The organism is Streptomyces aureus (assembly GCF_000725495.1).
Classification (GTDB): Bacteria; Actinomycetota; Actinomycetes; order Streptomycetales; family Streptomycetaceae; genus Streptomyces; species Streptomyces aureus_B.
In genome coordinates, this window is the sequence record NZ_JNZD01000032.1 from 57,672 (window position 1) to 114,816 (window position 57,145).

Annotated in this window: 52 protein-coding genes and 2 pseudogenes (2 of these 54 only partly in view); 31 read left to right on the forward strand and 23 right to left on the reverse strand. The window is 71.4% G+C overall.

Going from position 1 to position 57,145, the window contains the following annotated elements:
- Positions 1-43 carry the final stretch of a dephospho-CoA kinase gene (gene coaE / locus IO36_RS31390; RefSeq protein WP_037624744.1) on the forward strand. Its footprint begins 566 nt before the window's first position, so the window shows 43 of its 609 coding nt (coding positions 567-609); its start codon lies beyond the left edge, outside the window; it ends in the stop codon at positions 41-43.
- A gap of 50 nt (positions 44-93) precedes the next feature.
- Positions 94-474 (forward strand): tetratricopeptide repeat protein, encoded by a 381-nt coding sequence (locus IO36_RS31395; RefSeq protein ID WP_037624745.1) that lies wholly within the window; start codon positions 94-96, stop codon positions 472-474.
- A 118-nt stretch (positions 475-592) separates the two neighbouring features.
- On the opposite strand, the gene IO36_RS31400 is transcribed toward IO36_RS31395, so the two are convergent.
- Positions 593-904: a DUF6343 family protein gene (locus tag IO36_RS31400; RefSeq protein ID WP_209441295.1), complete on the reverse strand. Its 312-nt coding sequence runs from the start codon at positions 902-904 to the stop codon at positions 593-595.
- Positions 905-939: 35 nt separating this feature from the next.
- Here IO36_RS31400 and IO36_RS31405 point away from each other — a divergent pair, with 35 nt between their 5' ends.
- From IO36_RS31405 to IO36_RS31415, 3 genes are all read left to right on the forward strand, one after another.
- Positions 940-1,983, forward strand: coding sequence for an acyltransferase domain-containing protein (locus IO36_RS31405; RefSeq protein WP_425535561.1), 1,044 nt, complete (start codon positions 940-942; stop codon positions 1,981-1,983).
- 120 nt (positions 1,984-2,103) lie between these two features.
- On the forward strand, positions 2,104-2,781 hold the full coding sequence (locus tag IO36_RS31410; RefSeq protein WP_037624750.1) for a class I SAM-dependent methyltransferase: 678 nt from the start codon (positions 2,104-2,106) through the stop codon (positions 2,779-2,781).
- Positions 2,782-3,137: 356 nt separating this feature from the next.
- Positions 3,138-3,587, forward strand: a complete 450-nt coding sequence (locus IO36_RS31415) for a DoxX family protein (RefSeq protein WP_037624752.1) — start codon at positions 3,138-3,140, stop codon at positions 3,585-3,587.
- Positions 3,588-3,655: 68 nt separating this feature from the next.
- On the opposite strand, the gene IO36_RS45075 is transcribed toward IO36_RS31415, so the two are convergent.
- Complete coding sequence (locus IO36_RS45075) at positions 3,656-4,399, reverse strand: RNA-binding S4 domain-containing protein (RefSeq protein WP_245173557.1); 744 nt, start codon at positions 4,397-4,399, stop codon at positions 3,656-3,658.
- 155 nt (positions 4,400-4,554) lie between these two features.
- Here IO36_RS45075 and IO36_RS31425 point away from each other — a divergent pair, with 155 nt between their 5' ends.
- On the forward strand, positions 4,555-5,340 hold the full coding sequence (locus IO36_RS31425; RefSeq protein ID WP_051901095.1) for a uracil-DNA glycosylase: 786 nt from the start codon (positions 4,555-4,557) through the stop codon (positions 5,338-5,340).
- Positions 5,341-5,367: 27 nt separating this feature from the next.
- Here IO36_RS31425 and IO36_RS31430 read toward each other — a convergent pair whose 3' ends face one another.
- On the reverse strand, positions 5,368-5,772 hold the full coding sequence (locus tag IO36_RS31430; protein WP_037624754.1) for a RidA family protein: 405 nt from the start codon (positions 5,770-5,772) through the stop codon (positions 5,368-5,370).
- Between the two features lie 164 nt (positions 5,773-5,936).
- Here IO36_RS31430 and IO36_RS31435 point away from each other — a divergent pair, with 164 nt between their 5' ends.
- The 3 genes from IO36_RS31435 (at position 5,937) to IO36_RS47505 (ending at position 9,543) form a co-directional block, all read left to right on the forward strand.
- Positions 5,937-6,674 carry a DUF7873 family protein gene (locus tag IO36_RS31435; RefSeq protein WP_037624756.1) on the forward strand — a complete coding sequence of 246 codons (738 nt, stop codon included), beginning with the start codon at positions 5,937-5,939 and terminating at the stop codon, positions 6,672-6,674.
- A 600-nt stretch (positions 6,675-7,274) separates the two neighbouring features.
- Positions 7,275-9,173, forward strand: coding sequence for an FUSC family protein (locus IO36_RS31440; protein ID WP_037624758.1), 1,899 nt, complete (start codon positions 7,275-7,277; stop codon positions 9,171-9,173).
- A gap of 196 nt (positions 9,174-9,369) precedes the next feature.
- Entirely contained in the window at positions 9,370-9,543 is a 174-nt protein-coding gene (locus tag IO36_RS47505; RefSeq protein WP_167347429.1) for a hypothetical protein, read from the forward strand.
- 40 nt (positions 9,544-9,583) lie between these two features.
- Here the strand turns inward: IO36_RS47505 and IO36_RS31445 are convergent, their stop codons facing one another.
- Positions 9,584-10,030: a hypothetical protein gene (locus tag IO36_RS31445; protein WP_037624760.1), complete on the reverse strand. Its 447-nt coding sequence runs from the start codon at positions 10,028-10,030 to the stop codon at positions 9,584-9,586.
- Positions 10,031-10,584: 554 nt separating this feature from the next.
- Positions 10,585-11,064: pseudogene (locus IO36_RS43905) on the reverse strand (ATP-binding protein); the annotation flags it as partial.
- 188 nt (positions 11,065-11,252) lie between these two features.
- Here IO36_RS43905 and IO36_RS31455 point away from each other — a divergent pair.
- Complete coding sequence (locus tag IO36_RS31455) at positions 11,253-12,113, forward strand: helix-turn-helix domain-containing protein (protein WP_037624762.1); 861 nt, start codon at positions 11,253-11,255, stop codon at positions 12,111-12,113.
- On the forward strand, positions 12,114-12,392 hold the full coding sequence (locus IO36_RS31460; RefSeq protein WP_037624764.1) for a DUF397 domain-containing protein: 279 nt from the start codon (positions 12,114-12,116) through the stop codon (positions 12,390-12,392).
- 128 nt (positions 12,393-12,520) lie between these two features.
- Here the strand turns inward: IO36_RS31460 and IO36_RS31465 are convergent, their stop codons facing one another.
- The 3 genes and pseudogenes from IO36_RS31465 to IO36_RS31475 all read right to left on the reverse strand — a co-directional run bounded on the left by IO36_RS31465 (position 12,521) and on the right by IO36_RS31475 (position 15,583).
- Entirely contained in the window at positions 12,521-14,014 is a 1,494-nt protein-coding gene (locus tag IO36_RS31465; protein WP_037624766.1) for a glutamate synthase subunit beta, read from the reverse strand.
- 223 nt (positions 14,015-14,237) lie between these two features.
- Entirely contained in the window at positions 14,238-14,717 is a 480-nt protein-coding gene (locus IO36_RS31470; RefSeq protein WP_037624851.1) for an anthrone oxygenase family protein, read from the reverse strand.
- 171 nt (positions 14,718-14,888) lie between these two features.
- Positions 14,889-15,583, reverse strand: a pseudogene (locus IO36_RS31475) (DUF2293 domain-containing protein).
- Positions 15,584-15,640: 57 nt separating this feature from the next.
- Between IO36_RS31475 and IO36_RS31480 the strand changes: the two are divergent.
- Both IO36_RS31480 and IO36_RS31485 read left to right on the forward strand, forming a co-directional pair.
- Positions 15,641-16,282, forward strand: coding sequence for a nucleoside/nucleotide kinase family protein (locus tag IO36_RS31480; protein WP_209441296.1), 642 nt, complete (start codon positions 15,641-15,643; stop codon positions 16,280-16,282).
- A gap of 135 nt (positions 16,283-16,417) precedes the next feature.
- Positions 16,418-16,855 carry a CBS domain-containing protein gene (locus tag IO36_RS31485; RefSeq protein WP_037624768.1) on the forward strand — a complete coding sequence of 146 codons (438 nt, stop codon included), beginning with the start codon at positions 16,418-16,420 and terminating at the stop codon, positions 16,853-16,855.
- Between the two features lie 65 nt (positions 16,856-16,920).
- Here IO36_RS31485 and corA read toward each other — a convergent pair whose 3' ends face one another.
- Positions 16,921-18,048: a magnesium/cobalt transporter CorA gene (gene corA / locus IO36_RS31490; RefSeq protein ID WP_037624771.1), complete on the reverse strand. Its 1,128-nt coding sequence runs from the start codon at positions 18,046-18,048 to the stop codon at positions 16,921-16,923.
- Between the two features lie 251 nt (positions 18,049-18,299).
- Between corA and IO36_RS31495 the strand changes: the two genes are divergently transcribed.
- A complete protein-coding gene (locus tag IO36_RS31495) occupies positions 18,300-19,094 on the forward strand; it encodes a methyltransferase domain-containing protein (protein WP_037624773.1) in 795 nt (264 codons plus the stop codon).
- An 82-nt stretch (positions 19,095-19,176) separates the two neighbouring features.
- On the opposite strand, the gene IO36_RS31500 is transcribed toward IO36_RS31495, so the two are convergent.
- Both IO36_RS31500 and IO36_RS31505 read right to left on the reverse strand, forming a co-directional pair.
- Complete coding sequence (locus IO36_RS31500; RefSeq protein ID WP_078943569.1) at positions 19,177-20,157, reverse strand: carbohydrate kinase family protein; 981 nt, start codon at positions 20,155-20,157, stop codon at positions 19,177-19,179.
- A 20-nt stretch (positions 20,158-20,177) separates the two neighbouring features.
- Positions 20,178-21,083, reverse strand: coding sequence for a pseudouridine-5'-phosphate glycosidase (locus IO36_RS31505; RefSeq protein ID WP_037624775.1), 906 nt, complete (start codon positions 21,081-21,083; stop codon positions 20,178-20,180).
- A gap of 152 nt (positions 21,084-21,235) precedes the next feature.
- On the opposite strand from IO36_RS31505, the gene IO36_RS31510 reads away from it, so the two are divergent.
- Complete coding sequence (locus tag IO36_RS31510) at positions 21,236-21,598, forward strand: cupin domain-containing protein (RefSeq protein ID WP_037624777.1); 363 nt, start codon at positions 21,236-21,238, stop codon at positions 21,596-21,598.
- A 134-nt stretch (positions 21,599-21,732) separates the two neighbouring features.
- Here the strand turns inward: IO36_RS31510 and IO36_RS31515 are convergent, their stop codons facing one another.
- Positions 21,733-22,287, reverse strand: coding sequence for a methylated-DNA--[protein]-cysteine S-methyltransferase (locus tag IO36_RS31515; RefSeq protein WP_037624778.1), 555 nt, complete (start codon positions 22,285-22,287; stop codon positions 21,733-21,735).
- Between the two features lie 115 nt (positions 22,288-22,402).
- Complete coding sequence (locus IO36_RS31520) at positions 22,403-23,269, reverse strand: glycerophosphodiester phosphodiesterase (protein ID WP_037624780.1); 867 nt, start codon at positions 23,267-23,269, stop codon at positions 22,403-22,405.
- Between the two features lie 279 nt (positions 23,270-23,548).
- Between IO36_RS31520 and IO36_RS31525 the strand changes: the two genes are divergently transcribed.
- The 6 genes from IO36_RS31525 to IO36_RS31550 all read left to right on the forward strand — a co-directional run bounded on the left by IO36_RS31525 (position 23,549) and on the right by IO36_RS31550 (position 31,980).
- Positions 23,549-24,421 carry an MHYT domain-containing protein gene (locus IO36_RS31525; protein ID WP_037624782.1) on the forward strand — a complete coding sequence of 291 codons (873 nt, stop codon included), beginning with the start codon at positions 23,549-23,551 and terminating at the stop codon, positions 24,419-24,421.
- Positions 24,422-24,460: 39 nt separating this feature from the next.
- Complete coding sequence (gene uvrB / locus IO36_RS31530; protein ID WP_037624783.1) at positions 24,461-26,599, forward strand: excinuclease ABC subunit UvrB; 2,139 nt, start codon at positions 24,461-24,463, stop codon at positions 26,597-26,599.
- Between the two features lie 160 nt (positions 26,600-26,759).
- On the forward strand, positions 26,760-27,338 hold the full coding sequence (locus tag IO36_RS31535; RefSeq protein ID WP_037624785.1) for a TerD family protein: 579 nt from the start codon (positions 26,760-26,762) through the stop codon (positions 27,336-27,338).
- A 43-nt stretch (positions 27,339-27,381) separates the two neighbouring features.
- Entirely contained in the window at positions 27,382-29,400 is a 2,019-nt protein-coding gene (locus IO36_RS31540; protein WP_037624787.1) for a TerD family protein, read from the forward strand.
- A gap of 333 nt (positions 29,401-29,733) precedes the next feature.
- Positions 29,734-30,723 carry a TerC/Alx family metal homeostasis membrane protein gene (locus IO36_RS31545; protein WP_037624789.1) on the forward strand — a complete coding sequence of 330 codons (990 nt, stop codon included), beginning with the start codon at positions 29,734-29,736 and terminating at the stop codon, positions 30,721-30,723.
- A 156-nt stretch (positions 30,724-30,879) separates the two neighbouring features.
- Positions 30,880-31,980, forward strand: a complete 1,101-nt coding sequence (locus tag IO36_RS31550; protein WP_037624791.1) for a calcium:cation antiporter — start codon at positions 30,880-30,882, stop codon at positions 31,978-31,980.
- On the opposite strand, the gene IO36_RS31555 is transcribed toward IO36_RS31550, so the two are convergent.
- Together IO36_RS31555 and IO36_RS31560 are read right to left on the reverse strand one after the other, a co-directional pair.
- Positions 31,953-33,257: an MFS transporter gene (locus IO36_RS31555; protein ID WP_037624794.1), complete on the reverse strand. Its 1,305-nt coding sequence runs from the start codon at positions 33,255-33,257 to the stop codon at positions 31,953-31,955. The genes IO36_RS31550 and IO36_RS31555 overlap by 28 nt on opposite strands.
- A gap of 93 nt (positions 33,258-33,350) precedes the next feature.
- Entirely contained in the window at positions 33,351-34,397 is a 1,047-nt protein-coding gene (locus IO36_RS31560; RefSeq protein WP_037624797.1) for a S66 family peptidase, read from the reverse strand.
- A gap of 101 nt (positions 34,398-34,498) precedes the next feature.
- On the opposite strand from IO36_RS31560, the gene aroQ reads away from it, so the two are divergent.
- Positions 34,499-34,972 (forward strand): type II 3-dehydroquinate dehydratase, encoded by a 474-nt coding sequence (gene aroQ / locus IO36_RS31565; RefSeq protein ID WP_037624798.1) that lies wholly within the window; start codon positions 34,499-34,501, stop codon positions 34,970-34,972.
- Between the two features lie 176 nt (positions 34,973-35,148).
- On the opposite strand, the gene IO36_RS31570 is transcribed toward aroQ, so the two are convergent.
- The 5 genes from IO36_RS31570 to IO36_RS31590 all read right to left on the reverse strand — a co-directional run bounded on the left by IO36_RS31570 (position 35,149) and on the right by IO36_RS31590 (position 39,356).
- Positions 35,149-35,949, reverse strand: a complete 801-nt coding sequence (locus IO36_RS31570; RefSeq protein ID WP_425535562.1) for an amino acid ABC transporter ATP-binding protein — start codon at positions 35,947-35,949, stop codon at positions 35,149-35,151.
- Positions 35,946-36,836: an amino acid ABC transporter permease gene (locus tag IO36_RS31575; RefSeq protein ID WP_051901096.1), complete on the reverse strand. Its 891-nt coding sequence runs from the start codon at positions 36,834-36,836 to the stop codon at positions 35,946-35,948. The genes IO36_RS31570 and IO36_RS31575 overlap by 4 nt, the downstream gene beginning before the upstream one ends.
- On the reverse strand, positions 36,797-37,681 hold the full coding sequence (locus IO36_RS31580) for an ABC transporter substrate-binding protein (RefSeq protein ID WP_037624802.1): 885 nt from the start codon (positions 37,679-37,681) through the stop codon (positions 36,797-36,799). The genes IO36_RS31575 and IO36_RS31580 overlap by 40 nt, the downstream gene beginning before the upstream one ends.
- 319 nt (positions 37,682-38,000) lie before the next feature.
- Positions 38,001-38,657: an MBL fold metallo-hydrolase gene (locus tag IO36_RS31585; protein ID WP_037624804.1), complete on the reverse strand. Its 657-nt coding sequence runs from the start codon at positions 38,655-38,657 to the stop codon at positions 38,001-38,003.
- Between the two features lie 9 nt (positions 38,658-38,666).
- A complete protein-coding gene (locus IO36_RS31590; RefSeq protein ID WP_037624807.1) occupies positions 38,667-39,356 on the reverse strand; it encodes a maleylpyruvate isomerase family mycothiol-dependent enzyme in 690 nt (229 codons plus the stop codon).
- Positions 39,357-39,579: 223 nt separating this feature from the next.
- On the opposite strand from IO36_RS31590, the gene uvrA reads away from it, so the two are divergent.
- A complete protein-coding gene (gene uvrA / locus IO36_RS31595) occupies positions 39,580-42,645 on the forward strand; it encodes an excinuclease ABC subunit UvrA (RefSeq protein ID WP_037624809.1) in 3,066 nt (1,021 codons plus the stop codon).
- A 202-nt stretch (positions 42,646-42,847) separates the two neighbouring features.
- Here uvrA and IO36_RS31600 read toward each other — a convergent pair whose 3' ends face one another.
- Together IO36_RS31600 and IO36_RS31605 are read right to left on the reverse strand one after the other, a co-directional pair.
- Positions 42,848-43,759 carry a carbohydrate kinase family protein gene (locus IO36_RS31600; RefSeq protein ID WP_037624811.1) on the reverse strand — a complete coding sequence of 304 codons (912 nt, stop codon included), beginning with the start codon at positions 43,757-43,759 and terminating at the stop codon, positions 42,848-42,850.
- Positions 43,756-44,829, reverse strand: a complete 1,074-nt coding sequence (locus tag IO36_RS31605; protein ID WP_051901097.1) for a LacI family DNA-binding transcriptional regulator — start codon at positions 44,827-44,829, stop codon at positions 43,756-43,758. Before IO36_RS31605 ends, IO36_RS31600 begins: the two co-directional genes overlap by 4 nt.
- A 233-nt stretch (positions 44,830-45,062) precedes the next feature.
- Here IO36_RS31605 and IO36_RS31610 point away from each other — a divergent pair, with 233 nt between their 5' ends.
- A complete protein-coding gene (locus IO36_RS31610) occupies positions 45,063-45,491 on the forward strand; it encodes a Rieske (2Fe-2S) protein (RefSeq protein ID WP_037624814.1) in 429 nt (142 codons plus the stop codon).
- A gap of 119 nt (positions 45,492-45,610) precedes the next feature.
- On the opposite strand, the gene IO36_RS31615 is transcribed toward IO36_RS31610, so the two are convergent.
- Positions 45,611-46,558 carry a hypothetical protein gene (locus IO36_RS31615; RefSeq protein ID WP_037624816.1) on the reverse strand — a complete coding sequence of 316 codons (948 nt, stop codon included), beginning with the start codon at positions 46,556-46,558 and terminating at the stop codon, positions 45,611-45,613.
- A gap of 576 nt (positions 46,559-47,134) precedes the next feature.
- Here IO36_RS31615 and uvrC point away from each other — a divergent pair.
- From uvrC to IO36_RS31650, 7 genes are all read left to right on the forward strand, one after another.
- Positions 47,135-49,432 carry an excinuclease ABC subunit UvrC gene (uvrC, locus tag IO36_RS31620; protein ID WP_078943564.1) on the forward strand — a complete coding sequence of 766 codons (2,298 nt, stop codon included), beginning with the start codon at positions 47,135-47,137 and terminating at the stop codon, positions 49,430-49,432.
- Positions 49,429-50,457 (forward strand): RNase adapter RapZ, encoded by a 1,029-nt coding sequence (rapZ, locus tag IO36_RS31625; RefSeq protein WP_037624817.1) that lies wholly within the window; start codon positions 49,429-49,431, stop codon positions 50,455-50,457. Before uvrC ends, rapZ begins: the two co-directional genes overlap by 4 nt.
- A complete protein-coding gene (locus IO36_RS31630) occupies positions 50,454-51,521 on the forward strand; it encodes a gluconeogenesis factor YvcK family protein (RefSeq protein ID WP_037624820.1) in 1,068 nt (355 codons plus the stop codon). The genes rapZ and IO36_RS31630 overlap by 4 nt, the downstream gene beginning before the upstream one ends.
- The gene (whiA, locus tag IO36_RS31635; RefSeq protein WP_037624822.1) at positions 51,512-52,501 is read left to right on the forward strand and encodes a DNA-binding protein WhiA; all 990 of its coding nucleotides are present in this window, start codon (positions 51,512-51,514) and stop codon (positions 52,499-52,501) included. Before IO36_RS31630 ends, whiA begins: the two co-directional genes overlap by 10 nt.
- Before the next feature lie 190 nt (positions 52,502-52,691).
- Positions 52,692-55,649 (forward strand): M14 family metallopeptidase, encoded by a 2,958-nt coding sequence (locus IO36_RS31640; RefSeq protein WP_037624824.1) that lies wholly within the window; start codon positions 52,692-52,694, stop codon positions 55,647-55,649.
- Between the two features lie 192 nt (positions 55,650-55,841).
- Positions 55,842-56,852: a type I glyceraldehyde-3-phosphate dehydrogenase gene (gene gap, locus IO36_RS31645; protein ID WP_037624825.1), complete on the forward strand. Its 1,011-nt coding sequence runs from the start codon at positions 55,842-55,844 to the stop codon at positions 56,850-56,852.
- A gap of 128 nt (positions 56,853-56,980) precedes the next feature.
- On the forward strand, positions 56,981-57,145 hold the start of the coding sequence (locus IO36_RS31650; RefSeq protein ID WP_037624827.1) for a phosphoglycerate kinase. It continues 1,047 nt past the right edge of the window; only the first 165 of its 1,212 coding nucleotides appear in the window; its start codon is at positions 56,981-56,983; its stop codon lies beyond the right edge, outside the window.

Below are 57,145 nucleotides of genomic sequence, written 5' to 3' on the forward strand. Positions count from 1 at the left end.
ATGGGCCGATCTCGTGCGCAGAGCCCGTACGCCCCAGGAATAGCGCCCCTCCGAAGGGGCGTTGAACCCTTGCACCGAGGGAAGGACTCTGCCGTGCCCGAGACCAGCGGATCGATCGGACGTACTCCCGAGACGCACGTCATCGACTTCCGCGCCGCCGAGCAGCTGCTCGCCGCGCGCGACCCGCGGGGTGCGGTGAAGCTGCTCGACCCGGTGATCGCCGCCCACCCGGAGAACACCGCGGCCCGGCTGCTGCGGGCCCGCGCCTTCTTCGCCGCAGCGCAACTGCGGCCCGCCGAGCTGGAGTTCACGATCGTCCTGGAGCGCGAGCCGGACAACGCGTTCGCGCACTTCGCGCTCGCCCGCACCTATGAACGCCAGCGGCGCCCCGAACAGGCGAAGCGGCACTTCAGACTGGCGGCCGCGCTCGACCCGAAGCCGCAGTACCTGCAGGCTGCGCAGTTCGACACGTAGAGCTTCCGCGCCGGTCCCGGGGGCGGCTCAACGGCACCGGGACGTCCGCCCCGGTCGCGGGACAGCCCAGGCCGACCGAGCGTGCGCCGGGCCGTCTTCCCGCACGGATCCGGTCGCCTCAGGGATGCGAGGGCCTCGACGGCCGGCGGCGCTCGGGCGGCCGGTACGTCCGCCGTTCGTCCACGGGCTCGTACGGCGGGACGTCACGGCCCGGCTGGTAGTGCGGGCCCTGCCGGATGTGCCGAAGGATCATGGTCATGTCGACCGTGACGACCACCCACAGCACGGCGCACGCGGCCGCCCACCCCGGTCGTCCCACCAGGATGAACGCGACCGTACCGAAGATCGCCCAGACCAGGCCCCAGACGCTCAGCCAGAGGCGCATCCGCAGGGCACTGCGCGCTGTCACCGGTTCACTGCCCGTACGCATCAGGATCACCACTCCTACGAAGAAACGTACTCTTCGTGGTGCACGTTCACCAAGGGAGCGCGGTCCGCGGACGGCCGCCGGGGGAGGCGACGGTGCTGCTGGAGGCGTTGCGGGCGGACGCGAGGACCGCCGAGTGGCTGAGAGACCTGGAGAACGGCGGTCCCGCCCCGCGGGAGGCGGTCCTCCCGGACACCGACGAGCTGCCCGATGTCCTGCTCGATCTGGCGGTGCCCCATGAACACATCAACGAACTCGTCGCGCTGCGCGCCCGGCTCGCCGCCGACCCCGGGGCCATGGCCCTGCTGGCCCGCTGCGTCACCCGCTTCGTCCGGGACATGGGTGACATGGGGAAGGGCTGGGAGCCGCCCGTGTTCCCCGAGACGGCCGGACTCCTCGGGCGCTGCTTCCACCTGTACGTGTTCATAGCCGCGCTTCCCCACATCCGCGCCCACCACCGGGAGCGTGGGGTGCCGGAGGAGGTGTCGCGGCGCACGCTCGCCGACCTCGGCCGCCATGTGGCCGTGCACCACAGAAGGGCGGGCGGCCCCGGACTGCTGTTCCCCTGGTGGATCGCCCTGCACTTCCACGGAGAGCTGTTCCAGCTCGGCCGGCTCCAGTTCCAGCGGGCACCCCTGGGACGGCGCACGGCGGCTGCGATCGGGGCTGCGGGCCTCGATGCGCGCCCCGGCACGCCGTGTCTGAGCCTGCACATCACCGACTTCCGCGGCCCGCTGTCCCCGGAGGCCTGCGACCGGTCGCTCGGGCTGGCGCGGGAGTTCTTCGCCCGTCACTATCCCGAAGAGCGCCACGAGATAGCCGTCTGCGACTCCTGGCTGCTCGATCCGCAGCTCAGGCACCGTCTCCCGGCCGACTCCAACATCGTCCGCTTCCAGGACCGCTTCCACCCGGTGCACGAGGAGCGGACCCCGGACGACACCTTGCCCATCGGCTTCGTCTTCGGCGACCCGGACCTCCCGCTCGACGAACTGCCGCGCCGCAACAGCGTCGAGCGCGCGGTCGTCGACCAGCTGCGCGACGGCGGGCACTGGTACGGAGGCCGGGGCTGGTTCGCGCTGTAGTCGATCCCCGCCCGAGCCCGGTGATCGGACGCGTGTCCCTCGAACACTTCACTCGAACGAGTGAGGGGGTGGGGGAACGAGCCCTCGGAAGCCGTCCGTTGGACGGGTATGAGGATCGAAATGCGTCAGGGACACGAGGGAACAGGACCCGGTGCCATCACACCGGACGGCTGCGCGGTCGAGCTGTACACCCGCCTGCCCGTCGGGACGGAGCCGGACATCATCACCGCCGCCGTTCCGGCCGCGGCGCGCATCCTGGAACTGGGCAGCGGTGTCGGCCGGATGACCCACCCGCTCCTGGAGCTCGGCTTCGCGGTCACCGCGGTGGACGAATCCGCCGCCATGCTGGAGCACGTCAGAGGGGCGCACCGGATACACGGCAGCATCGAGGACCTGGACCTCGGCGAGACGTTCGACGTCGTGCTGCTGGCCTCGTTCCTGGTGCACGCGGGAGACGTCCGGGTGCGGCGGGCGCTCCTGGACACGTGTGTCCGGCATGTCGCGGACGACGGCTGCGTGCTGATCCAGCGCGAGGGCGAGAACTACCACACCGACGTGCCCCGTGAGCGAAGAGACCCGTCCGGATTCGTCGTGCGCATCGTGTCCGCCGAACCCGTCGGGGACGGGGTCAACTCGGTTCGCGCGGAGTACACGTTCCCGGACGCCACCTGGACCCAGACGTTCCTGGCCCGCCCGCTGACGAAGGACGCCTTCGAGGAGGCGCTGGCGGAGGCGGGGCTCAAGGTGGACCGGTATCTGACGGACGACGGGATGTGGGTGAGGGCCGTGAAGGGGTGAGCGGCGCCGCCGGGCCGGACGGTGTCTTCCGGTGCCGAGGGCGAGGCCTTGGTGTGGACGTGTGCGGGCACCTCGACCGGGTGAGGGCTGCTTGGCCGTGTGCAGGCTCTGCGGCTGCGTGGGGGCTCCTCGGCCGGGCTCCGTGAGCGCGCGTGTGCGGGCTCCGCGGCTGCGTGGGGGTTCCTCGACCGGGCTCCGCGGTGGGTGCGGGTTCCTGGACCGGGCTCCGTGGTGGCGTGCGGGCTCTTCGGCCGGGCTCCCCGGCCGCGACAAATACCTTTGGTGACCGATGAGTTCCTGACGGCCCTCAGGTCTACCTCGGTGAAAGCAGCCACCGCTTCCCCCAGGAGACCACCGTGTCCGAGACCACCCTCCCCCTCGCCGCCACCCGTGCCGCCGTCACCCCCCGCTCCCGCGCCGCCCGCGTCTCCCTGACCGCGCTGCAGATCGTCCTCGGCCTGTTCTACGCGTTCGCGAGCGCCCTTCCCAAGCTGATCGCCCACCCCTCGGCGACGGAGGCGTTCGACAAGCTGGGCTGGGGCCACACCGGCATGTACATCATCGGGGCCCTCGAACTCGCCGGAGGACTGGCCCTGTTGGTCCCGCTGCTGGACGCGGTGGCCGCGATCGCGCTTGGCGCGCTGATGGTCGGCGCGTTCATCGTGAACATCACCGTCGTGCACGGCCCGTACGTGGCGACCCCGCTCATCCTGATGCTGCCGCTCGGCCTGATCGCCTGGGCCCGGCGCGGCCACACGGCCGAACTGCTCCGCCTGGTGCGCCGACGGCTGCACCGGACGGCCTGACGGGCTGAGCCCGGACACGGGGCTCCTCCGCGACCGGGGGAGCCCTCGTTTCCGCGTGCCGGGAGAGTTCAGTGGCGGGGGGACCGCGCGGAGCCGGTCGTGCCCGTCGGGCCGGCGGTGGGGCCCGTCGTCCGGACGGGGCCGGACGAGCCCGTCTGCATGCCCCGCAGGCGCTCCATGTCGCGGCGGTCCCGCTTGGTCGGACGTCCCGCGCCCCGGTCGCGGACACCCGCCGGAGCCACGGCCTCGCGCGGCGGTGGCGGCGGGCTGTTGTCGATGTAGCACTCGGCTGCGACGGGAGCGCCGACCCGCTTGCGGATCACGCGCTTCACGACGACGATCCGTTCACGGCCCTCGTGCCACACGCGCACCTCGTCGCCCGCCCGGACCGAGTACGCGGGCTTGACGCGCTCCCCGTTGACCCGGACATGGCCGCCCTTGCAGGCCGTGGCACCGATCGAGCGGGTTTTGACGAGACGGACGGACCAGATCCAGGCGTCGACCCGTACGCTCTCGCCCCCGGCGGGTCCGGCGGCGACCGCGGCCTTGACGGCGGCGGTCTCGGAAGCCGCGGGGGAGTGCCGGCTGGTGGTCCCGGAGGCGGCTCCGGAAGACCGGGTGCCGGTCCGGGAAGCCTCGGTGCCGGCGGGGGAGGCCTTGGAGGCGTTCTCGGAGGCGCTTGCGGAGCCGGGCACGGCTCCGTTCTCGGGCGTGGTTCCCGAAGCGGCCGGGGCGGTCCGCGCGCCGTCCGCGCCGCGCCCGCCCGCGGCGGTCGCGCCCTTCATCTCCCCGTCAGCACCCTGAGAAGCCATGAACCGACTCTAACGCCCGCGGCCCGGCGCACCGCATGCCTTTTCCTGGCAGGGCGAACGGGCCGCGCTCGCGGAGATCGATGACGGGCTGCGGCACGGACCACGGACCACGCCGGAGGCGTCGCCCACCGGCCGGGCGGCCGTACGGTGGTCGGATGGACAGCAGCGTTCCGGCGGACGACGCGGCCCGCTCCGACGATCTCGACGCCCTCGACGTACGGATCGCCGGTTGCCGGGCCTGCCCGCGGCTCGTCGCCTGGCGCGAGGAGGTGGCCGCCACCAAGCGGGCCGCCTTCGCCGACCAGACCTACTGGGGGCGTCCGGTGCCCGGCTTCGGGCCGCCCGACGCCTCCCTGCTCCTCGTCGGGCTCGCGCCGGCCGCACACGGCGGAAACCGGACCGGACGGATGTTCACCGGGGACCGGTCGGGCGACGTCCTGTACGCGGCGCTCCACGCCGTCGGGCTCGCCTCCCGAGGAACCGCGGTGAGCCTGGACGACGGCCTGGAGCTGTACGGGGTGCGGATCACCTCTCCGGTGCACTGCGCGCCGCCCGCCAACAAGCCGACGCCCGAGGAACGGGACACCTGCCGGCCCTGGCTGGTCAGGGAGCTGGAGTTGCTGCGGCCCACCCTGCGCACGGTCGTCGTCCTCGGGGCGTTCGGCTGGCAGGCGGCCCTGCCCGCCTTCGCGGCGGCGGGGTGGACGGTGCCCCGGCCGCGCCCGCCGTTCGCGCACGGCGCGCGTGTGACCCTCGACCGTGCGCCGACGGCCCCGGCCCCCGGCCCGGCCACCGCCGCCGGGCGCGGCTCCATCGAGCTCTTCGGCTGCTTCCACGTCAGTCAGCGCAACACCTTCACCGGGCGACTCACTCCCGAGATGCTGCGCGAGGTCCTGACCACGGCGGCACGGTCCGCGGGGCTGAGGACGCGGACCCCGTAGGAGCTCCGTGGCAGGAGCGGCGGGCGGTCATCGCTCGGGGACGACCGCGGTCGCCGTGATCTCCACGAGCTGTCCGGTGTATCCGAGACAGGCCACGCCGAGCAGGGTCGAGGAGTGCGGGCCGATGCTCAGCCCCGAGGCCTCGACGACGGCCCAGACCGCGGACAGCACCGCGGTCTCGGCGCTGACCACGTACACGTCGGTCGACACGACATGGGCCATGTCGCTGCCCACGGCGCGCAGTTGCTCGTCGAGGTTGGCCAGGACCTGCTCGGCCTGGCGCACGGGGTCGCCCGGGCCGACCAGCTTTCCGTCGGCGTCGAGCGGCACGGACCCGGCCAGGAAGGCCAGCTTCGTGCCTGCCTCGACGACGGAGGCGTGCGCGTAGACGGGCGGTGCGAAGAGGCTCGGGACGGTGACGCGCTGGACCATGGAGGCTCCCTCTGGATGGATCGGTCGACGGGGACGGCCGGACAACCTGCCGATGATGCGGGTCCGGGGCGGGCCCGCGCATCCCCATTTGTCGTCCGTGGAAGCCGCCCCTCTGTTCAGATAATCCTTCGAGTGATCGCCGCGGCACTGCTACCGTCACCGGCGTGGCGAAACTCAATCAGATCATCGCAGTGGAGAAGGGCATCAAGTCCAAGTCCCATCAGGACCTGACGGCCGCTCATCACGGGCTGCAGAAGCCTGCCCTGCTCGCGGGCATCTCGCGGACGTACCAGCCCAAGGACGAGGAGGGCGAGCAACTGCCGCCCGAGTCGACCCGGGTCCAGGTGCAGACCGAGAGCGTGCTGCGGGACACCGCGGCGACCCTGACGCGGCTGTTCGACGTGACCGCCACGAAGGACTGGGCCAACTGCACGGCGAGGGCCGACGTGGTGGTGGACGGGCGGGTGCTCGTCGCCGAGGTGCCGGTGTCCTATCTGCTCTTCCTCGAGAAGCAGCTCACCGATCTCAACACCTTCGTGCGCAAGCTGCCCGTCCTCGACGCCTCCGAGTCCTGGGTGCGGGACCCGTCCACCGACGCCTGGAAAACCGAGCCGGTGCGGACCCTCCGTACGAAGAAGGTCCCGCGGAACCACGTCAAGGCCGAGGCCACCGAGAAGCACCCGGCCCAGGTCGAGGTGTACTACGAGGACATCCCCGTCGGTTACTGGACGACCGTCAAGTTCTCCGGCGCCCTGCCCGCCCGGCGTGTGAACGAACTCCTCGACCGCGTGGAGAAGTTGCAGCAGGCGGTCAAGTTCGCCCGCGAGGAGGCCAACGGCGTGGACGTCGTCGACCAGCGCGTCGGCGACGCCGTTTTCGGCTACCTGTTCACCCAGGGGTAGCCTCTGAAACTCCCCGGCCACAACGCACGACGGCCGGGGTGCGCGAGGAGCGCAAGCTGAAGCTGAGGCTTGTCGTGAAATGCACGGTTCCAGTGGAGGTTCGAGTCCTCCCCGCGGCACCACAGAACACTCCGGCCGACAACGTCGGCCCCGGAGCCGTTCACGCGCCGCGGTAGCCCAATCGGAAGAGGCAGACCGTGATCAATCTCAGACTATTGCTCCAGACTCAGTATTCGCCGCCGATCGCCGGATCGACCGGGCCCAGGCCCCAGTACGCCGAGATGCTGGTTCAAGTCCAGCCCGCGCAGCTCGATGCGTGGTGGTCCAAAGGCAGGACGCGGCGACATAACGACTGACCTGGGTCCTCAAGCGTGCCGGTGTGCGACATGGTGGCATCTCAGGGTCCGGGGGCCGGCTACGCCCTCGGACCCGCTCCTCCTCTCCTTCCGGACCTTCTGAAATCCCATCCGGTCCTCCTGAAATGTCACAGGGCGGAAATCCCCGCGTTCGTCCTCCGAGGGCCGCGCGCACTACCCTGATCACGACCGAGCCCGGCCGACGTCGCCCGAAGGCATCCCGCCCTCGCCCGACTGGAGCCCTGTGCGTCCCACCCGCCCCGCCGCCCCGCCCTGGCTCGCCCACGCCCTGCGCGCCCAGCGGGGACCGGTCCCCTGGAACGCGGTCCTACGGGGTGCCCTGGCCGCCGGGCCCCTGCTGCTCGCGGCCGTTCTGAGCGGCCGTACCCCCCTCGGAGTGATCGCCGCCCTCGGCGCCATGCTGACCGGGATCAACGACCGGCCGGGCAGCCGCCGGGTCGCCGTCGTACGGCTCGGCGTACCGGCCCTCGCCGGTGCCGCCGGTCTGCTCCTCGGCTCGTACGCCGGAGCGCACACCGGCGCCCTGACACTCACCCTCCTGCTCACCGGGCTCGGACTGCTCGCCGGCGCCGTCAGTGCCGTCGGACCCGTGGCCTCCGGAGCCGGAACCCAGCTGCTGGTCGCCTCGGCGATCGGGGCCGGGATGCCGCTGCCGGAACCGGGATGGGTGCGCGCGCTGCTGTTCCTCGGCGGGGCGGGCTGGCTGCTCACGCTGCGGCTGGCCCTGCCCACGACCGCGGTGAACACCGGCGACTACCGCTTCGACGGGGAGCGGGACGCCGTCGCCGGCGTGTACGACGCGATCGCCGAACTGCTGCTCGCCGTGGGCGGACCCGACGCGACCCGGCGGCGCGTCGCCCTGACCGCGGCCCTCGACCACGCGCAGGACGCGCTCGACGGCCCTCGGCTGCGGCGGTACGCCAGCTCCGCCGCCGAACGGCGGGTGCACGCCCAGTACGCCGCGGCCCTGCCGCTCGCCGAAGCGGCCACCGCGCTCGCCTGGGCGGACGAGACCGTGCCCGCGCGGGCCGCGGAGGGACCCCGCCGCCTCGCCGCCGCCGTCCGCACCGGCGCCCCCACCGGACCGCTGCCCGCACCCGCCGTCCCGGGCGCCCGGTCCGGCCCGGCCGGGACCGCACCCGTCGTGCCGGGGCTGCGCGCCCTGCACGACGCCCTTCTGCACGCCGCCGAGAGCTTCGACCGGGGCTCCGGGAACGCCCTGCACAACCGGCGCCGCAGCGCCGGATCCGTCGTCCGCACCGCGCTCGGTGCCGCAGGGCGCGAGTACGGCGTCCGGGTCGCCCTCTGCTTCGGGGCGAGCGTCGCCGTGGCACAGGCCCTGCACCACGCGCGTTGGTACGGCAATCACCCGCACTGGTACTGGCTTCCCGCGACCGCCGTCTTCCTGGTCAAGCCCGACCTCGGGCCGCTCGTCTCCCGCGTGCTGTGCCGGGCGGCCGGAACCGTCCTCGGCGCGGTCGTCTTCGCGGGGTTCGCCCTCCTGCTGCCGCGCCCGGAGGGGTTCGTCGCCCTGGTCGCCGTCAGCGGCGCCCTCATCCCCGTGGCCACCCGGCACTTCGCCACCCAGACCGCGGTCGTCACGGTCCTCGTCCTCGCCCTGGTCATGGTCGGCGGGGAGCCGCAGGCCTCCTGGAACCGGATCGTCGAGACCCTGCTGGCCTGCGCGATCGTCCTGCTCGTCGGACATCTGCCGACCCTCGGACAGCGGGGCGGGACCGTACGGGCGAGGCTCAGCCGGGCCGAGCGGGCCGCCGACGTGTATCTCACCCATGTGCTGGGCGACGGCACGGCCGGTGACCGCGCGGACCGGTGGGTCCTGCGCCGGGAGGCCTACCGCGCGCTGGCCGAGGCCCGCGCGGCGATCGACCTCGCCGCGGCCGAGCTCCCCGCCGTGGCGCGGCACTCCGCCGGCGCGGACGCGGTCGCGGCCACGCTGGAACGGCTCGTCGACACGGCCACGGCCTGCGCCGTCCAGCTCGACGACACCGGGCGGCTCACGCCCCGGCACACCGAGCGGATCGACGAACTCCTCGGCGAGCTGGCCGAGCGGCGCGAACGGGCCGGCCTGCGGACGGCGCCCGCGCGTCCCGTCACGGTGTGACGCCCGGGGCGCGCGGTGGGGGTCCTGGCCCGGTCGGCTGCCCGCCTCGCGCTGTGACACCGCGCGCGTGTGGCCGGGTTCCGGCGTGCGGGTTCGCCGCCCGGTGTCGACTTCGTCTCAGTACCGTCACCGCCAGAGCCGTTCACCCCATCGGAGGCGTTTAACTCTCCACAGCACCGCGACATGGAGGTACAGGGTGAACGGGCGAAGGGTTCTGGAGCGCTTTCCCGCCGGCGGGCCGCGCGGGTCGTGGCCCGCGGAGGAGTTCGCGCAGGCGCGCCGACAGGAGGGTCAGGCGGCGGAGGTCGTCATGGATCTCGCGTCCGACGCGTTCCTGGTCGTGGTGGGCGGTGCCGACGGCGTCGAGTGAGGGCGTCCGTGCCCACGGCGTCGAGTGAGGGCGTTCCGGGTCACGCGCTGACGGGACGGGACCAGGCGGGTGTCGTCCCCGTGACCTGGCACAGGGCCAGATAGAGGGGGATCGGCGGCGTATACGGAAACGTGCCGTCCGGTTTGTGGATGAGCCCGGGAATCCGAGGTGAGTCCGGCACGACGGCCCCCGTGACGTAGTGGGCCGGCACCGGCCACTCCAGGGAGACGTCGGAGTCGGAAGGAACGATCCACCACCAGTGCGCCCCGTCGGCGTACACGCAGCCGACACGCGGGAGCCGCGACAGCAGCTTCGGTCCGAAGCGGGCGGGCACCGACACCGCGTCGCAGCCCAGCGGCACGTTCATGTCCTCGGGGACGGGCAGACGCCTCGGCGGCCCGGGCCTACGCCGTCCGCGGTGCACGCGGACCAGCGTGTCCAGGCTCAGGACCTGCGCCGCAGGCCCAGCCGGAGACGTACGGCTCACAGGCTCTCCCGATCCCGATCCCAGTCCCGATGGTGTGCCTGACGCTGTCCCTGGTCCGGCCCCGGATCGCGGTCGTGACGCGGGGCCATGCCCCGGTACGGGGTTCCGCTCTGCCGCAGATCGCGGTCCTGGCTCTTGCCAGGGGCGGAGGGGGACTGGGGGTTCCCCACGGTTCCCGCCCCCCAGAATCCCTCCGCCCCCGTGCCCCGACCGTCGTTCGGGGGCTTCTTCGCGCTCCAGCCGAGGTCCGCCCGCGGGCCGTCGTTCCCGTCGGGCGAGTCCGCTGCGCGCCGGACCGCACCGATCCGGCCGGGCGGAGCCGTGCGCGGCCCTTCCCCGAACCCGGCCTCGAGCGCGGCCCGTTCGTGCCCGCCGTCCCGGCCGTCCTGGTCGCCCAGGCCGTTCCGTTCGTCCGGGCTGTTGCCGTCGTCCGGGTTGTCCCGGTGGCCGTCGGGGTAATTCCGGTCGTCGTCCGGGTTGATCCGGTCGTCGTGGACGACCGATTCCGGACGGCTCTCCGGGAGGCCGTCGACGGAGTTTTCGGCCCGGCCTGCGGAGCGTGCGATCTCCGCCCACACCAGCAGGCCGGGCCCGGTGTCCTGGGCCCCCCATGCCCTGGACACTGCCGCGACGAGAAGCAATCCCCTCCCGTGCTCCTCGTCGGGCCGCCGCGGGGAGGGGTGCGGCTCGCCGGGAGCGCACCCCTCGTCACACACGGCTATGCGCACCAGGTCGCCGGCGTCCTGCAGTTCGCAGACGACGCGTTGACCGGCGGCATGCACGATCGCGTTGGTGACCAGTTCCGAGACGACGAGTTCCGCCGTGTCGCAGGTGTCCTCGCACACCGCCCAATGGGACAGGCGGGCCCGGCTCAGGCGTCTCGCCTGGGCCACGGAGCCCGGATGTGCGGCCAGCTCGAAGCGGAACCGGCGCTCGGCGGCCGCGCCGGGGTGCTGTCCCATGGCGGCACGGAGACCGAACCGGTCTTCGGCGGCGTCTGTTCCTAACGGCGCGGACGGAATCACGCTTGCCACTATCGCGTCGCCGCGAACACTTGGCAAGACTCACTCTGAAAAATGCAGAGTGCCGTGTGACGCCGTGGGGGCGCGTGGCACACTGCTGGCAACAGCAAGCCGCGCGGCGCCAGTTGGGATCGTCGAGGCAGACGAGGAAGACCCCGGAAGGCGCCGGCCGGGCTGCCCGGACTCAGTGGAGGTGGGACGTGAGCGAACCGCGGTCCGCGCCGACGGTCGGTCAGGTCGTCCTCGGACGGCGCCTGCTGGACCTGCGGGAACGCGCGGGTCTCAAGCGCGAGGAGGCCGCGCGCATCCTGCGCGTCGCCCCCGCGACGGTCCGCCGCATGGAGATGGCCGAGGTCTCCCTCAAGATCCCTTACCTCCAACTGCTGTTGAAGTCCTACGGCGTCGGCGACCAGGAGGCCGAGGCCTTCGTCCAGCTCGCGGAGGACGCCAACAAGCCGGGCTGGTGGCAGCGGTTCCACGACATCCTGCCCGACTGGTTCTCCATGCACGTCAGCCTGGAGGGCGCCGCCTCCCTGCTGCGGTCCTACGAACCGCACTTCATCCCGGGCCTGCTGCAGACCGAGGACTACGCGCGCGGTGTCCTGGAGGCGGGAGCCATCGGGCAGACCAGGCCCGAGGACATCGAACGCCATGTGGCGCTGCGCATGCAGCGCCAGGACCTGCTGACCCGCGAGGACGCGCCCCGGATCTGGGCGGTGATGGACGAGACGGTGCTGCGCCGCACCATCGGCGGCCCCGAGGTGATGCGCGCTCAGATCGACAAGTTGCTTCAGGCCACGAAGCTGCCCCATGTGACGTTGCAGGTGATCCCGTTCTCCTCGGGTCCGCACCCCGGCACGTACGGGCCCTTCGTGCTGTTCCGATTCGCCATGCCGGAACTCCCGGACATGGTCTACAGCGAGTACCTGACCGGCGCCGTCTACCTGGACTCGCGCTCCGAGGTGGCGACCCACCTGGAGGTCATGGACCGCATGGCGGCCCAAGCCGCCACGGCACATCGCACGAAGGAGATCCTCCGGGATCTCCGCAAGGAGCTGTGAATGGAACGCATCACGCCGGAACGCATCAACCCGCGAATAGGCGACGTGCGCATCTACAACGGAATGCCCGCCCGTGAACTGGGCAGCGAGGGCTGGCACAAGCCGTGGAGCGGGGGTAACGGCGGCAACTGCCTGGAGGCGATGAAGCTCGCCGACGGGCGGATCGCCGTGCGTCAGTCGGCGGACCCGGACGGTCCCGCCCTCATCTACACGCCCGGCGAGATGACCGCGTTCATTCAGGGCGCCAAGGCCGGAGAGGCGGACTTCCTTCTCTCCTGAACGACTTGCCTTGGCACGACTTGTTTTCCCTTGACCACGACTTGTCTGACTTCTCTGACGTCCTTGAATTTGGTTGTGAGTTGATCACCCGCGACATCGCGGGCTTACGGAGACCGTCCCGAGGCCGTCTACGCGGTCATCGGGCGGTCGTACGGTCCGATCGGTGCCGGCAGACGGGAGCGGGCCGCGCCGCTCAGTGCCCGGTCCACCGCCGAGGCGACGGCCCGGCCCTCGGCGATCGCCCACACGATGAGCGACTGCCCGCGCGCCGCGTCTCCCGCGGCGTACACCCCGGGAACGTTCGTGGCGAAGTCGGGGCCGCGGGCGATCGTGCCGCGCGGCTCCAGCTCGAGACCCAGCTGGTCGATCAGCCCGTCGTGCCGGTCGGGTCCCAGGAAGCCCAGGGCGAGCAGGACCAGGTCGGCGGGCAGGGTCCGCCCGGAACCGGGGACCGGGCGCCGCGTTTCGTCGACCTCGACCACATGCAGCGAGGTCACCCGGCCGTCCGCGTCACCGTCGAACCGGAGCGTGGACGCCGCGAAGAGCCGGGCGTCCGCGTCGGCGGCGGGCGCCGTACCCAGCGCGCCGGCCTCCTCGTGCGCGGCGGAGAGCCGGTAGATCTTCGGATACGTCGGCCACGGCTCGGCGTCCTCGTCTCGATCGGCGCCCGGCTGCCCGTAGATGTCGAGCTGAGTCACGGAGGCCGCGCCCTCGCGCACCGCGGTCCCCAGGCAGTCGGCGCCGGTGTCACCGCCGCCGACGATGACCACATGCCGGCCCGCAGCCGACAGCGGTGAGACCTCCAGATCCCCCTCGCACACCCGGTCGGCCAGCGGCAGGTACTCCATCGCCTGATGAATGCCGGACAACTTCCGCCCGGGCACGTCCAGTTCGCGCCAGGCGGTGGCGCCGAGCGCCAGGATCACGGCGTCGTAGCGGGCCTTGAGCTCGGCCGCCCCGATGTCGGTGCCGATCGCCGTCGACGTACGGAACTTGGTCCCCTCCGCGCGCATCTGCTCCAGCCGCCGGTCGAGATGCCGCTTCTCCATCTTGAACGCGGGGATCCCGTACCGCAGCAGACCGCCGATCCGGTCGGCCCGTTCGTACACGGCCACCGTGTGACCGGCCCGGGTCAACTGCTGTGCCGCGGCGAGCCCGGTGGGCCCCGACCCGACGACCGCGACCGTCCGGCCCGAGAGGCGGTCCGGCGGCCGGGGCGGCGTGAACCCGTCCTCCCACGCGCGGTCCGCGATGGCGACCTCGACATTCTTGATGGTGACCGCCGGCTGGTTGATCGCCAGCACACATCCCGCCTCGCACGGGGCGGGGCACAACCGTCCGGTGAACTCGGGGAAGTTGTTCGTCGCGTGCAGCCGGTCGCTCGCCGCCCGCCAGTCCGCGCGCGAGACGAGGTCGTTCCACTCGGGGATCAGATTGCCCAGGGGACAGGCGTCATGGCAGAAGGGGATGCCGCAGTCCATGCACCGGTCGGCCTGTTTCTCGATGATCGGCAGCAGGCCTCCGGGAACGTACACCTCGTCCCAGTCCCGCACCCGCTCCTGGACAGGGCGGCGCGGAGACTCCTGGCGGGGCGTGGTCATGAAACCCTTGGGATCGGCCATGGCCGTCTCCCTCATGGACGCGTACGGGGGGCGGAGCCACCAGGCCGTAGGCCCGCGTCGGCCACGGAAACCGGGCGCGCTCCTTTCCCGCCACGATACGTCGCCCCGGCACACACCGCCGCCCCGGACGACAGCGGGTGGACGGCTCCGGCGAGGGCGTTCACCGTGAGCACCGGGACGTGCGGCTCAGGTGAGGTCGAGGGTCCCGGCGAGTGAGCACTGCTCAGGCGAGGGCGAGCGCGTACGACACCGCGGCGGCGGCCGACGCGACGGTGCGGACGTGGTTCCACAGCGTCCACTGACGTATGTACGTGGGCCAGTAGGCGGCGGCCTCCGGTGTCCCCGGGTCCAGCTTCATCAGGGCGTCGTTGCGCGGGACGTTCGCCGCGATCGTCACACCGAACGCACCGAACAGATACAGCGCGCTGCCGAGCAGCAGCTCCACCGTCCCGTCGTCGGGCAGCAGTACGAACGTCACCACCGCCAGCACCGAGCACAGCACCGCCGACCCGATGAACACCAGCATGAACGGGGGCCGGACCGCCGCGACGTTGATCGCCTTCATCGCGGCGACCCCCTGCGCCGGCGGCAACTGGGCCAGCGCCCGCATCACGAAGGTCGAGAACCCGCAGAACACCCCGGCCACCAGCCCGCAGCCGAGCACCCCCAGCAGAGTCAGCACGAAATACGGTCCATCGATCATGTCCACTCCCGTGTCGAACCGGCCGGACCCAAGATCCTGCACAGCGCCGGCCACCACCACAAGCGAAATCCACCACGACGCGAACGGCCATGGCCGAGCGGCGCGCACTCATGCGCGAGCGTCTCCGCACGCCCCCGCCGGAGCTCCCGCACGCTCCTTTCGGTCGGCCCTTCACGCCCCAGTGGCCACACCCTCGCGCCATTCCCACAGCCGGGTGTCCACCACGGCCGCGATCCGGCGGCGCGCCTCGTACCGCGGGACACCGCTCATCAGCAGCTGGTCGTACGGGGTCTCCGTGTGGCGTACCGACGCGCGGACCGCCGCGGTCACCGCCGTCTCGGACAGCGCCCGGCCCGCCGAGCTCCGCCCGACCCGCCCACTGCCGCGCACCGACGCGTGCGCGGCGATCGCCCGCGCCCGGCCGGGGGGACAGTGAGGGAACAGCCGGGATATCTCCCGTGCGAACGCCTCCGTGAAACGGACGTCCTCCGCCTCCCGGCGCCGGGCGTCCCTGGCCCGGCGTCGCCGTCTCGCCTCCGCGTCGGCCAGACACCGCTCCTCGGCCAGGGCGAGCGCGGCCTCCTCGACCATGACCCCTGCCGTTCGTACCGGCCCCGCCTCCGGTTGAAGCGCACCACCACGGCCGACAGCGTGCTGCCCTCCCGTGACCTGCGCGTCAGGGCGGTGTCGCCACGTGGCAGGAACACCAGGTGCCCGAGATCCGAGCAATCCAGACACCGGGGCGCCCCCTCCTCCAGCACCAGCAGGGGGAGCGGACCGCCGCGGCACTCGACGCAGTGCCGCTTCCTGAGCGGCTGGACGACGAGCGGTCCGTTCCGCTGCGGGGGTTCAGCTATCGGTGCCATAAGCGGTTTCTTCCCCGGACCGATGCCACATCTACGTCGCGACGCCCGCGCGGCATCATGGGTGCTGTGCGACTCGAAGCGATCACCTGGGAACGGCTCGGCGACCACCTCGCGGAGCGGGTCCTCGACCTGAAGCCGCAGGACGGCAGCCCCTGGCCCCGCGTCGCCTTCGACGGAGCACCGGCCGCGCACCCCGGCGAACTCGCGCAGCGCCTCTTCGAGGCGCTGCGCGTACGCGGCCGCCCCGCGCTGGTCGTCGGCACGGAGGGGTTTCTGCGCCCCGCCTCCCTCCGGCTCGAATACGGTCACCAGGACGTCGAGGCCTATTACGACGGATGGTTCGACACCGGCGCCCTGTGGCGCGAGGTCTTCGGTCCCCTCGAGGCCGACGGCGACGGCAGGATCCTGCCCGACCTCCGGGACCCCGTCACCGACCGGGCCACCCGCAGTCCCTACGTCCAACTCCCTCCTGGTGGTGTGCTGTTGCTTCATGGCCCCCTCCTCCTGCGCCACTGGTTCCCGTTCGACCTCAGCGTTCATCTGCTCCTCTCCCCGGGGGCCCTGCGCCGCCGCACTCCGGAGACGGAGCACTGGAGCCTTCCCGCGTTCGCCCGCTACGAGAGCGAGATCGGTCCCGGCACCGCCGCGGACGTCCTGGTCCGGGCCGACGACCCCCGTCACCCCGCCTGGAACGGCTGACCGAGGGCCGGGAACGGCGGGCCGAGCCGGTCCCGTCTCCAGGTGCGTGGCCCCTGGGGCACAGCGAGAATGAAGGCGCCGGTACCAGTGGTGTGTTCCGCGCCGCGCCGGCCGTCCGGCACCGGGAGGTACTCCATGACCACCGCCGGAGACATCATGCACCGGGGTGCCCAGTGGATCCCCGCGCACGAGACCCTGGACCGCGCCGCCCAGCTCATGCGCGATCTCAACGTGGGCGCGCTGCCCATCAGCGACCAGAACGAACGCCTCTGCGGCATCCTCACGGACCGCGACATCGTCGTCGGCTGTGTGGCCATGGGCCATGACCCGGCGAAGATCACCGCGGGCGAGATGGCTCAGGGCACACCGCGCTGGATCGACGCCGACGCCGATGTCGGCGAAGTGCTCTCGGAGATGAAGGAGCACCAGATCCGCCGGCTTCCGGTGATCGACGACAAGCGGCTGGTCGGCATGATCAGCGAGGCCGACCTCGCCCAACACGTCAGCGACGAACAGCTCGCCGCCTGGGTCGAGAGCGTCTACGCGAGAGGCACGGGCAGCGCGATGGGCTGACCCGGCCGCACGGTCCCGCTCCCCTCCCGCCCCGCCGCGGCCGCCCGTGCGGGGTGAGCGGTGTGTCAGAGCCAGCCGTTGCGCCGGAATCCCCGGTAGAGGACGAAGCAGCCGATGGATATGACGCCGATGACGATGGGGTAGCCGAACCTCCAGTGCAGTTCCGGCATGTTGTCGAAGTTCATGCCGTACACACCGCAGACCATGGTGGGGACCGCGATGACCGCCGCCCATGCCGTGATCTTCCGCATGTCCTCGTTCTGCGCCACCGTCACCTGCGCGAGATGCGCCTGCAGGATCGAGTTGAGCAGTTCGTCGAAGGCCGCTATCTGCTCGGTCACCCGCAGGAGGTGGTCGGAGACGTCACGGAAGTACGCCTGTATCTCCGGGTCGACCACACGGGCCGGCCGGGCCGCGAGCTCCTGGACCGGCCGGGCGAGGGGGACCACGGCCCGCTTGAGTTCGAGGAGTTCACGCTTGAGCTGGTAGATGCGGCCCGCGTCGGCGCGTGCGCCGTTCTCGGCGAACACGTCGGCCTCGACCTGGTCGATGTCGGCCTGGACCGAGTCCGTGACGCTCACGAATTCGTCGACCACATGGTCCGCGATCGCGTGCAGGACCGCGGCCGGCCCCTTCGACAACTGCCGCGGGTCGGCCTCCAGCTCCTCGCGCAGCGGCCCCAGGGAGCCGTGCCGGCCGTGCCGCACGGTGATGACGAAGTCGGGGCCGACGAACACCATGATCTCGCCGGTGTTCACCACCTCGCTGGTCGCCGTCAACTCCTTGTGCTCCACGTAGCACACGGTCTTGAACACGGCGAACAGCGTGTCGTCGTACCGCTCCAGCTTCGGACGCTGGTGCGCCTCGACCGCGTCCTCGACGGCGAGGGGATGCAGGTCGAAGAGTTCCGCGATGCCCGCGAACTCCGCGTCGGTCGGTTCGTGCAGGCCGAGCCAGACGAATCCCTCGTCGCGCTTGCGGATGCGCTGGACGGTGTCGACCAGATCGCGGCCCTCGGGGATCCGCACGCCGTCCCGGTACGCCACACAGTTCACCACCGCGGAGCCCAGCGGCGACCGGGCGGGGTGACTCAGGTCGACGCGGCGGCTCCGCCGTGTCAGCCGTGCCACTCTGCGGAGGCCGTCGACCGCGCCGAGAGCCGTCACCCTCCGCAAATTCCCTGCCATGGACATCTGGATCTCCTCGCGTGGATCTCCTCGGGCCGCACTTTGCGCCTGGCGCGCAAGTCTGCCAGGCCTGGTCGGACACCGGAAAAGCCTGTAGGAACGGAAGGTTCCGTTCCGCTTTGTGAGAGTGAGGAGCGTGGGGGCGCGAGGGGAGCGGGGCCGACGGATGGGCCGGACGGACGCCTCGTACGACGCCCGTACAGGCAACGGGAGCGTCGGCGATCCGCCGCGGCCGGACCGACTGGAATGATCTCCCCATGACGCGAGCCGACGGGTATCTCCTCGACAACCAGCAGACGGAGGCGGGCCGGCGCTTCGAGGCCCTCGCCACTCTCTTCGACCCTTCGACGTTCCGGCACATGGAGCGCTTCGGCGTCGGGTCCGGCTGGCGCTGCTGGGAGGTCGGCGCGGGCGGCACGTCGGTCGTGTCCTGGCTCGCCAAGAAGGTGGGGCCGACGGGCAAGGTCCTCGCCACCGACATCGACATCTCGTGGGCGGCCTCCGTGGCCCGCTCGCCCGTCGAGGTCCGCGTCCACGACGTGGGTGCCGAGGAGCCGCCGGGAGAGGGCTTCGACCTCGTGCACGCCCGCCTCGTACTGGTCCATGTGCCGGACCGGGAAAGGGCGTTGCAGTCCATGATCAAGGCGCTGCGGCCCGGCGGCCGGCTCCTCGTCGAGGACGCGGATCCCGCCCTGCAGCCGCTGCTCTGCCCCGAGGAGCACGGACCCGAGCAGCGGCTCGCGAACCGGCTGCGCCAGGGCTTCCGCAGCCTGCTCGCGGATCGCGGTGCCGACCTCGCCTACGGACGCAAACTCCCGCGGCTGCTCCGGGAGGCCGGGCTCACGGGCGTGGAGGCGGACGCGTACTTCCCCGTCGCGTCCCCCGCCTGCACGGCACTGGAGGACGCGACGGTCCGTCAGATCCGCGACCAGCTCGTCACCGCCGGCCTGGCGACCCAGGAAGAGATCGAACAGCACCTCGCCAACGTCGCCGCCGGATCCATGGACCTGGCGACCGCGCCGATGATCTCGGCCTGGGGCCGCAAAGGCTGAGTGAGGGGGAGGGAGCAGCCGGGCGACGGGGAAGGGGCGAGGGGGAAGGGGCGAGGGGCGCCACCGGGGGCCGCCCCTCGCTTCAGTCTTCCGGGGAGGACCCCGCGGGTGGCCTCCCGCCTATGCGTTCCACCGCCTTCGCCCCGGCCGCGCACCCCGCGGTCGCCGCCTTCTCGGGTCCGGCGCCCGCGAGCAGCGCCGCGAGGAACGCGCCGGTGAACGCGTCTCCGGCGCCCGTCGTGTCGTGCGGGGTCGCCAGGACGGCGGGGACCCGGGCCCGCACGGCTCCGGAACGGGCCACCAGGGCCCCGTCACCCCCCAGTTTGGCTACGACCAGCGGGAAGCGACGGCTCAGCTCGGCCGCCGCGTCGGCCGGATCGGGCAGTCCGGTCAGCAGACGAGCCTCGTCCCGGCTGGGCAGCAGGACGTCGACGCCCGCGCACAGGTCGAGAAAGCGGTCCACGCCCAGCTCGGTGAGGAATCCCGCCGACGCGGGGTCGAGGCTCACCGGCACCCCCCGCTCGCGCGTCGACTCCAGCACCGCCGACACCAGCGCCCGGCTCGGCTCCGAGAAGAACAGGTAGCCCGACAGATGCAGCCGTGCGACGCCGTCGAGCAGCGCGGGCGACCAGTCCTCCGGTGACAGCCGCAGCGAGGCGCCGCTGGCCGTGAGGAACGTGCGCTCCGCCGACGCGCCGCCGTCCACCAGACAGATCACCGTGCCGGTGGGCGTCGTCGGATCGGTCACCAGGAGGGGCCGCACCCCGCTCGCCGTGAGTTCGCGTTCGTGCCACGCGGCGGCGTCGGCGCCCACCCGGCCGAGCAGTCGTACGTGGTCGCAGCCCTCGTGCACGGCCCAGCACGCGACATTGGCGCCCGCGCCGCCCGGCACGGTGCGGATGGCGGCGACCGTGTCGGTGCCGGCCGCCAGCGGTCCGTGAAAGCGGGCGACGACGTCCGTGACCACGTCACCGACGACCAGCAGCGCACCCCCGGCGGGACCGCCCCCGTCCACGGGTCCGCCTTCGCCGTCGGACCGGGCCGCCGGGGCCGCTTCGCTCATCTCCTCGCTCGGGCCGTCGCTCACGCCCCCGCCCAGGCCGCCGCGATCCGTCCCGCCAGGCGCACGTTGCCGCGCACCGCGGCCAGGTTGGCGGCGAGCGACGCGCCGTCCGTGTGCCGGACCAGATAGGCGAGCAGGAACGGCGTCACCGCCTGTCCGGTCACGCCCTCCGACGCGCACGCCTCCAGCGCCTCGGCCAGCACGCGCGCGTGCAGCGCGGGATCGAGCTGCTCCTCCTCGGGGACGGGGTTCGCGACGATGAGTGCCGAGTCGTGGGCGTCCAGGTCGTCCTGGGCGCGCATCACCTCCGCGACCTGCCCGGGGGAGTCCAGGGTCCAGTCCACGGGGTGCCCCGAGTCGGACAGGTAGAAGCCGGGGAACCGGTCCGTGCCGTACCCGGCCACCGCCACGCCCAGCGTCTCCAGGCGCTGCAGGGTCGCGGGCACGTCCAGGATCGACTTCACTCCGGCGCACACCACCGTGATCTTCGTACGCGCCAGCAGGCCCAGGTCGGCGGACTCGTCCTGGGTCACCGTCCACTCGCGGTGCACCCCTCCGAGCCCGCCCGTCGCGAACACCCGCACCCCCGCCCGGGCCGCCAGCAGGGCCGTCGCGGACACGGTGGTCGCCCCGCTCGCCCCCGCGGCCACCGCGAGCGGCAGGTCGCGGTGGCCCAGTTTGCGGATGCCGTCCTCGTTCGCGACCCGTTCCAGCTGACCCTTGTCCAGACCCACGTGGGGCCGGCCGTCGAGCACGGCGATCGTCGCGGGTACCGCGCCCTCCTGCCGGACGACCTCCTCCAGTTCGAGGGCGACCTGCAGATTGCGTGGGCGGGGCAGCCCGTGGGCGATGATCGTGGACTCCAGGGCCACCACCGGCCGACGCGTGTCCAGCGCCTCCCGCACCTCTTCGGACGTCACGATCACGCGCCTGCCTCCTGTCGTCGGTCGACGTACCCTCCTCTGGATCTCTGGCGAGCGGCGCGCCCGGCCAAACCCTCCCGGCCCACGGCGTACGGCGGCCCGAGAGGGCGACCCTCCCCGTCCCGGGCGGCGGGTGAGCCCTTAGGGTTCCGCTCATGAACACGAACTCCCAGGCCACGCCGTCGTTCGCCGTGCACATTCCCGATGCCGAGCTCGAGGTCGAGCCGCTGGACCCGGGCCAGATCGTCTCCGGCGACCCCGTCGTGACGGGCAAGGTGCTGTGGGAGTCCGCCGACGGCAAGCAGTTGCGCGGCATCTGGCAGATCACCCCCGGTGTGGTGACCGACACCGAGGCCAACGAACTCTTCGTCGTCGTCAGCGGCCGCGCCACCATCGAGGTGGAGGGCGGCGACGTCATCGAGGTGGGTCCCGGTGACGCGGCGTTCCTGCGCGAGGGCGACCGTACGACGTGGACCGTCCACGAGACGCTGCGCAAGGCGTACCACATCAGCCTCTGACGGACCGGGAGCGCCCGCTTCACCGACGGTGGAGCGGGCCGCTCGCCGGCCTGCTAGCCCGGATCCTCCGCTCGCCTGCCCGAACCCTCTGCTTGCCCGTCCTGCCCGCCCAGGCCGGCGGTCCGGTCACGGTGTCAGAACAGCGGCTCCGGGAGGACACCTTCGAGGGCGAGCAGCTTCCGCTTGGTCTCCAGACCGCCGCCGAAGCCGCCGATACCGCCGTCGCTCTCGACCACCCGGTGGCAGGGGACGACGACCGGCAGCGGATTCGAGCCCATGGCCACCCCGACGGCCTGGGCCGCCCCGGGCGCGCCGACCCGTCCGGCCAGGTCGCCGTAGGCCACGACGGAACCGAACGGGACGCCCGAATGCAGCTCGCGCAGCACCTGGCGGTTGAACCCCGAGATCAGCGACCAGTCGAGCGGCAGATCGAAGTCATGCCGCTCGCCCGCGAAGTACGCCTCGACCTGGCGTATCGCCTCGGCGAGCAACGGCGAGCCGGGCGCCTCGGCCGGCTCGCCGCCCAAGCGGGAGGCGAGCCGGCCGAGGGCCTTGTCGCGCACCGGGTCCGAGGCGTGGAAGACGACGTTGACCAGGCCCTGGGGCGTCGCGGCGAGGAGCAGCGGACCGATGTCCGTCCCGACGACGGACCAGACGATCCGCTGCTCGTCCCGCGCGTGGCTGTCCATGGGCCCCACCGTACGACCCGCCACTGACAACGCCGCGGGCGCGCACCCCGCGCGCGCCCCGCACCGGTCCGAGCCCTGGCGACGGTTCACCTGTTTGTGTCCCGGCGAAGGCCCGTCAGCGCAGCGCCGCGCGGATCAGGTCGGGTGCGTTCGTGATGACGCCGTCCGTCCCGAAGCCCGCCAGCCGCCGTGCGGTCAGCACGTCGTCCACCGTCCAGGCGAACACCTTCATGGGGCCGTGCGGACCGTGGAGCGCGTGGACCGCGGAGACGTACTCGGGCGACAGCGAGCGGTGATCGGAGTTGATCTGGTCCGCGAACCGCGCGTACGCGGGCAGCCGCGTGACCGGAGGCGTCCCGAGGAAGGCCGTCGTGACGCCGGGCCGTAGCCGGTGCACGGTCCGGACGCTGTCCGCGCTGAAGCTCTGGACGATCAGCCGGTCGCGCAGATGCACCGGATCGAGCCAACCCTCGTTGTTCAGGAGCCTCAGGGTCTGCCGCTCGATCCCCGGATACAGCTCGGGATTCTTGATCTCCAGGACGAGTTTCTGGTGGTTGCGGGAGAGACGATCCATGTATTCCCGCAACGTCGGAACCTTCGCTCCCGCGAACCGGGGGCCGAACCAGCTCCCGGCGTCCAAGCGGGCGATCTCGGCTGCGGTGAAGTCCTTGACGTTCCATGGGCTGCGGTCGGGATAGACCGTCCGGGCGTCCGTCGTGCGCGCCAGCGAGGCGTCGTGGAGCACCACCAACTGGCCGTCACGGGTGCGCTGCACGTCGTTCTCGACCCAGTCGAAGCCCAGCTCCGCCGCCCGGTCGACGGCGTCCAGCGTGTTCTCCGGGGCGTAGGAGGACGCGCCGCGGTGGGCGACGACCAGCGGTGTCGTGATCCGCCCGCCGGCCTTGGCGTGCGAGCTGGGCAGTATCAGAACGGCTCCCCCAAGAAGCGCTGCGGTCGTGGCGGCGGCAACGCGCGCGTGCATGCGTTCTCCTCGCGTCTGGCGATCACGGACAGCACAAGACTGACAGCAGAGAGTCAATGGAGGGGGGAGGCGAGATGGCCGTGGATTGAATGGAGTTGCCCAAGTCGGCTCGCCGCAGGCGCACAACTGGGGAGAGGTCGTGATTGTTTGCAGGATTATCGTTCGACCATTCCGGTGGTGGTCGTAACCTCAGCCTCAACCGGTCCGCTCCGGCGGTCCGGGCCGCGGGGGTGTTTTCGGACGGTTCCAGGAGCAACAGGGCGGGAAAGGCAGCCGCGCATGCAAGGCACGGTCGACGGCTTCACCTACGGGCTCGTCACACCGCTGGTGGCGTATTTCATGGCCTGCCTGGGCGGTGCGCTCGGTCTTCGCTGCACCACCAGGTCCATGCTCGTCGGCGGTTCCTGGCGGGCGGGCTGGCTCGCGCTCGGCTCGGTCGCGATCGCCTCCGGCATCTGGACGATGCACTTCATCGCGATGATGGGGTTCACGGTCGAACAGAGCCCCGTCCACTACGACCGGCCGACAACGTTCGCGAGCCTGGGCGTCGCCGTCCTGATGGTCGGCGCCGGGATCTTCATCGTGGGCTACCAGGGCGCCACCGGGCCGGCGCTGTTCACCGGAGGGACCGTCACCGGCCTCGGCATCGCCTCGATGCACTACCTCGGCATGGCCGGGATGCGCCTCAACGGGACCCTCGCCTACAACACCCTCACCGTCTCCGCCTCGGTCGTCATCGCCGTCGTCGCCGCCATCGCGGCCCTGTGGGCCGCAGGACAGGTACGCGGTTTCGCCTGGAGCGTGGGCGCGAGCCTCGTCATGGGGCTGGCCGTCAGCGGCATGCACTACACGGGCATGGCGGCGCTCAGCGTGCATCTGCACGGCCCGGTCGACGGCACCCCCGCCGGGGACTCGGCGGCCGCGCTGCTGGCGCCCATGATGATCGGCCCCCTCGCCCTGCTCTGTCTGTCGGGCGTCGTCGTGATGTTCGATCCGCAGATGGTGGCGGGCAAGCCCGACCGGCGTCCCGCGGAGATCAGGCGGCCGGGCGTCCCGGCCCATCCCCGCCCCGCTCGCGGCGGCCGTCGCCCGGCGGTCCACCCCGCCGGGGAGCGCGCCTACCGCCGCCCGCGGAGCCCGCAGAGCCGGTGATCCGGCCCGGTTGTCAGTGCGGGGTCGTACGGTGGATCCATGCGGCCCGTATCCAAGATCGAACGTTCGGTGGCGCCCTTCGAGGTCGTCAGCCAGTTCCAGCCGAGCGGTGACCAGCCCACGGCCATCGCCGACCTGGAGAAGCGCATCCGCGCAGGTGAGAAGGATGTCGTCCTGCTGGGCGCGACCGGCACCGGCAAGTCCGCCACCACCGCGTGGATGATCGAGAAGCTCCAGCGCCCCACGCTCGTCATGGCACCGAACAAGACGCTGGCCGCCCAGCTGGCCAACGAGTTCCGCGAGCTGCTGCCGAACAACGCCGTCGAGTACTTCGTCTCGTACTACGACTACTACCAGCCCGAGGCCTACGTCCCCCAGTCGGACACCTACATCGAGAAGGACTCCTCGATCAACGAGGAGGTGGAGCGCCTGCGCCACTCCGCGACCAACTCCCTGCTCACCCGCCGGGACGTGGTCGTGGTCGCCTCGGTGTCCTGCATCTACGGCCTCGGCACGCCGCAGGAATACGTGGACCGGATGGTCAGCCTCAAGGTCGGCGACGAGATCGACCGCGACGCCCTGCTGCGCCGCTTCGTCGACATCCAGTACACCCGCAACGACGTGGCCTTCGCCCGCGGCACGTTCCGGGTCCGCGGCGACACCATCGAGATCTTCCCGGTCTACGAGGAGCTCGCGGTCCGCATCGAGATGTTCGGCGACGAGATCGAGGCCCTGTCCACGCTCCACCCGCTCACCGGCGAGGTCATCAGCGACGACGAGCACATCTACGTCTTCCCCGCGTCCCACTACGTGGCCGGTCCCGAGCGCATGGAGCGCGCCGTCAACGACATCGAGAAGGAACTGGGGGAGCGCCTCGCCGAGCTGGAGAAGCAGAGCAAGCTCCTGGAGGCCCAGCGCCTGCGTATGCGGACGACGTATGACATCGAGATGCTCCGCCAGATCGGCTCCTGCTCCGGCGTCGAGAACTACTCGATGCACTTCGACGGCCGCGAGCCCGGCTCCCCGCCGAACACGCTGATCGACTACTTCCCGGACGACTTCCTGCTCGTCATCGACGAGTCGCACGTCACCGTTCCGCAGATCGGCGCGATGTACGAGGGCGACGCCTCCCGCAAGCGCACCCTCGTCGACCACGGCTTCCGGCTGCCCTCCGCCCTGGACAACCGCCCCCTGAAATGGGAGGAGTTCCAGCAGCGCATCGGCCAGACCGTCTACCTCTCGGCGACCCCGGGCGCCTACGAGCTGTCCCGCTCGGACGGCCATGTCGAGCAGATCATCCGCCCCACCGGTCTGATCGACCCCGAGGTGGTCGTCAAGTCCACCGAGGGCCAGATCGACGACCTGGTGCACGAGATCCGGCTGCGCACCGAGAAGGACGAACGCGTCCTGGTCACCACGCTCACCAAGAAGATGGCCGAGGACCTCACCGACTACTTCCTGGAACTGGGCATCCAGGTGCGCTACCTGCACAGCGACGTCGACACCCTGCGGCGCGTCGAGCTGCTGCGCGAACTGCGCGCCGGGGAGTTCGACGTCCTGGTCGGCATCAACCTGCTGCGCGAGGGCCTAGACCTCCCAGAGGTCTCCCTGGTGGCGATCCTCGACGCCGACAAGGAGGGCTTCCTGCGCTCGGGCACCTCCCTGATCCAGACCATCGGCCGCGCGGCGCGCAACGTCTCCGGCCAGGTCCATATGTACGCGGACAAGATGACCCCGGCGATGGAGAAGGCCATCGACGAGACCAACCGCCGCCGGGAGAAGCAGATCGCGTACAACAAGGAGCGCGGCATCGACCCGCAGCCCCTCCGCAAGAAGATCAACGACATCGTGGCGCAGATCGCGCGCGAGGACATCGACACCGAGCAGCTGCTCGGCTCCGGCTACCGCAAGTCGAAGGACGGCAAGGGCGCCAAGGCGCCGGTGCCCGCGCTGAGCGGCAAGGCGGCCGGCGCGAAGGGGGCCAAGGCGGCCAAGGGCAAGGACTCCACGCCGACCGACCGCCCCGCGGCCGAACTCGCCCAGCAGATCGAGGACCTGACCGAACGCATGCGCGCCGCGGCGGCCGACCTGCAGTTCGAGATCGCCGCCCGGCTGCGCGACGAAGTGTCCGAGATGAAGAAGGAACTGAGGCAGATGAGAGAGGCGGGAATCGCCTGACGGCCCGGCCGACGGCGCCGGACCTCGGACGACGCGTGATGTGTTGCAAGACCGACACAAAGTCCGCCCCGGGGTTCGGCGCTGTCAGTGGCGCTGCGTAGGGTTCTGTTCATCCGCGGATTCCGCGGCAACAGGGGACAGTTCGAGAGGGGAACAGCGCGTGACGGTCAACATGACCAAGGGTCAGGCCATCAGTCTGCAGAAGAACGACGGGGGCACGCTGACCGCGGTCCGTATGGGTCTCGGCTGGCAGGCGGCTCCCCGGCGCGGCCTGTTCGGCTCGCGCACCCGGGAGATCGACCTCGACGCGTCCGCCGTGCTCTTCGCGGACAAGCAGCCCGTCGACGTGGTGTTCTTCCGCCACCTCGTCAGCGACGACGGCTCGGTGCGGCACACCGGTGACAACCTGGTCGGCGGCGCGGGCCAGGGCGGGGACGACGAGTCCATCCTCGTCGACCTTCAGCGCGTCCCGGTCCACATCGACCAGATCGTCTTCACCGTGAACTCCTTCACGGGCCAGACGTTCCAGGAGGTGCAGAACGCGTTCTGCCGTCTGGTCGACGAGACCAACGGCCAGGAGCTCGCGCGCTACACCCTCGCGGGCGGCGGCCAGTACACGGCCCAGATCATGGCCAAGGTGCACCGCGCCGGCAGCGGCTGGCAGATGACGGCCCTCGGCACTCCGGCCAACGGCCGCACGTTCCAGGACCTGATGCCCGCCATCCTGCCGCACCTCTGAGCGGCCGGCGCATCCGCACACCACGACACAGGGGGACAAGACGATGACGGCCGAGCTGGTCAGGGGGCAGAACCACCCGCTCCCCGAGGTCCGTCTCGAGGTCCGGGTCTCGGCCGGGAAGCCGATCGTGGCCGGAGCCACGCTCAGCGACGAGCACGGGAAGGTACGGGGCGTCGAGTGGGTGGCCCATCCCGGCACGCCCACCCTTCCCGGGCTCGAGGTCTCCAAGCAGGCGGCTGCCGACCACCGGCTCGCCTTCGACCTGGACGCCCTGCCGGGAGCCGTGCACCGGGTCAGCGTGCTCCTCGCGCTGCCCACCGGCGTCGGCGGACCGGTCCGGTTCGGCGCCGTCGCCGCCCCCTTCGTCGCGGTCACCGGCCTCGACGGTCTCGAGGTCGCCAGCTACACCGTCACGGGACTCGACACCGAGTCCGCCGTCGTGGCCCTGGAGCTCTACCGCAGGCAGGGCGCCTGGAAGGTGCGCGCGGTCGGCCAGGGCTACGCGGGCGGACTCGCCGAACTCCTCACCGACCAGGGACTTCCCGAAGCCCGGGAACTCGCGGGCAGCATCAACGAAGCCGTGGCCCAGGGCCTGGCACGGTCCGTCTCGGCACCCCCGCCCCGCACCCCGGACGCGGACCGGTCGCGGCAGACCGCCGCCCCGGGCCCGGACCAGCCCCACACGGGAACCGGGCCGCAGGGCGCCCCGGGGACCGTGCCGCCGCAGCACACCCCGTACCCGACCGGTGCGCAGGGACCCGCGGGCTCGCAGCCCGGCATGCCGGGAGGTCCGGTCCAGCCCGAACCGTCCACTGCCCAGCCGTCGCCGCCCACCGCCGGCGGCACGATCAACTACAGCCACCCCGGCCGGCAGACGTCCGCTCCGCCGCCGCCCCCGCCCACCGCTCCGCCGGCCCAGCCCGGACAGCCCGCGCAGCCGGTGGCCGGAGACGCGACCGGCTGGTCCATGGAGGAGCGGCTCTACAACCAGGTCTGGGGGATGTTCGAGGACCTGGCGCGTACGGTCGCCGCGTACCGCAGCGCCGTCGACTTCGCCGACTCCCGCATGGAGAAGGAGCTCGACCAGGTCCTCTCGGACCCGCGCAGCCGGATCGGGGGGCAGGGCGACGCCGCTCGCGAGGCCGCCCGCACCAAGCACGCACAGCTGGTCGACCAGGCCCGGGCCGCCCTCGACCGCGATCTCGCCCAGCTCGTCGCGGAGGCCGAGGTGGTGGAGCCGGCGCTGCCGCTGGCCTACGCGAGCTGGGACAACCCGGTCTGGCACGGCTACCGCGCGCCCATGGAGATACCCATGGCGGTGCGGCTGGGCGACCTCAGCCTGCCCGAGAGCGAGAACCTGAGCATCCCGATGCTCGTGCGGCTCCCGTTGGAGCGCGGCCTGTGGATCGACAGCGGGCGCACCTCCCTGGAGGGCACGCTCGCCGACTCCGACCAGATGCGCCGGCTCGCCATGGACACCGCCGTCGCACACGCGGGCCGGCTGCTCGCCGTGTATCCCGCGGGTGAGTTCACGGTGCACGTCATCGACCCGGCCGGTTCCGGGGCCTCGTCCTTGGCGCCGTTGACCGGGTCCGGTGTGCTCGCCGCCCCTCCGGCCGCGGGCGCCGCCGGGGTGACGGAGGTGCTGAACCGCCTCACCCAGCGCGTCGACCTGGTGCAGATGGCGATGCGCGGGGGAGCGGCCGACTCGCTGCCGCCGGGGTTCGACACCGCCGAGCAGCTGCTGATCGTCAACGACTTCCCGCACGGCTTCGACGACCGCGCCGTCACCCGGCTCCGCTACCTCGCGGACGAGGGGCCGGCCGTCGGCGTCCATCTGATGATGGTGGCCGACCGGGAGGACGCCGCGGAGTACGGGCCCCTGCTCGACCCGCTCTGGAGGTCCCTGTTGCGGATCACTCCGGTGCCGGACGACCATCTCGCCGACCCCTGGGTCGGTCACGCGTGGACGTACGAGCCCTCGCTCGTGCCCGCGAACAGCCAGGTGCTGCAGCAGGTCCTCGCCGCGGTGGCGGCGAGGCGCCGGTCGTGGAACCGCTGACCCCCGCGTCGGCGCTTCCGGCCCCTCACACCCTCGGGTGTGGGGGGCCGAGCTGTTCCACCAAGCAATCGCAAAGGTCTCTGACCAGGGGACTTGGTACTTCTTTTACTCAGCCCTTTACCTTTCCTTGGTGATTCGGGTACTCTTTTTCCATTCGGAGGGGAGTACTCCCTAGCTGTTGCGGCGTACCCGTCAGTACGGATCGAGTCGGATCCCGGGGCGTCGGTCCGCGGGCTCCGGGGCGCGTCGAGCGCACCCGGGAGGCCCCGGGCGGAAGAGACCTCCGGTGGCGAACGACTCTGAAAATTGCCGTTACGTACTGCCGGAGGCGCAGTGGATGTTTCCCTGACCCTGTGGGTCCTGACCATCGTGGGGCTGGCCGCACTGATCGCGGTCGACTTCTTCATCGGCCGCAAGCCGCACGACGTATCGATCAAGGAAGCCGGAATCTGGACCGTCGTCTGGATCGCCCTCGCCGGGCTGTTCGGACTCGGACTGCTTCTCTTCGCCGGCGGACAGCCGGCCGGAGAGTTCTTCGCCGGCTTCATCACCGAGAAGTCGCTGAGCGTCGACAACCTCTTCGTCTTCGTCCTGATCATGGCGAAGTTCGCCGTGCCCTCGAAGTACCAGCAGCGCGTGCTGCTCGTGGGTGTCCTGATAGCGCTCGTCCTGCGTGCGGTGTTCATCGCCGCCGGCGCCGCGATCATCGCGAACTTCGCCTGGGTCTTCTACATCTTCGGCGCCTTCCTCATCTACACCGCCTGGAAGCTGATCCAGGAGGCCCGCGCCGACGAGGACGACGAGGAGTTCGAGGAGAACCGGCTGCTCAAGGCCGCCGAGCGGCGGTTCGGCGTGGCCGACCGCTATCACGGCACCAAGCTGTGGATCCGCCGGAACGGCAAGCGCGTCATGACCCCGATGCTGGTCGTGATGCTGGCGATCGGTACAACCGACGTGCTCTTCGCGCTGGACTCGATCCCCGCGATCTTCGGCCTGACCCAGGACCCGTACATCGTGTTCACCGCCAACGCCTTCGCGCTGATGGGGCTGCGGCAGCTGTACTTCCTCATCGGCGGCCTGCTCAAGAAGCTGGTCCACCTCAGCTACGGCCTCTCGGTCATCCTCGGCTTCATCGGCGTCAAGCTCGTGCTGCACGCGCTGCACGAGTCCGGCGTCCACGTACCCGAGATATCCATCCCGGTCTCGCTCGGCGTGATCTGCGCGGTCCTGGTGGTCACCACGATCACGAGCCTGATCGCCACCAGGAGGCAGGCTGCGGGCGAGCCGGCCGAGAGCGACTCCAAGGAGAGCGTTGACGCCTGACCGCGCCGACCACGGCGAGGCCCGTCCCCGGGAGCGGAGCGTGCGGCACCTGCCGCCACCGCTCCCGGAGATCGCCCGGGTCCGGCCGACGCGGCGGCGGAGCGCACCCCGCTCCGCCGGAATGCGGGCCACGTCTTCGGCTGGGACGATCGCGGCATGATCGTTCGGCTCGGCTCACTCGTGACACGGTGGACCGTCGTGGTGCCCGTGATCGCGGTGGTGCTGCTGGCCCTCACCTGGGGGCGCGACCTGCCGGGCGCGGTCGTCGTCCTGGTCACGCTGGTCCTCGCCGGCTCCGTGCTCGCCGCCGTGCATCACGCCGAGGTGGTCGCCCACCGGGTGGGGGAACCCTTCGGATCGCTCGTCCTCGCCGTCGCCGTCACGATCATCGAAGTCGCCCTCATCGTGACCCTGATGGCGGACGGCGGCGCCAAGAGTTCGACCCTCGCCCGCGACACCGTCTTCGCGGCGGTGATGATCACCTGCAACGGCATCGTCGGCGTGTGCCTGCTCGTCGCGTCACTGCGCCATGGCATCGCCGTGTTCAACGCCGAGGGAACGGGAGCCGCCCTGGCGACCGTCGCCACGCTCGCCACCCTCAGCCTCGTCTTCCCGACCTTCACGACCAGCAAGCCGGGCCCCGAGTTCTCGTCCGCGCAGCTCACCTTTGCCGCGGTGGCCTCCCTGGTGCTGTACGGCCTGTTCGTCACGACCCAGACCGTCCGCCACCGTGACTACTTCCTGCCGATCACCCAGCAGGGCAAGGTCATCGACGCGGACGAGCACGCCGATGCCCCGTCCGCCCGCGAGGCCCGCTTCAGCCTCGGGCTCCTCGGTCTGGCCCTGGTCGGTGTGGTCGGTCTCGCCAAGGGGGTCTCGCCCACCATCGAGTCCGGGGTCGAGGCCGCGGGCATGCCGCACTCCGTGGTCGGTGTGATCATCGCGCTGCTCGTGCTGCTCCCCGAGACCATCGCTGCACTGCGTTCCGCCCGCCGGAACCGGGTGCAGACCAGTCTGAACCTCGCCCTGGGATCGGCGATGGCCAGTATCGGACTGACGATCCCCGCCGTCGCCCTGGCCTCGGTCTGGCTCTCCGGGCCCCTCGTCCTCGGCCTCAACGCCACCGAGATGGTGCTGCTGGCGCTGACCGTGGTCGTGAGCTCCCTGACGGTCGTTCCCGGCCGGGCCACACCGCTTCAGGGAGGCGTGCATCTCGTCCTGTTCGCCGCCTATCTGGAACTGGCCGTCAACCCCTGATCCGCCCTCGCTCCGTCACCGGGAGGGGCTTCGGCCCGGGCTTCGGGCCGGGTCTCCGGGAGCAGCGCGAAGCACCCGAGGCTCAGCAGCGCGATCCCCGTCAGATAGGCGGCCACGCCCCACGGCACGCGCTCCCCGCTCGCCACGGCCGTCGCCACCAGCGGCGTGAGCGCACCGCCGAGGACCCCGCCCAGGTTGTATCCGACGGCCGCGCCCGTGCAGCGCACCCGCGGCTCGTACAACTCCGGCAGATACGCGGCGATCACCGCGAACATCGTGATGAAGGCGATCAGCGCCACCAGGAAGCCGAGGAACATCAGGAGCGGTTCCCCGGTCGACAGCAGCCCGATCATGGGGAACATCCACAGGGCGGCGCCCGCACAGCCCGCCAGACACAGAGGCCGCCGGCCGTAGCGGTCACCGAGCAGGGCCACCAGAGGTGTCAGCGCCCCCTTCACCACCACCGCGCCCATGACGCAGGTCAGCATGACCGTGCGGCTCACCCCGAGCCGTTCGACGCCGTAGGAGAGCGACCACGTCGTCACCGCGTAGAAGACGGCGTATCCGACGGCGAGGCCGCCGGCCGTCAGCAGGACGAGCCGCCAGTGGTCGCGCACCACCTCGGCGAGCGGCACGCGCGCGCGGTCCGGCATCTCGAGGAAGCCCGGGGTCTCCTCCAGCGAACCGCGCAGCCACAGTCCCGCCAGCGCGAGCACCCCAGCCGCCCAGAACGGCACCCGCCAGCCCCACTGGGCGAACTGCGCGTCGGACAGCGTCGAGGACAGCGCCAGCATCACCCCGTTGGCCAGCACGAAACCGAGCGACGGGCCGATCTGGGGGAAGCTCGACCACAGACCGCGCCGCCCGGCGGGCGCGTGCTCGGCCGTCAACAGCACCGCCCCGCCCCACTCGCCGCCGAGCCCGAGCCCCTGGAGAAAACGCAGCACCAGCAGCAGAACGGGAGCGGCGGCGCCGATGCGGTCGTACGTCGGAACGCACCCGACGGCGACGGTCGCCGCCCCGGTCAGCAGCAGCGAGGCCAGCAGGACCGGCCGCCGCCCGCGCCGGTCCCCGATGTGCCCGAACAGCACCGAGCCCAGCGGGCGGGCGACGAAACCGACGCCGAACGTCGCGAAGGCCGCCAGCGTCCCCGCGAGCGGCGAGAACGTGGGGAAGAACAGCGGCCCGAGAACCAGGGCCGCCGCCGTCCCGTAGACGAAGAAGTCGTAGAACTCGATGGCCGTCCCGGTGAGCGAGGCGGCCGCGAGCCGTAGCATCGAGGGCGTTCTTACGGTGCGTACATCGTGCATGCCGGATCAACTACCCACAGTGACCGACGGTTACGGGGGCGCACGGGAGCGCGGTGTGCGTCAGTAGGTGACGGTGATGCGCCGGGCCGGACCGTCGACGCGGACGGTCCCGCCATAGGGGATGACGACCTGCGGATCGGTGTGGCCGAGGTCCACATCGAGGACGACCGTCATGTCGGGGGCGTAGGCATCGACGGCCCGCAGGACCGCTTCGCGCTGCTCCCGGGCGTAGTCGAGCCTGGCCTCCGGTTCGAGCGGCTGCCGGAACGACCACGCCTTCGGCCGGCCCATGAGCAGCGCCCCGAAGCGCCGCAGCAGGCCGCGCTCGCCCAGGGCGCGCAGGATCCAGAAGACGTCGTCGGCCCTCGGCATGTCCTCCGAGGTCTCCAGGAACAGCACGCAGCCGTCGTACACGGACGGATCGCGGGCGATCCCGCGGTCGGCCATCAGCAGCCACGAGAGGATCTCGAGGTTCCCGCCCCAGGAGCGGCCCTCGACCACCTCGTCCGGGCGGATCCAGGTCCAGCCCGAGCCCGGCTCGGTCGGCGGCTCGGCCAGGAAGCTCTCGGGCGCCTCCCAGGGCAGGTCGACCTCGCGGAAACGGCTCGCGGGGCGCAGCTCGTACGGTCCGGAGGTGAACAGGGCGGCCCGCAGGGAGTCCGCGGTCAGGGGGTCCATGGCGCCCGGCCGGCCGAGCTCGCACATGACCGTCGCGCCGTGGTAGCCGACGATCCCGGCGTTCCACAGGTGGACGAGGAGGTTCGTGTTGTCGCTGTAGCCGAAGAACGGCTTCGGGTTCGCCCGGAGCAGCTCGTCGTCGAGCAGCGGCAGTACGGTGATCTGGTCGTCGCCTCCGATGGACGCGAAGACCGCCCTGACCGTCGGATCGGCGAACGCCGCGTGGATGTCGTCGGCGCGCTCCCGCGGGGTCGACCCCAGCTTCCGGGTCGCCGGGTACTCGACCGGCTCCAGGCCGAAGTCCTTCCGCAGCCGCTCCAGACCCAGTTCGTACGGGAGCGGCAGGAGGCCGGGCAGACCGCTGGACGGCGAGATCACGGCCACCCGGTCACCGGGCACGGGCTTGGGAGGGTATGCGGGGGTGGTCATGGCGCGAGCGTACGGGCCGTCACCCTTTCGGTGCATCGTGATAAACCGGGTCCGAGCAGCGGTCCTTGACGGGCCGGCAGACCCGATGGACCGGAGGAACCGTGCCCCGCACCCTGGCCAACGCCCCGATCATGATTCTCAACGGCCCCAACCTGAACCTCCTCGGGCAGCGGCAGCCGGAGATCTACGGCTCCGACACGCTGGCGGACGTCGAGGCGCTGTGCGCCAAGGCCGCGGCCGCGCACGGGGGAACGGTCGACTTCCGGCAGTCCAACCACGAGGGCGAGCTGGTGGACTGGATCCACGAGGCCCGGCTGAACCACGCGGGGATCGTGATCAACCCGGCCGCCTACTCGCACACCTCCGTCGCCATCCTCGACGCGCTCAACACCTGTGACGGGCTCCCGGTGGTGGAGGTCCACATCTCCAACATCCACCAGCGCGAGGAGTTCCGGCACCACTCGTACGTGTCGCTGCGGGCCGACGGGGTCATCGCGGGCTGCGGAGTGCAGGGATACGCGTTCGCGGTGGAGCGGGTGGCGGCCCTCGCGGGAGCCGGACGCGCGGACACCTGACCACGAGGTCCGGGCCGAGGACCCGGCCCGAACCGGATTGACCCGGGCGGAGCTCGACCGGGGCGGAGCGGGCGGACACCGGCAGCAGGGGCATCCGTCCGTCCGTCCCGCCCCGCTCACCGGCGTCCCGCCCTGCTTACTGGAGGCCCGCCCCGCTCACCGGCCTGCGGCTCCGCTCACAGCCGTCCGGCCTCGACGATCCGGCTGAGGAAGCGCCGTGTGCGCTCCTGCTCCGGGTCTCCGAAGACCTGCTCCGGCGTGCCGCGCTCCAGGATCACGCCGTCCTCCAGGAAGCAGACCTGGTCCGACACCTCGCGCGCGAAGCCCATCTCATGGGTGGCCAGGACCATGGTCATGCCGTCCGCCTTCACGTCACGGACCACGTCCAGGACCTCGCCCACCAGCTCGGGATCCAGGGCGGCGGTGATCTCGTCGAGGAGGAGCAGCCGCGGCCGGACCGCCAGGGCGCGCACGATCGCGGCCCGTTGCTGCTGGCCGCCGCTCAACCGGTCCGGGTACTCGCCCGCCTTGGCGCCGAGCCCCAGCCGTTCGAGCAGTTCACGCGCGTGTGCCTCGGCCTCCGCGCGGCCCACCCCATGAACGCGGTGCGGGGCCAGGGTGATGTTCTCCAGGACGGTCATGTGCGGGAACAGGTTGTACGCCTGGAAGACGACGCCGATGCGGCGGCGCACCGCGTCCTGGTCGGTGCGGGGGTCGGTGATCTCCTCGCCGTCCAGCCAGATCGCCCCGTCGTCCACCTCCTCCAGGAGGTTCGCACAGCGCAGCAGCGTGGACTTCCCGGAGCCGGAGGCGCCGATCAGTGTCGTGACCGTGTGCGGGGCGACCTCCAGATCGACGTCCCGCAGGACGACCGAGTCGCCGAAGGTCTTGCGGACGGACTCCATCCGCAGCAGCGGACCGCCCGGCGCGGGTGCCGTGCTCACAGGGTCCGTGCTCGTGCGACGGTCCGTGCTCATACGGTGCCTCCCTGGCCGCGGCGCCGGTCCATGCGGGCGGTGACCCAGTCGGTGAAGCGCGTCATCGGGATGGTCAGGGCCACGAACAGCAGGGCCGCGACGATGTAGGCCGTGTAGTTGAGGCTACGGCCGACGATGACGTCCGCGGAACGCATCGCCTCCACCGCGCCGCCGATCGAGACGAGGCTGGTGTCCTTCTGGAGGGAGACCATGTCGTTCAGGAGCGGCGGGACCTGACGGCGGACGGCTTGCGGAAGCACCACATGACGGAGGGTCTGCCGCGTGGTCAGCCCCAGCGAGCGCGCCGCGGCCCGTTGCGAGGGGTGCACCGACTCGATGCCGGCCCGCACGACTTCGGCGACGTACGCCGCGTACGTCAGCACCAGTCCCGCGCCGCCGAGAAGGACCGGGTCGGTGGTGACGCCCTGCAACTGGAGCGCCGGTACGCCGAACACGACGATCGACAGACAGATGATCAGCGGCAGTCCGCGGAAGAAGTCGGTGTACGCGGTGGCGAGGGCGCGCACCGGCCAGTAGACCGGCCCCTTGAGGGTGCGTGCCACCGCGATGAGGGTGCCGAGCAGGAGCACCACGACACCGCACACCGCGAACAGCCGCAGGTTGAGCCAGAGTCCGTCGAGGACCTTGGGGAGGGCCTCGCGCGCGTAGGACGCGTCGAAGAACGTCTCCTTCGTGCGCGGCCAGCCCGGCGCGTTCACCACCACGAGGTACAGCACGACGGCCGTGACGAGCGTCGAGAGCGCGGCCACGGCCGCCGAACGGCGGGCCCGGCCGCGCTTGTGGCGCTCGCGCTCGATCCTGCGCTGCGACGGGACGTACACCTCGGTCACTTGAGCACCGGGGCGTCGACGGCCTCGGACAGCCACTGCTTCTCGATCCTCGCGAGCGTGCCGTCCGCGCGCAGGGCGTCCACGGCCTTGGTCACGCAGGAGGTCAGCGCGCTGCCCTTGTCGAGGACGAGCCCGAACTGCTCGGGCGTTCCGCCCTTGTTCTCGAACTGTCCGACGATCTTCGCGTTCGTCACCTCGGCGGCCGTGATGTAGAAGGCGGTCGGCAGATCCGTGACGATGGCGTCGACCTGACCGTTCTTCAGGGCGGACTTGGCCTGGTCGTTCTTGGCGTACGCGGCCGGTTGCGCGGTCGGCTTCACCACGTCGTCGATGTAGTCCAGGCTCGTCGTGCCGACCTGCGCGCCCAGCTTCAGACCCTTGAGGTCCGCCAGGCTCGTCGCCTTCGCGGCCTTGGAGCCCTTCAGCGCGATGACCGCCTGTCGCACGTCGTAGTAGCCGGACGAGAAGTCCACGGCCTTCTTGCGCTCGGCGCTGATGGACACCTGATTGATGTCGAAGTCGAACGTCTTCGCACCGGGGGCGAAGGCCTTGTTGAAGGGAACGCTCTGCCAGACGACGTCGCCGTCGGCGAAGCCGAGCCGCTGGGCCACGGCGTACGTCACCGCCGACTCGAAGCCCTTCTTGTTGGCGGGCTTGTCGTCCTTGAACCAGGGCTCGTACGCCGGTTCGTCGGTGGCGACGGTGAGCTTGCCGGAAGTGTGCGTGCTCAACGAGCCCTTGGCGCAGCTCTCGGCGGTGCCACCGGACGCCTTTCCGGACGTCTTGCTCTCCGGCTGCGGGGCACAGCCCACGGCGAGGGCGAGCAGGGCCACGGTGCAGACGGACACGGCGGGGCGCAGGGCGCGTTGGGGTCGGTACATGGCGGGAGAGTGGCAGCGAAGCAGCCGTTTGTCCAGGTCACGGCGGTAATTGTCCGCATGGTGGGAACGGGTGTTGCAGTGACGTGAACACATGCGCCCCGACCGCCTCGCGCGCGTGTCGTGTGCACCGCGCACGGACACGGCCGGCACGGCGAGCGAGAGCCGGTGACGCGACCGACGCGGGCCCGGCGCCCCGAACGCGGGAGGCGGTCCGACGCGGGAGCCGTGCCGTTCCCGAACACGGCAGCGGGGCCGCCCGTTCGGGACGGCCCCGCTGCCATGTTCGGGACGGCCCCGCGTCACATCCACCGCCGGCGGATCACCAGCCCCGGGCTCTCCACTCCGGCAGATGCGGGCGTTCGGCGCCCAGCGTCGTGTCGTCGCCATGGCCCGGGTACACCCACGTCTCGTCCGGAAGGACGTCGAAGATCCTCGTCTCGACGTCGTGGATGAGCTGCGTGAACGCCTCCGGGTCCTTGAACGTGTTGCCCACGCCGCCCGGGAAGAGGCAGTCGCCGGTGAACACGTGCGGATGACCGTGCGGGTCGTCGTAGACGAGGGCGACCGAGCCCGGCGTGTGTCCGACCAGATGGCGCGCGGTCAGCTCGACGTTGCCCACCCGGACCGTGTCGCCGTCCTGGAGGGGGACGTCGGTCGGCACCGGGATGCCCTCCGCGTCGTCCCGGCCCGCGTAGGTGCGCGCGCCCGTGGCGGCCACGACCTCGGCCAGCGCCTGCCAGTGGTCGCCGTGCCGGTGCGTGGTCACCACCGAGGCGATGCCGTCGTCACCGATCAGGGTGAGCAGCGTCGAGGCGTCGTTCGCCGCGTCGATGAGGAGCTGCTCGTCGGTGGCCCGGCAGCGCAGCAGGTACGCGTTGTTGTCCATGGGGCCGACCGCGACCTTGGAGATCATCAGGTCCTGCAGCTCGTGCACGTCGGCCGCGCCGCCGACCGTCACCGCTCCGCTGTACGTCATGACGGCAGCCTATAGCGGGGGCAGGGCCGGAAGCGGGCCGCCGCGAACCGTCAGCGCGGTGCCGTCGCGGCGGCCGCAGAGCCAGCCGAGCAGATCGGCCGCGGGGCCGTGGACCTCGACCGGGCCGCCCTCGGCGCCTCCGCCCGTCGTCCGCACCCGGCCGTCGCCGGCGTCCAGCGTCGTGGCGGGCACGTCCTTGTGGCCGGCGAACCGCTCCGCGAGGAAGTCGATCTCCCGGGCCGTGAACTCCTCGGGGAGATCCTCCAGCTCGTAGCCGATGCCCAGGTCCACATGGTGCAGGTCGACCTCGACCCAGCGCCGGAAGGGCACCCGGGCCGCGGAGTCCGTGACCCCGTTGCGCAGCTCCACCGTGCGGGACCAGTCCGCGGGAGCGGCCTCGGTCGCCGCGAAGCGGGCCCCGCTCTCGCGCAGGTCGGCCAGCTGTACGTCCAGGGGGCGCGGGGCGTCCCGCTCGATGTCGGCGTCCCGGGTGCTCGCGGAGGCGTACATGGGCCGCCCCTCGAGAACGTTCACGAGGGCGTCCGCGTTCCGGGACAGGTGGGCGAGCACATGCCCGCGGCTCCAGCCGGGAAGCCGTGACGGCTCGGCCACGGCGGCGTTGTCCAGTTTGGCGGCTGCGGTGAGCAGTCGTTCCGTCGCGTCACGTACAGACGCCAGGTCGCGCACATGATCCATCATGAGGTCGACCCTAGCCGCGCCACACGATCGGGTGAAGCGGGTCGGCCACCCCCGTAAATCGAATGCACGTGCTATAGGCTCGTTGGTGGCGTCGGGCATGCTGGAAGGCCCGGGATTGTTGTGAACCAGCGAAAGCAACCGGCGCTGTCAGTGGCTCGCCCTAGTCTGAGATGACGGGGGCCCGCGGCCCCTGTCACTTCTCTCAAGAAAGGTGCGGACCGGCGTGGCCGACCGTCTCATCGTCCGTGGAGCGCGCGAGCACAACCTGAAGAATGTCTCGCTCGACCTCCCGCGCGACTCGCTCATCGTCTTCACGGGCCTGTCGGGGTCGGGCAAGTCCTCCCTCGCCTTCGACACGATCTTCGCCGAGGGCCAGCGGCGGTACGTGGAGTCCCTGTCCTCGTACGCCCGGCAGTTCCTCGGCCAGATGGACAAGCCGGACGTGGACTTCATCGAGGGTCTCTCCCCGGCCGTCTCCATCGACCAGAAGTCGACCTCGCGCAACCCGCGCTCGACGGTCGGCACCATCACCGAGGTCTACGACTATCTGCGTCTGCTCTTCGCGCGCATCGGCAAGCCACACTGTCCCGAGTGCCGCCGGCCCATCTCGCGCCAGTCGCCGCAGGCCATCGTCGACAAGGTGCTGGAGCTCCCCGAGGGGAGCCGCTTCCAGGTCCTGTCGCCGCTCGTGCGCGAGCGCAAGGGCGAGTTCGTCGACCTCTTCGCCGACCTTCAGACCAAGGGCTACAGCCGTGCCCGGGTGGACGGCGAGACGATCCAGCTCAGCGAGCCGCCGACCCTGAAGAAGCAGGAGAAGCACACCATCGAGGTGGTCATCGACCGCCTCACGGTGAAGGACTCCGCCAAGCGCCGTCTCACCGACTCCGTGGAGACCGCCCTCGGCCTGGCCGGCGGCATGGTCGTCCTGGACTTCGTCGACCTCCCCGAGGACGACCCCGAGCGCGAGCGGATGTACTCGGAGCACCTGTACTGCCCGTACGACGACCTGTCGTTCGAGGAGCTGGAGCCCCGTTCCTTCTCCTTCAACTCGCCCTTCGGCGCCTGCCCCGAGTGCACCGGCATCGGCACGCGCATGGAGGTCGACCCCGAGCTGATCGTCCCGGACGAGGACAAGTCCCTCGACGAGGGCGCCATCCACGCCTGGTCGCACGGCCACACCAAGGACTACTTCGGCCGGCTGATCGGCGCCCTCGCCGACGCGCTGGGCTTCCGCACGGACATCCCCTTCGCCGGGCTGCCGCAGCGCGCCAAGAAGGCCCTGCTCTACGGCCACAAGACGCAGATCGAGGTCCGCTACCGCAACCGGTACGGACGCGAGCGCGTGTACACCACGCCCTTCGAGGGGGCCGTCCCCTTCGTGAAGCGGCGGCACAGCGAGTCCGAGAGCGACGCCAGCCGCGAGCGCTTCGAGGGCTACATGCGCGAGGTGCCCTGCCCCACCTGCCAGGGCACGCGTCTGAAGCCGCTGGTCCTCGCGGTCACGGTCATGGAGAAGTCCATCGCCGAGGTCGCGGCGATGTCCATCAGCGACTGCGCGGACTTCCTGGGCGAGCTGAAGCTCAACGCGCGCGACAAGAAGATCGCCGAGCGCGTGCTGAAGGAGGTCAACGAACGGCTGCGCTTCCTGGTCGACGTGGGCCTCGACTATCTGTCGCTGAACCGCGCGGCCGGCACCCTCTCCGGAGGCGAGGCCCAGCGCATCCGTCTGGCCACCCAGATCGGCTCCGGACTCGTCGGCGTCCTGTACGTCCTGGACGAGCCCTCCATCGGTCTGCACCAGCGCGACAACCACCGGCTGATCGAGACCCTCGTCCGCCTGCGCGACATGGGCAACACGCTCATCGTCGTCGAGCACGACGAGGACACCATCAAGGTCGCCGACTGGGTCGTCGACATCGGCCCCGGCGCGGGCGAGCACGGCGGCAAGGTCGTGCACAGCGGCCCGTTGAAGGAACTCCTCGGCAACACCGAGTCGATGACCGGGCAGTACCTGTCGCGCAAGCGGCAGATCCCGACCCCGGACATCCGTCGCCCCGCCGACCCCGGCCGCAGGCTCACCGTGCACGGCGCCCGCGAGAACAACCTGCGGGACATCGACGTGTCCTTCCCGCTGGGCGTCCTCACCGCCGTCACCGGTGTCTCCGGTTCCGGCAAGTCGACCCTGGTCAACGACATCCTGTACACGCACCTGGCCCGTGAGCTGAACGGCGCCAGGAACGTGCCCGGGCGCCACACGCGCGTGGAGGGCGACGACCTCGTCGACAAGGTCGTGCACGTCGACCAGTCGCCCATCGGCCGTACGCCCCGCTCCAACCCGGCGACGTACACCGGAGTCTTCGACCACGTCCGCAAGCTGTTCGCCGAGACCACCGAGGCGAAGGTGCGGGGCTATCTGCCCGGCCGCTTCTCCTTCAACGTCAAGGGCGGCCGCTGCGAGAACTGCTCCGGCGACGGCACCATCAAGATCGAGATGAACTTCCTGCCGGACGTGTACGTCCCTTGCGAGGTCTGCCACGGGGCGCGCTACAACCGGGAGACCCTGGAGGTCCACTACAAGGGCAAGTCCATCTCCGAGGTGCTGGACATGCCCATCGAGGAGGCGCTCGGCTTCTTCGAGGCGGTGCCGGCGATCGCCCGTCACCTCAGGACGCTCAACGACGTCGGTCTCGGCTATGTCCGGCTGGGCCAGTCCGCGCCGACGCTGTCCGGCGGTGAGGCGCAGCGCGTCAAGCTCGCCAGCGAGCTCCAGAAGCGCTCCACCGGCCGCACCGTGTACGTCCTGGACGAGCCGACCACCGGTCTGCACTTCGAGGACATCAGCAAGCTGATCACGGTGCTGTCCGGCCTGGTCGACAAGGGCAACACGGTCATCGTCATCGAGCACAACCTGGATGTCATCAAGACCGCGGACTGGGTCATCGACATGGGTCCCGAGGGCGGCAACGGCGGCGGTCTCGTGATCGCCGAGGGCACGCCCGAGGAGGTCGCCGGCGTTCCGGCCAGCCACACGGGCAAGTTCCTGCGCGAGATCCTGGGCGCCGACCGGATCAGCGACGCCGCTCCCGTCAAGGCACCGCGCAAGACGGCCGCCAAGAAGACGGTCGCCGCCACGGCGACCGCCCGGAAGACGGCCACGAAGACCGTCAACAGCACGGCCACCAAGAAGGCGGCCACGGCCAAGAAGACCGCCTCCAAGACGGCGGCCTCCAAGACGGCGGCCACGAAGGCGACCCCCGCGAAGAAGGCCACGCGGACCCGGAAGGCCTGACCCGACCGGATCGGGGAGACCTGATCCGACCGGTCCGGAGCCTCGGACCGGAACTGCCCGGACGACGGCGCCCCGCGGGAACTCTCCCGCGGGGCGCCGTTCGTCGAGAAGGCGTCGGCCCCGCCGATCCCGGCCCCGCCGACCCCGTCCCGCTACCCGTGCCTCGCCGCCGTCGAGAACGGCAGGCGCCCGGCCGGCGTTCCTAGGGGCCGTCCAGTTCGCGGGCGTACGGCGGTTCGGCGCCGGCGCGGGAGCAGGTGACGGCCGCCGCGCGGGCCGCGAAGCGCAGCAGCCCCGTCCAGCCCGCGGGGCCCAGTTCCGCCAGCGCGACCGGGGACAGGGCGTCCCGGGCTGCCAGACCGTGCAGCAGAGCCGCGTTCACGGTGTCCCCGGCACCGATCGTGTCCACCACGTCCACGGGTTCGCCGGGCACGGAGTGCACCGAGCCGTCCCGGGTGAACGCGGTCAGACCGTCGCCGCCCCGGGTGATCACCACCGCCGAGGGGCCGGCCGCCAGCCACTCGCCGGGGGTGCCGCCGAGCCACCGGGCGTCCTCCTCGGAGAGCTTGAGCAGGGTCACCGAGGGCAGCCAGCTCTTGAACCGGGCGCGATAGGCGTCCGGGTCCGGGATGAGACCGGTGCGGATGTTGGGGTCCAGGGCCGTGAAGACCCCACGCGCGGCCGCGGTCCGCATCAGCTCCTCGTACGCGCTCGCCCCCGGTTCCAGGACGAGGGAACAGGTGCCGAAGGACACCGCCCGCACCTCGTCGGGGAGCCGGTCCGGGGTCGTGAACAGACGGTCGGCCGTGCCCTCGACGTAGAAGGAGTACGCGGCCGAGCCGTCCGCGCCGATCGTGGCGACGGCCAGGGTCGTGGGTTCACTGCCGCGCTGGACGGAGGACACGTCGACGCCCGCTTCCACCAGCCCGTCCAGCAGGGCATCGCCGAACGCGTCGCGGGAGACACGGGAGCAGAAGGAGGCGGGGGAGCCGAGGCGGCCGAGCGCCACCGCCGTGTTGTAGGGGCCGCCGCCCAGCCGGGGGAGCAGCCCCGCGAGGGCGCCCGATTCCCGCGGCACCAGATCGATCAGGGCCTCACCGGCGACGACGATCACGGCTCGGGTCCTTTCCTCGGTATCCCGGTCCCGGGATTCTCGGTGCGCGCGGGGCCGGAGGGGCAGCCGCACGAGGTGCGATGGACGAAGGCGGAGGGAAGCCGGACGGTGCGCGTCCCCAGCAGTGGCGACGCCAGCCGCTCCAGGAGCAGCCGGACGGCCGTGGCGCCGATCTCCCTGCTCGGCTGGGCGATCACGGTGAGCCGGGGTGTGAACAGGTCCGCCCAGGAGAAGTCGTCGAAGCAGCACAGCGCCAGGTCGCCGGGCACGGACAGGCCCCGGTCGCGCAGGGCCCGCAGCGCGCCGACGGTCATGGCGTTGTCGCCGGTGACGAGCGCGTCGGGCGGCGCCGCCAGGGACAGCAGCCGGTGGGTGGCCTCCTCGGCCGTCGACGTCCGGGAGTCGCCGTGGGCCACGAGCCGTTCGTCGTAGGGCAGTCCGGCCTGCGCGAGCCCGTGCCGGTAGCCGGTGATCCGCTCCGCCGCGGTGCTGAGCCCCGGCAGACCCGCGACCAGCCCGATACGCCGGTGCCCCCGCTCGGCGAGGTGCGTCACCAGGCTCGCCATGGGGGCCGTGTTCTCGGCGCAGACCTGGTCGTGGCGCAGGCCGCTCCCGGCGGGAGGATCGACGAGCCGGTCCAGGAAGACGGTGGGCACGTCGTGCTGCCCGAGGTAGCGCAGGAGCGCGTCCGGGGCCGCCGAGGGGACGATGATCATTCCGTCCACCCGTCTCTCGTGCAGCAGTTGGACGACCTTGCGCTCGTGCCCCGGGTCGTCGTGCGGGTCCGCGATGAGCAGGCCGTACCCGTGCTCCAGGGCCTGGGCCTCGACACCCTGGAGGATCTCCGTGAAGTACGGGTTGCTGATCGCCGACACCGCGAGCCCGATGGACCGCGTACGGGAGGTGACGAGGGAGCGGGCGAGGGTGTTGGGGGTGTAGCCCAGCTCCTCGATCGCGTCGACGACGGACTGGCGCGTCGCGGGCAGCACCGGACGGGTGCCGTTGAGGACGTGCGAGACGGTCGCGATGGACACACCGGCCCGCCGGGCCACATCGGCCATCGTCGCCATGGCGCTCCCTCCTCGGAACCCGGTCACCCGCAGGTGAACGTATCCCATCCACCGCAGGACGTAAACGCTTACGCATACGTTTGCGCAAGCGTTTGCGCCCCGCGCCGCACGGGCCCGACCCGCGCCGAGTGGAACGATCTGTACCGGTATCGTCGGGGCGCGGCGCCCCCGTCGCGTTCAGCCCGTCACCGCCGGCGGAGTGTCCTGCGGTGCCCTCGACCTGTGGAGCCGCCATGTCCGGCCGTCCGTCCGCGAGCCGTCGTACCGTCCTGCGGGGAGCGGCGCTCACCCCGGTCGCCGGGCTCGGCCTCGCCGCGTGCTCCGGTGGCAGCGGTGGCGGAGGGACCCCCGCCACGCCGACGGCTCCCGTCACCCTCGGTGCGGACAGCGACGTCGCCAAGGGCGGTGCGCGGCTCTACCAGGACCACAACGTCGTGGTCAGCCGCGCCGAGGACGGTTCCCTCAAGGCGTTCAGCTCGATCTGCACCCACGCCGGGTGCCCCATCAACAAGCTCCAGGGCACGACCCTGGTGTGCCCGTGCCACGGGAGCGAGTTCGACGCCGAGACGGGCAAGGTGCTGCGGGCGCCGGCCACCGTGCCGCTCCACGCGCTGTCCGTCGAGGAGCGGAACGGGAAGATCGTCGCGGGACCGGGCGCCTGACCCCGGGGGCGGTTCCGGCCAGGCCGTGGGCCACACCCGCCGGCTCACACCCCGTCCGGGCGGTGGACCGCTCCCGCCGACTCACTCCCGGTCTCGGCGGGAGACCCGGCCCGTCGGGCTCACTCCCAGTCCCAGCCGATTCCGACGATCCCCGACCGCACGCGCGGCTCGACCAGGTGCACCGAGCGGTGCCGGCCGCTCAGGGGCAGTTCCTGACGGCCGCTTCGGGGCGCGGCGGCGGAGTGCTGGGTGAAGCGGTGGCAGCGCACGGGCAGCGCGTTCTCGGCGAAGTGCACCTGGAGCGCGTACTGTCCGCCCGCGAACCCGAACCCGCGGACGTACTCGCTGGACGCCCCGGCCGTGCCGTCCTCGAAGGCGTAGCGGAAGAGAAACGTCTCGCCCGCCCGCAGGCGCGTGTCGAAGAGGAGTTCGGCGACGAGCACGCCCGTGTCACGGTGCCAGCGCACCCGGCCCGTGCGGCAGTTCTCCAGTGCCCGGACCGTCGTCCGCTCCGGCGCGCATCCGGGGTCGCCGTGGTGGATGGCCACATAGCGGTCCACACCGTCCTTGTGGGCGCGCACGATGTGGTGCGATTCGCGGCCCAGGAGTTCGCGGCGGGCGCCGATGCGGACCCGCTCGTGGTGGCCGAGGGTGTGCAGCCCCCCGTCGAGCGGGGACTCCAGCTCGGTGAGCAGCCGTTCCAGGACCCCCGAGGCCTCGACCAGCGAGCGGTAGGAACGCCCCGTGGGACGCTCCGGGCCCGAACGTTCCTCCGCCTCGGCCAGCAGTCTGATCAGCGACTCGTCGGGGAGCTGGAGTATCTCCTCCAGGGCACGGACCGCCCTGAGCGACTCGGGGCGCTGGGGGCGGCGGGCGCCCTGCTGCCAGTAACTCAGGCTCGTCACACCGACTCTGACGCCGTAGCGGGACAGGTGGTGCTGGACGCGCTGCAGCGGCAGCCCGCGGGCGTTGATCGCCGCGCGCAGTGCGACATGGAAGGGGCCGCCCCGCAGGGCCGTTTCCAGTTCCGCCGTGGCGAGGTCCGCGTGCTGTGTGCCGGTGTGCATGCAGGGGCCTTTCTGTGGAGGTCCAACTACGGCTGGTCAGGCCGTTGGAACGGTTGAATGGCGCCGCCTGGTGGGCGCGCGGGGGCTGTCCACGCGCGGGTTTCGCCGTTCCCGCCCCGAGTTCCCCCGCATTGAAGCGTGTTGACCAAGCCCCGACAACACCTGATGCTCAACATGGCTCACCGCAGCCCCCCGGACGCGTTCCGTCCCTCCTCGGCCCCCGCTCGGGAGCACCCGCGACGCGCCGCACCGGGCGGCTCGCCCCTCCCGCCGTCCCGTCGGCCGCCCCATGCGCCACCCCGGCCACCACGGCGCCCTGCCCCGCCCGGCCGGTCACGCGCATGTGCCCGCGCACGCGCAGAGAGGCTCCGCTCCTCCCGCCGTGCCGGTCCCCGCGGCGGACCGGCACGAGGTGCTCCGGCTGGCCGGATACGGCGCATCCGTCGGGGCCCCGCCGGGCCCGCGGACGACGGCGATCCGGACAGCCCCCATCTGCGCCGTGGCCGACCGGACGGGTTTCCACAGGCGTACCGGGAGCCCGCCGCGCTGTCGGCCCGCGCCAGTAGGGTGTGTGGCATGGCCGACCCCTCCAGCTACCGCCCCAAGCCGGGACAGATCCCGGAGTCCCCCGGGGTGTACAAATTCCGCGACGAGCACCGCCGGGTGATCTACGTCGGAAAGGCGAAGAGCCTGCGCCAGCGCCTGGCGAGCTACTTCCAGGACCTGGCGAACCTGCACCCGCGCACCCGCACGATGGTCACCACGGCCGCGTCGGTGGAGTGGACGGTCGTGTCCACGGAGGTCGAGGCCCTCCAGCTGGAGTACTCCTGGATCAAGGAGTACGACCCCCGGTTCAACGTCAAGTACCGCGACGACAAGAGTTACCCGCACCTCGCCGTGACGATGAACGAGGAGTTCCCGCGCGTGCAGGTCATGCGCGGCGCCAAGAAGAAGGGCGTGCGCTACTTCGGTCCCTACGGACACGCCTGGGCGATCCGTGACACCGTCGACCTGCTGCTGCGCGTCTTCCCCGTCCGCACCTGCTCGGCCGGTGTCTTCAAGAACGCCACCCGCACCGGGCGGCCCTGCCTGCTCGGGTACATCGGCAAGTGCTCGGCGCCCTGTGTCGGCAGGGTCTCGCCGGAGGAGCACCGCGAGCTGGCCGAGGAGTTCTGCGACTTCATGGCCGGGCGCACGGGGACGTACATCCGCCGCCAGGAGCAGCAGATGATGGACGCCGCCGAGGAGATGGAGTACGAGCGCGCGGCCCGGCTGCGGGACGACATCGAGGCCCTGAAGAAGGCCATGGAGAAGAACGCGGTGGTCCTCGCGGACGCCACCGACGCCGACCTGATGGCCGTCGCCGAGGACGAGCTGGAAGCCGCCGTCCAGATCTTCCACGTGCGGGGCGGTCGCGTGCGCGGCCAGCGCGGCTGGGTCACGGACAAGGTGGAGGCGGTCACCACGGGTGACCTCGTCGAACACGCGCTCCAGCAGCTCTACGGGGAGGAGACGGGCGACTCCGTCCCCAAGGAGGTGCTCGTCCCGGCGCTGCCCGACCCGGTGGAACCCGTCCAGGAGTGGCTCACCGCCAGGCGTGGCTCGAACGTGTCGCTCCGCATACCGCAGCGCGGTGACAAGAAGGCCCTCATGGAGACCGTGCAGCGCAACGCGCTCCAGGCCCTTGGCCTGCACAAGACCAAGCGGGCCTCCGACCTGACCACGCGCTCGCGCGCCCTGGAGGAGATCTCCGAGGCACTCGGACTGGACAGCGCGCCGCTGCGGATCGAGTGCTACGACATCTCGCACCTCCAGGGCGACGACGTGGTGGCCTCGATGGTCGTCTTCGAGGACGGGCTCCAGCGCAAGGGCGAGTACCGGCGCTTCCAGATCAAGGGGTTCGCCGGCCAGGACGACGTCCGTTCCATGCACGAGGTGATCACCCGCCGCTTCCGGCGCTACCTCGCCGAGAAGGAGCGGACGGGGGAGTGGACGGACGGCGAGGACACCGCTCCGGGCACCCCCGGGCAGCCGGAGTCCGCCACCGCGCCGGACTCCGGAGCGCCGGGCCCGTTCGGCACCGCCCAGGCCGGGACCGACCGGGTCGGCACCGCTCCAGCCGGGACCGACCAGGCCGGCACCGTACCGACCGCGACCGTCGGCCCGGAGGCCGTACCGACCGCGCCCCTCGGCCCGGACGCCGCACCGACCACCACCGTCGCCCCGGACGCCGCCCCCGACGAAACCGACATCCTGAGCGCCTACGCCGAGGAGGACGGCAGGCCCAAGCGCTTCGCCTACCCCCCGCAGCTCGTCGTCGTGGACGGTGGCCGGCCCCAGGTCGCCGCCGCGCAGCGGGCGCTCGACGAACTCGGCATCGACGACATCGCCGTGTGCGGACTCGCCAAGCGCCTGGAGGAGGTGTGGCTGCCCGGCGAGGACGACCCCGTGGTCCTGCCGCGCAGCAGCGAGGGCCTGTATCTGCTCCAGCGGGTCCGGGACGAGGCCCACCGCTTCGCGATCACCTATCAGCGGGCCAAGCGGGCCAAGCGCTTCCGGTCGGGTCCGCTGGACGACGTGCCGGGCCTGGGCGAGTCCCGCAAGCAGGCACTGATCAAGCACTTCGGCTCCGTGAAGAAGCTCCGGTCCGCGACGATCGACCAGATCTGCGAGGTCCCCGGCGTCGGGCGCAAGACGGCGGAGACCATCGCCGTGGCCCTCGCGCAGGCGGCTCCCGCCGCGCCCGCCGTGAACACGGCCACTGGAGAGATCATGGAAGACGACGAACACGCGGGGCCCGGGACGACGACGGGTCCCGCGGAGGAGCCCGTGACCGCGGGCGCCTCGGACGAGCGACGGGGGCAGGAGACATGACCGAGAACGACGCACGCGAAGAGGAACGTCCGGCGCAGGGCCGGAGCACACAGGAGACACACGGCGAGGCGGGCGGGGAGCACGCGACGCGTGAAGCGCCTCGGGAAGACGGAGCACAGGTGGGTACGGGCAGCGAGACGGCCGGGGCGGGAGCCCCGGACGCCGTCATCCCCGAGTTGGTGATCATCTCCGGCATGTCCGGAGCCGGCCGGTCCACGGCCGCGAAATGTCTTGAGGACCTCGGCTGGTTCGTCGTCGACAACCTGCCGCCCGCCCTGATCCCCACCATGGTGGAGCTCGGCGCCCGTTCCCAGGGCAACGTGGCGCGGATCGCCGTCGTCGTCGACGTCCGCGGCCGGCGGTTCTTCGACAACCTCCGCGAGTCCCTCGCCGACCTGGAGTCCCGCAACGTCACCCGGCGGATCGTGTTCCTGGAGTCCTCGGACGAGGCCCTCGTGCGCCGCTTCGAGTCGGTGCGCAGACCGCACCCCCTCCAGGGCGACGGCCGCATCGTGGACGGGATCGCCGCCGAGCGCGAGCTGCTGCGCGAGCTGCGCGGGGACGCTGACCTGGTCATCGACACCTCCAGCCTGAACGTGCACGAACTGCGCGCCAAGATGGACGCCCAGTTCGCGGGCGAGGAGGAGCCCGAGCTGCGGGCCACCGTCATGTCCTTCGGCTTCAAGTACGGCCTCCCGGTCGACGCCGACCTGGTCGTGGACATGCGCTTCCTGCCCAACCCGCACTGGGTACCCGAGCTGCGCCCCTTCACCGGCCTGAACGAAGAGGTCTCGGCGTACGTCTTCAACCAGCCCGGCGCCAAGGAGTTCCTCGACCGCTACGCCGAGCTGCTCCAGCTCGTCGCCGCCGGGTACCGGCGCGAGGGCAAGCGCTATGTGACCATCGCGGTCGGCTGCACCGGCGGCAAGCACCGCTCGGTCGCGACCGCCGAGAAGCTCGCCGCCCGCCTCGCCTCCCAGGGCGTGGAGACCGTGCTCGTCCACCGGGACATGGGGCGCGAGTGACCGGACGTACCACCCTGCGGCTGAGCCGGCTGCGCCGGGAGACCCCCGGGGACCGGGCTCAGCCGGCCGCGGCGCGCGGCGCCAGGCCGCGCCGCCGCGGCGCGCAGCCCAAGGTCGTCGCCCTCGGCGGCGGCATGGGGCTGTCCGCCTCGCTCGCCGCGCTGCGCCGGATCACCGGCGACCTCACCGCCGTCGTCACCGTGGCCGACGACGGCGGCTCCAGCGGGCGTCTGCGCGACGAGCTGGGTGTCCTGCCGCCCGGTGACCTGCGCAAGGCGCTGGCCGCGCTGTGCGGGGACGACGACTGGGGCCAGACCTGGGCCCGGGTCATCCAGCACCGCTTCCAGTCCAAGGGCGAGCTGCACGAACACGCGGTCGGCAATCTGCTGATCGTCGCCCTGTGGGAACAGCTCGGCGACCACGTCCAGGCGCTCGACCTGGTCGGCAGGCTGCTCGGCGCGCACGGCCGGGTGCTGCCCATGTCCGCCGTGCCGCTGGAGCTCCAGGCCCTGGTCAAGGGGCACGACGTCGACCGGCCGGACGAGGTCGGCACCGTCCGGGGCCAGGCGAACGTGGCGCTCACCCCCGGTGAGGTCCAGTCGGTGCACGTCGTACCGCACGATCCGCCGGCCGTGCCCGAGGCCGTGGCCGCGGTCCTCGACGCGGACTGGGTGGTGCTGGGACCCGGATCATGGTTCTCGTCGGTGATTCCGCACCTCCTGGTGCCGGAACTGCTGGACGCCCTGAGCCGGACCAGGGCCCGCCGGGTACTCTCCCTGAACCTCGCACCGCAGCCCGGAGAAACCGAAGGCTTCTCCCCGCAGCGTCATTTGGAGGTTTTGGGGCGACACGCCCCTAAACTCGCCCTGGACGTGGTGCTGGCCGACGAGGCCGCCGTGCCCGACCGCGAGTCTCTCGCCGACGCCGCCAAGCGATTCGGCGCCGCGGTCGAGCTGGCGCCGGTGGCCAGGACCGACGGATCTCCGCGGCACGATCCGGAGCTGTTGGCCGCCGCGTACGACCGTATTTTTCGGATGCATGGAAGGATCGGCCCATGGCGATGACGGCAGCGGTGAAGGACGAGATCTCTCGGCTCCCCGTCACCCGGACCTGCTGCAGGAAGGCGGAGGTCTCGGCCATCCTGCGGTTCGCCGGCGGCCTCCACCTGGTGAGCGGCCGGATCGTGATCGAGGCGGAGCTGGACACCGCGATGGCGGCGCGCCGCCTGAAGCGGGACATTCTGGAGATCTTCGGCCACAGTTCCGAGCTGATCGTGATGGCGCCCGGCGGACTGCGCCGCGGCTCCCGCTACGTGGTGCGCGTGGTCGCGGGCGGTGACCAGCTGGCCCGCCAGACCGGCCTCGTGGACGGGCGTGGACGCCCGATCCGCGGACTGCCGCCGCAGGTGGTCTCGGGGGCCACTTGCGACGCCGAGGCCGCCTGGCGCGGGGCCTTCCTGGCCCACGGCTCGCTCACCGAGCCCGGCCGCTCCTCGTCCCTGGAGGTCACCTGCCCGGGACCCGAGGCCGCGCTCGCGCTCGTCGGTGCCGCTCGCCGGCTCTCGATCGCGGCGAAGGCCCGCGAGGTGCGCGGCGTGGACCGGGTGGTCGTCCGCGACGGCGACGCGATCGGCGCGCTGCTGACCCGCCTCGGCGCCCACGAGTCGGTGCTGGCCTGGGAGGAGCGGCGGATGCGCCGCGAGGTCCGTGCCACGGCGAACCGCCTCGCCAACTTCGACGACGCCAACCTGCGCCGCTCGGCGCGCGCCGCGGTCGCCGCCGGGGCCCGCGTCCAGCGCGCCCTGGAGATCCTCGCGGACGAGGTGCCCGAGCACCTCGCGGCCGCCGGACGGCTGCGCATGGAGCACAAGCAGGCCTCCCTGGAGGAGCTGGGCGCGCTCGCCGACCCGCCGCTGACCAAGGACGCCGTCGCGGGCCGTATCCGCCGGCTGCTGGCGATGGCCGACAAGCGGGCCCAGGACCTCGGGATCCCCGGTACGGAGTCGAGTCTGTCCGAGGAGATGGCCGACAACCTCGCCGGCTGACCCGGACCTCCGGGGCGCCGTGAACGACGCGCGCGAGGATCTGACGGAAACTCACCACACCGGTGCCGCCGCCCAGTTGGGAGACCGGCACCGGTGCCCGTCGGTCCGCGAGGCACCCTTGACTTGACCATGAAGTGTCATGAGCCTGGCATCTGTTCGCTGCTGGGGCGGACCAGTGCAAGGGGGGCTCATGAGACGAAGAGCGAGCACGATCCTCGCTGTCGGCGCGCTCCTGCTGGGCGGTGCGGCCATGGCGCCGGTCGCCCGTGCGCAGGACGGTGCTTCACCCAAGCCCGACGCGAACGCCGTGAAGGTGTTCCGCGCCGAGGTCACGAAACAGCAGGTACCGCTGCTGCTCGCGGCCGGTCAGGACAGTCACGAGCTCGGCGACACGACCTGGAAGAACGGCAAGAGCACGGTCGAGGTGTACGTCACCGACCAGCAGGCGAGGAAGCTGGAGAAGCAGGGCGTCGACCTCACCGAGCACACGCTCTCCGCCCGGGCGGAGAACCGGGTCGCGGACGCCGCCCAGGGGGTGTTCCGCCCGTACAGCGGGAAGGGCAACCTCGAGGAGGAGATCATCAGGACCGGGCAGGCCAACCCCGGTCTGACCAAGGTCGTCTCCATCGGCAAGACCCTGAACGGCCAGGACATCCTCGCGCTCAAACTGACCAAGGGCGCGCGCAAGACCAAGGACGGCTCCAAGCCGTCGGTGCTGTACATGTCCAACCAGCACGCGCGTGAGTGGATCACCCCCGAGATGACCCGGCGGCTGATGCACTACTACCTGGACAACTACGCCACGGACAAGCGCGTCAAGAAGATCGTCGACTCCACCGAACTGTGGTTCGTCCTGTCGGCCAACCCCGACGGCTACGACTACACCTTCAAGGACGCCGACACCCGTCAGTGGCGCAAGAACCTGCGGGACGTGAACGGCGACGGCGTCATCTCCACCGGTGACGGCGTCGACCTCAACCGCAACTTCTCCTACAAGTGGGGCTACGACGACGAGGGTTCGTCCCCCAACCCCACCAGCGAGACCTACCGCGGCGCGAGCCCCGGCTCGGAGCCCGAGACCAGGGCGATCGACGCCTTCGAGAAGCGGGTCGGCTTCACGTACGGGATCAACTACCACTCGGCCGCCGAACTGCTGCTCTACGGAGTGGGCTGGCAGGTGGCGACGCCGACCCCGGACGACGTGCTGTACAAGGCGCTCGCCGGAACCCCGGAGAAGTCCGCGATCCCGGGCTACCACCCGCAGGTCTCCTCGGAGCTCTACACCACCAACGGCGAGGCGGACGGCCACGCGGGCAACGTCAACGGCATGGCGATGTTCACCCCCGAGATGTCGACCTGCGAGACCGCCTCGGACATCGACCCGAACGACGCCTGGAACGCGGCGGACTGCGCCTCGGTCTTCACCTTCCCGGACGACGAGAAGCTGATCCAGCAGGAGTTCGAGAAGAACGTCCCGTTCGCGCTCTCCGTCGCCGAGACCGCCGCGCACCCCGACCGGCCCTCCTCCTCGGTGGGCCTCGACGCGCCCGACTTCACCCCGGCCGCCTTCACGACGTCGTACTCGCGCGGCGCCGACCAGGAAGTCTCCGTCGTCGTGCGCAAGTCCGTGCGCGACAAGAAGCTCAGGTACCGCGTGAACGGCGGCCGGACGCACGAGGCGTCGCTCAGGCCCTGGCGGGGCGGCGAGACCTACGGCGGCACGGACAACCTCTACTTCGACGAGTACCGCGCGAAGGTCCGCGACGGCGCACCGGGCGACAAGGTCGAGGTCTGGTTCACCGGTGGGACCAGGAGCGGGAAGCCGACCTCCAGCACCCGCTTCACCTACACGGTGGCCGAGCGGCCCCGGGCCGACGTGCTCGTCGTCGCCGAGGAGGGCGCGGCCGCCACACAGGCGGGGACCTACGTCGACGCGCTGAAGGCCGCGGGGAGGAAGCCCCTGGTCTGGGACGTCGCCACCCAGGGCGCCCCGGACGCGCTCGGCGTCCTCGGCCACTTCGGCACGGTCGTCCACTACACCGGCGCCCTGCGGCCAGGCAACGCCACCCAGATCCAGCTGCGGGCCTTCCTCAACGAGGGCGGCAAACTGGTCGAGGCGGGCGAACTGGCCGGCGGCAGCGTCGACCTCGGCGGGGGCACCCTCTCGAACGACTTCAGCCAGTACTACCTGGGCGCCTACTCCCGTACGTCCACGCCCGGCGCGAAGGGCTTCACCGGCTCCGGGGGCCTCGGCGGTGCCGCGGGGACGCTCGGCGACGCGCCCGGCAACCCGCTGAACGCGGCGGGCACCTACGGAGTCACCTCCGACTCGCTCGCCGGCGCGCAGTACCCGCAGTTCGCCTCCAGCGCGGGGGCGGGCCAGTTCAGCGGGACCGTCAACCCGTACGGGCCGTACTCGGGCTCGTACATGGCCGCCGCGGTGCACACCGACGACGCCTACAAGCGGCTGACCCGCACCGTCGACCTCACCGGCGTCACCGCCGCCGACAAGCCGACGCTGCGCTCCCGGATGCTGTGGGACACCGAGCCCGGCTACGACCACGCGGTCGTCGAGGTCCACACGGTCGGCGCGGACGACTGGACCACGCTCCCCGAGGCGGGCGGTGCCACCTCCGCCGCGGTCCCGGCCGAGTGCGAGGCCGGCTTCCTCGCCCGCGAACACCCCTGGATCAAGCACTACCTGACCGTGAGCGCGGCGGGCTGCACCGCCACGGGATCCAGCGGGAGCTGGAACAGCCTCACCGGCGCGTCCAGCGGCTGGCAGCCGGTCGCCTTCGACCTGAGCGCGTACGCGGGCAAGGCGATCGAGGTGTCGATCGCCTACATCACCGACCCGAGCTCGGGCGGTCACGGCGTCCTCGTCGACGACACCTCGCTCGTGGTCGGCGGGAACGCCGTCGACACGGAGGGCTTCGAGTCCTCCCTCGGTCCCTGGAAGGTCGCCGGTCCGCCCGCGGGCAGCCCGGCCGTCCTGCGGGACTGGGCGCGCACCGGGGAACTCTTCCGGACATACGGGGCCGTCAGTACGGCCGACACCGTGCTGCTGGGCTTCGGCCTGGAGCACCTGACAACGGCGGCCGACCGTGCGAGCCTGATCGGTAAAGCGCTTTCGGCAATCGATGGTTGACCGAGCGTGACCATCGGATGAACAGAACGGGCGATCCGTACCCCTACTGGCGGGTACGGATCGCCCTGTCGTGTATGGCCGTGGTCGATGTCACTCAGGGGCCTTGGGGGAGGTAGGGTCGGAGGCGGTCGGGGACATCCCATACAAACTCGCCGACACTTGAGTCGGCGTACCTAACGAGGAGATCGGTTCGTGACGATCCGCGTAGGCATCAACGGCTTTGGCCGCATCGGTCGTAACTACTTCCGCGCGCTGCTGGAGCAGGGTGCTGACATCGAGATCGTGGCTGTCAACGACCTGGGTGACACCGCGACCACCGCCCACCTGCTGAAGTACGACACCATTCTGGGCCGCCTCAAGGCCGAGGTGTCGCACACCGCCGACACGATCACGGTCGACGGGCACACGATCAAGGTCCTGTCCGAGCGCAACCCCGCCGACATCCCGTGGGGCGAGCTCGGCGTCGACATCGTCATCGAGTCGACCGGCATCTTCACGAAGAAGGCCGACGCCGAGAAGCACATCGCCGGCGGCGCCAAGAAGGTCCTCATCTCGGCTCCGGCCAAGGACGAGGACATCACCATCGTGATGGGCGTCAACCAGGACCAGTACGACCCGGCGAACCACAACATCATCTCCAACGCCTCCTGCACCACCAACTGTGTGGCGCCGATGGCCAAGGTCCTCGACGAGAACTTCGGCATCGTCAAGGGTCTGATGACGACGGTCCACGCCTACACCAACGACCAGCGCATCCTGGACTTCCCGCACTCGGACCTGCGCCGCGCCCGCGCCGCCGCCGAGAACATCATCCCGACCACGACCGGTGCCGCGAAGGCCACCGCCCTGGTCCTCCCGCAGCTCAAGGGCAAGCTGGACGGCATCGCCATGCGCGTCCCGGTCCCGACCGGCTCGGCCACCGACCTGGTCGTCACCCTCCAGCGCGAGGTCACCAAGGACGAGGTCAACGCCGCGTTCAAGAAGGCCGCCGAGGACGGTCCGCTCGCGGGCTTCCTGGCCTACACCGAGGACCCGATCGTCTCCTCGGACATCGTCAGCGACCCGGCCTCCTGCACCTTCGACTCCTCCCTGACCATGGTCCAGGAGGGCAACACGGTGAAGATCCTCGGCTGGTACGACAACGAGTGGGGCTACTCCAACCGTCTCGTCGACCTCACGGTCTTCGTCGGCGGCCAGCTCTAACTCCCAGAGCAGGCACCTCGATGTGAGCCAGGGCTCGGGCAGCGCGACGCCGCGCTGTCCGGGCCCTGTGCTACGTAATGATCGATCAGCCCTCTCGGATCCCCAGAGCCTCCCTAGGAGTCCCCTACATGAAGACGATCGACGAGCTTCTCGCCGAAGGCGTGGCCGGAAAGCGGGTCTTCGTCCGCGCCGACCTCAACGTGCCGCTGGCGAACGGCCTCATCACCGACGACGGCCGCATCCGCGCCGTCCTGCCCACCGTCAAGGCGCTGGCCGAGGCGGGCGCCAAGGTC

Bases quoted from the DNA above. Each gene is read 5' to 3' on its own strand.
- IO36_RS31430 (WP_037624754.1), bottom strand. From the start codon at position 5,772: ATGGTCCAGCGCGTCACCGTCCCGAGCCTCTTCGCACCGCCCGTCTAC.
- IO36_RS31500 (WP_078943569.1), bottom strand. From the start codon at position 20,157: ATGAGCGAAGCGGCCCCGGCGGCCCGGTCCGACGGCGAAGGCGGACCC.
- IO36_RS31410 (WP_037624750.1), top strand. From the start codon at position 2,104: ATGCGTCAGGGACACGAGGGAACAGGACCCGGTGCCATCACACCGGAC.
- IO36_RS31470 (WP_037624851.1), bottom strand. From the start codon at position 14,717: ATGATCGATGGACCGTATTTCGTGCTGACTCTGCTGGGGGTGCTCGGC.
- IO36_RS31520 (WP_037624780.1), bottom strand. From the start codon at position 23,269: ATGCACGCGCGCGTTGCCGCCGCCACGACCGCAGCGCTTCTTGGGGGA.
- uvrC (WP_078943564.1), top strand. From the start codon at position 47,135: ATGGCCGACCCCTCCAGCTACCGCCCCAAGCCGGGACAGATCCCGGAG.
- IO36_RS31610 (WP_037624814.1), top strand. From the start codon at position 45,063: ATGTCCGGCCGTCCGTCCGCGAGCCGTCGTACCGTCCTGCGGGGAGCG.
- IO36_RS31515 (WP_037624778.1), bottom strand. From the start codon at position 22,287: ATGGACAGCCACGCGCGGGACGAGCAGCGGATCGTCTGGTCCGTCGTC.
- IO36_RS31510 (WP_037624777.1), top strand. From the start codon at position 21,236: ATGAACACGAACTCCCAGGCCACGCCGTCGTTCGCCGTGCACATTCCC.
- IO36_RS31540 (WP_037624787.1), top strand. From the start codon at position 27,382: ATGACGGCCGAGCTGGTCAGGGGGCAGAACCACCCGCTCCCCGAGGTC.
- IO36_RS31570 (WP_425535562.1), bottom strand. From the start codon at position 35,949: ATGAGCACGGACCGTCGCACGAGCACGGACCCTGTGAGCACGGCACCC.
- IO36_RS31425 (WP_051901095.1), top strand. From the start codon at position 4,555: ATGGACAGCAGCGTTCCGGCGGACGACGCGGCCCGCTCCGACGATCTC.
- IO36_RS31485 (WP_037624768.1), top strand. From the start codon at position 16,418: ATGACCACCGCCGGAGACATCATGCACCGGGGTGCCCAGTGGATCCCC.
- IO36_RS31525 (WP_037624782.1), top strand. From the start codon at position 23,549: ATGCAAGGCACGGTCGACGGCTTCACCTACGGGCTCGTCACACCGCTG.
- corA (WP_037624771.1), bottom strand. From the start codon at position 18,048: ATGTCCATGGCAGGGAATTTGCGGAGGGTGACGGCTCTCGGCGCGGTC.
- IO36_RS31400 (WP_209441295.1), bottom strand. From the start codon at position 904: ATGCGTACGGGCAGTGAACCGGTGACAGCGCGCAGTGCCCTGCGGATG.
- IO36_RS31555 (WP_037624794.1), bottom strand. From the start codon at position 33,257: ATGCTACGGCTCGCGGCCGCCTCGCTCACCGGGACGGCCATCGAGTTC.
- whiA (WP_037624822.1), top strand. From the start codon at position 51,512: ATGGCGATGACGGCAGCGGTGAAGGACGAGATCTCTCGGCTCCCCGTC.
- IO36_RS31640 (WP_037624824.1), top strand. From the start codon at position 52,692: ATGAGACGAAGAGCGAGCACGATCCTCGCTGTCGGCGCGCTCCTGCTG.
- uvrB (WP_037624783.1), top strand. From the start codon at position 24,461: ATGCGGCCCGTATCCAAGATCGAACGTTCGGTGGCGCCCTTCGAGGTC.
- IO36_RS31465 (WP_037624766.1), bottom strand. From the start codon at position 14,014: ATGGCCGATCCCAAGGGTTTCATGACCACGCCCCGCCAGGAGTCTCCG.
- IO36_RS31460 (WP_037624764.1), top strand. From the start codon at position 12,114: ATGGAACGCATCACGCCGGAACGCATCAACCCGCGAATAGGCGACGTG.
- IO36_RS31550 (WP_037624791.1), top strand. From the start codon at position 30,880: ATGATCGTTCGGCTCGGCTCACTCGTGACACGGTGGACCGTCGTGGTG.
- IO36_RS45075 (WP_245173557.1), bottom strand. From the start codon at position 4,399: ATGGCTTCTCAGGGTGCTGACGGGGAGATGAAGGGCGCGACCGCCGCG.
- IO36_RS31585 (WP_037624804.1), bottom strand. From the start codon at position 38,657: ATGACGTACAGCGGAGCGGTGACGGTCGGCGGCGCGGCCGACGTGCAC.
- IO36_RS31580 (WP_037624802.1), bottom strand. From the start codon at position 37,681: ATGTACCGACCCCAACGCGCCCTGCGCCCCGCCGTGTCCGTCTGCACC.
- rapZ (WP_037624817.1), top strand. From the start codon at position 49,429: ATGACCGAGAACGACGCACGCGAAGAGGAACGTCCGGCGCAGGGCCGG.
- IO36_RS31480 (WP_209441296.1), top strand. From the start codon at position 15,641: ATGGGTGCTGTGCGACTCGAAGCGATCACCTGGGAACGGCTCGGCGAC.
- IO36_RS31615 (WP_037624816.1), bottom strand. From the start codon at position 46,558: ATGCACACCGGCACACAGCACGCGGACCTCGCCACGGCGGAACTGGAA.
- IO36_RS31560 (WP_037624797.1), bottom strand. From the start codon at position 34,397: ATGACCACCCCCGCATACCCTCCCAAGCCCGTGCCCGGTGACCGGGTG.
- IO36_RS31605 (WP_051901097.1), bottom strand. From the start codon at position 44,829: ATGGCGACGATGGCCGATGTGGCCCGGCGGGCCGGTGTGTCCATCGCG.
- IO36_RS31495 (WP_037624773.1), top strand. From the start codon at position 18,300: ATGACGCGAGCCGACGGGTATCTCCTCGACAACCAGCAGACGGAGGCG.
- IO36_RS31590 (WP_037624807.1), bottom strand. From the start codon at position 39,356: ATGATGGATCATGTGCGCGACCTGGCGTCTGTACGTGACGCGACGGAA.